The 56,960-nt window shown below is 69.7% G+C and carries 51 protein-coding genes and 1 pseudogene (2 of these 52 only partly in view); 26 read left to right on the top strand and 26 right to left on the bottom strand.

What is annotated here, in order from left to right; translation table 11 throughout:
- Positions 1 to 904 carry the 3' portion of an acyl-CoA dehydrogenase family protein gene (locus OG966_RS17875; protein WP_326650675.1) on the top strand. 338 nt of this gene lie to the left of the window's left edge, so 904 of the gene's 1,242 nt are visible here — the last part of the coding sequence; its start codon lies beyond the left edge, outside the window; its stop codon occupies positions 902 to 904.
- Positions 904 to 1,374, top strand: a complete 471-nt coding sequence (locus tag OG966_RS17870) for a nitroreductase family deazaflavin-dependent oxidoreductase (protein WP_326650674.1) — start codon at positions 904 to 906, stop codon at positions 1,372 to 1,374. The genes OG966_RS17875 and OG966_RS17870 overlap by 1 nt, the downstream gene beginning before the upstream one ends.
- 124 nt (positions 1,375 to 1,498) lie before the next feature.
- Here OG966_RS17870 and OG966_RS17865 read toward each other — a convergent pair whose 3' ends face one another.
- Positions 1,499 to 2,146, bottom strand: coding sequence for a TetR family transcriptional regulator (locus OG966_RS17865; protein WP_326650673.1), 648 nt, complete (start codon positions 2,144 to 2,146; stop codon positions 1,499 to 1,501).
- A gap of 268 nt (positions 2,147 to 2,414) precedes the next feature.
- Between OG966_RS17865 and OG966_RS17860 the strand changes: the two genes are divergently transcribed.
- The 5 genes from OG966_RS17860 to OG966_RS17840 all read left to right on the top strand — a co-directional run bounded on the left by OG966_RS17860 (position 2,415) and on the right by OG966_RS17840 (position 7,779).
- Positions 2,415 to 3,200, top strand: coding sequence for a VOC family protein (locus tag OG966_RS17860; RefSeq protein WP_326650672.1), 786 nt, complete (start codon positions 2,415 to 2,417; stop codon positions 3,198 to 3,200).
- Positions 3,201 to 3,292: 92 nt separating this feature from the next.
- Positions 3,293 to 3,607: a hypothetical protein gene (locus tag OG966_RS17855; RefSeq protein WP_326650671.1), complete on the top strand. Its 315-nt coding sequence runs from the start codon at positions 3,293 to 3,295 to the stop codon at positions 3,605 to 3,607.
- Between the two features lie 190 nt (positions 3,608 to 3,797).
- The gene (locus OG966_RS17850) at positions 3,798 to 6,239 is read left to right on the top strand and encodes a serine/threonine-protein kinase (RefSeq protein WP_326650670.1); all 2,442 of its coding nucleotides are present in this window, start codon (positions 3,798 to 3,800) and stop codon (positions 6,237 to 6,239) included.
- Positions 6,240 to 6,560: 321 nt separating this feature from the next.
- Entirely contained in the window at positions 6,561 to 7,118 is a 558-nt protein-coding gene (locus OG966_RS17845) for a hypothetical protein (protein WP_326650669.1), read from the top strand.
- A 154-nt stretch (positions 7,119 to 7,272) separates the two neighbouring features.
- Complete coding sequence (locus OG966_RS17840) at positions 7,273 to 7,779, top strand: hypothetical protein (protein ID WP_326650668.1); 507 nt, start codon at positions 7,273 to 7,275, stop codon at positions 7,777 to 7,779.
- Between the two features lie 106 nt (positions 7,780 to 7,885).
- Here OG966_RS17840 and OG966_RS17835 read toward each other — a convergent pair whose 3' ends face one another.
- Genes OG966_RS17835 through OG966_RS17825 form a run of 3 tightly spaced genes read right to left on the bottom strand, consistent with a single transcriptional unit; the run spans position 7,886 to position 10,249 of the window.
- Positions 7,886 to 8,662 (bottom strand): enoyl-CoA hydratase/isomerase family protein, encoded by a 777-nt coding sequence (locus OG966_RS17835; RefSeq protein ID WP_326650667.1) that lies wholly within the window; start codon positions 8,660 to 8,662, stop codon positions 7,886 to 7,888.
- Positions 8,659 to 9,099, bottom strand: coding sequence for a Zn-ribbon domain-containing OB-fold protein (locus OG966_RS17830; RefSeq protein ID WP_326650666.1), 441 nt, complete (start codon positions 9,097 to 9,099; stop codon positions 8,659 to 8,661). The genes OG966_RS17835 and OG966_RS17830 overlap by 4 nt, the downstream gene beginning before the upstream one ends.
- 1 nt (position 9,100) lies before the next feature.
- A complete protein-coding gene (locus OG966_RS17825; protein ID WP_326650665.1) occupies positions 9,101 to 10,249 on the bottom strand; it encodes a lipid-transfer protein in 1,149 nt (382 codons plus the stop codon).
- Between the two features lie 99 nt (positions 10,250 to 10,348).
- Between OG966_RS17825 and OG966_RS17820 the strand changes: the two genes are divergently transcribed.
- The gene (locus tag OG966_RS17820) at positions 10,349 to 11,911 is read left to right on the top strand and encodes a FadD3 family acyl-CoA ligase (protein WP_326650663.1); all 1,563 of its coding nucleotides are present in this window, start codon (positions 10,349 to 10,351) and stop codon (positions 11,909 to 11,911) included.
- Between the two features lie 151 nt (positions 11,912 to 12,062).
- Here the strand turns inward: OG966_RS17820 and OG966_RS17815 are convergent, their stop codons facing one another.
- From OG966_RS17815 to OG966_RS17805, 3 genes are all read right to left on the bottom strand, one after another.
- Positions 12,063 to 12,332 carry a hypothetical protein gene (locus tag OG966_RS17815; protein ID WP_326650662.1) on the bottom strand — a complete coding sequence of 90 codons (270 nt, stop codon included), beginning with the start codon at positions 12,330 to 12,332 and terminating at the stop codon, positions 12,063 to 12,065.
- A 215-nt stretch (positions 12,333 to 12,547) separates the two neighbouring features.
- Positions 12,548 to 15,493, bottom strand: a complete 2,946-nt coding sequence (locus OG966_RS17810) for an AfsR/SARP family transcriptional regulator (RefSeq protein ID WP_326650661.1) — start codon at positions 15,491 to 15,493, stop codon at positions 12,548 to 12,550.
- 164 nt (positions 15,494 to 15,657) lie between these two features.
- Entirely contained in the window at positions 15,658 to 16,410 is a 753-nt protein-coding gene (locus OG966_RS17805; RefSeq protein WP_326650660.1) for a polysaccharide deacetylase family protein, read from the bottom strand.
- Positions 16,411 to 16,601: 191 nt separating this feature from the next.
- On the opposite strand from OG966_RS17805, the gene OG966_RS17800 reads away from it, so the two are divergent.
- From OG966_RS17800 to OG966_RS17765, 8 genes and pseudogenes are all read left to right on the top strand, one after another.
- Positions 16,602 to 17,822, top strand: coding sequence for an amidohydrolase family protein (locus OG966_RS17800; RefSeq protein WP_326650659.1), 1,221 nt, complete (start codon positions 16,602 to 16,604; stop codon positions 17,820 to 17,822).
- Between the two features lie 324 nt (positions 17,823 to 18,146).
- Positions 18,147 to 18,560, top strand: a complete 414-nt coding sequence (locus tag OG966_RS17795) for a PaaI family thioesterase (RefSeq protein WP_326650658.1) — start codon at positions 18,147 to 18,149, stop codon at positions 18,558 to 18,560.
- Positions 18,561 to 18,730: 170 nt separating this feature from the next.
- Entirely contained in the window at positions 18,731 to 19,636 is a 906-nt protein-coding gene (locus OG966_RS17790) for an LLM class F420-dependent oxidoreductase (RefSeq protein WP_326655265.1), read from the top strand.
- Between the two features lie 10 nt (positions 19,637 to 19,646).
- Positions 19,647 to 20,408, top strand: a complete 762-nt coding sequence (locus OG966_RS17785; RefSeq protein WP_326650657.1) for an SDR family NAD(P)-dependent oxidoreductase — start codon at positions 19,647 to 19,649, stop codon at positions 20,406 to 20,408.
- Positions 20,409 to 20,506: 98 nt separating this feature from the next.
- Positions 20,507 to 21,628 carry an LLM class flavin-dependent oxidoreductase gene (locus tag OG966_RS17780; protein WP_326650656.1) on the top strand — a complete coding sequence of 374 codons (1,122 nt, stop codon included), beginning with the start codon at positions 20,507 to 20,509 and terminating at the stop codon, positions 21,626 to 21,628.
- Between the two features lie 292 nt (positions 21,629 to 21,920).
- Positions 21,921 to 23,654, top strand: a pseudogene (locus OG966_RS17775) (N-acyl-D-amino-acid deacylase family protein); the annotation flags it as partial.
- A 119-nt stretch (positions 23,655 to 23,773) separates the two neighbouring features.
- Entirely contained in the window at positions 23,774 to 25,237 is a 1,464-nt protein-coding gene (locus OG966_RS17770) for an aldehyde dehydrogenase family protein (protein ID WP_326650655.1), read from the top strand.
- 273 nt (positions 25,238 to 25,510) lie between these two features.
- Entirely contained in the window at positions 25,511 to 25,867 is a 357-nt protein-coding gene (locus tag OG966_RS17765) for an HIT family protein (RefSeq protein WP_326650654.1), read from the top strand.
- Between the two features lie 113 nt (positions 25,868 to 25,980).
- On the opposite strand, the gene OG966_RS17760 is transcribed toward OG966_RS17765, so the two are convergent.
- The 5 genes from OG966_RS17760 to OG966_RS17740 all read right to left on the bottom strand — a co-directional run bounded on the left by OG966_RS17760 (position 25,981) and on the right by OG966_RS17740 (position 29,449).
- Positions 25,981 to 26,460, bottom strand: coding sequence for a hypothetical protein (locus OG966_RS17760; protein ID WP_326650653.1), 480 nt, complete (start codon positions 26,458 to 26,460; stop codon positions 25,981 to 25,983).
- Entirely contained in the window at positions 26,457 to 26,897 is a 441-nt protein-coding gene (locus tag OG966_RS17755) for an RNA polymerase sigma factor (RefSeq protein ID WP_326655264.1), read from the bottom strand. Before OG966_RS17755 ends, OG966_RS17760 begins: the two co-directional genes overlap by 4 nt.
- 49 nt (positions 26,898 to 26,946) lie before the next feature.
- Positions 26,947 to 27,387 carry a DUF3995 domain-containing protein gene (locus OG966_RS17750; RefSeq protein WP_326650652.1) on the bottom strand — a complete coding sequence of 147 codons (441 nt, stop codon included), beginning with the start codon at positions 27,385 to 27,387 and terminating at the stop codon, positions 26,947 to 26,949.
- Positions 27,388 to 27,468: 81 nt separating this feature from the next.
- On the bottom strand, positions 27,469 to 28,986 hold the full coding sequence (locus OG966_RS17745; RefSeq protein WP_326650651.1) for a CehA/McbA family metallohydrolase: 1,518 nt from the start codon (positions 28,984 to 28,986) through the stop codon (positions 27,469 to 27,471).
- A 142-nt stretch (positions 28,987 to 29,128) separates the two neighbouring features.
- Positions 29,129 to 29,449: a hypothetical protein gene (locus tag OG966_RS17740; RefSeq protein WP_326650650.1), complete on the bottom strand. Its 321-nt coding sequence runs from the start codon at positions 29,447 to 29,449 to the stop codon at positions 29,129 to 29,131.
- A 110-nt stretch (positions 29,450 to 29,559) separates the two neighbouring features.
- Between OG966_RS17740 and OG966_RS17735 the strand changes: the two genes are divergently transcribed.
- Positions 29,560 to 30,387 carry an LLM class F420-dependent oxidoreductase gene (locus tag OG966_RS17735; protein ID WP_326650649.1) on the top strand — a complete coding sequence of 276 codons (828 nt, stop codon included), beginning with the start codon at positions 29,560 to 29,562 and terminating at the stop codon, positions 30,385 to 30,387.
- A gap of 422 nt (positions 30,388 to 30,809) precedes the next feature.
- Here OG966_RS17735 and OG966_RS17730 read toward each other — a convergent pair whose 3' ends face one another.
- The 4 genes from OG966_RS17730 to OG966_RS17715 form a co-directional block, all read right to left on the bottom strand.
- Positions 30,810 to 31,415: a hypothetical protein gene (locus OG966_RS17730; protein WP_326650648.1), complete on the bottom strand. Its 606-nt coding sequence runs from the start codon at positions 31,413 to 31,415 to the stop codon at positions 30,810 to 30,812.
- A 233-nt stretch (positions 31,416 to 31,648) separates the two neighbouring features.
- Positions 31,649 to 31,879, bottom strand: coding sequence for a hypothetical protein (locus OG966_RS17725; protein ID WP_326650647.1), 231 nt, complete (start codon positions 31,877 to 31,879; stop codon positions 31,649 to 31,651).
- A 53-nt stretch (positions 31,880 to 31,932) separates the two neighbouring features.
- Positions 31,933 to 32,127, bottom strand: coding sequence for a DUF397 domain-containing protein (locus OG966_RS17720; protein WP_326650645.1), 195 nt, complete (start codon positions 32,125 to 32,127; stop codon positions 31,933 to 31,935).
- Entirely contained in the window at positions 32,124 to 32,993 is an 870-nt protein-coding gene (locus OG966_RS17715) for a helix-turn-helix domain-containing protein (protein WP_326650643.1), read from the bottom strand. The genes OG966_RS17720 and OG966_RS17715 overlap by 4 nt, the downstream gene beginning before the upstream one ends.
- Positions 32,994 to 33,116: 123 nt before the next feature.
- Between OG966_RS17715 and OG966_RS17710 the strand changes: the two genes are divergently transcribed.
- Positions 33,117 to 33,533, top strand: coding sequence for an ATP-binding protein (locus OG966_RS17710; protein WP_326650642.1), 417 nt, complete (start codon positions 33,117 to 33,119; stop codon positions 33,531 to 33,533).
- A gap of 493 nt (positions 33,534 to 34,026) precedes the next feature.
- Here OG966_RS17710 and OG966_RS40835 read toward each other — a convergent pair whose 3' ends face one another.
- The 4 genes from OG966_RS40835 to OG966_RS17690 are packed head-to-tail and all read right to left on the bottom strand — an operon-like array spanning position 34,027 to position 37,237.
- Positions 34,027 to 34,446, bottom strand: a complete 420-nt coding sequence (locus OG966_RS40835; protein ID WP_406731626.1) for a DUF4279 domain-containing protein — start codon at positions 34,444 to 34,446, stop codon at positions 34,027 to 34,029.
- 42 nt (positions 34,447 to 34,488) lie between these two features.
- Positions 34,489 to 36,168: a WXG100 family type VII secretion target gene (locus OG966_RS17700; protein ID WP_442806721.1), complete on the bottom strand. Its 1,680-nt coding sequence runs from the start codon at positions 36,166 to 36,168 to the stop codon at positions 34,489 to 34,491.
- Positions 36,168 to 36,815, bottom strand: a complete 648-nt coding sequence (locus tag OG966_RS17695; protein ID WP_326647227.1) for a hypothetical protein — start codon at positions 36,813 to 36,815, stop codon at positions 36,168 to 36,170. The genes OG966_RS17700 and OG966_RS17695 overlap by 1 nt, the downstream gene beginning before the upstream one ends.
- Positions 36,812 to 37,237, bottom strand: coding sequence for an SseB family protein (locus OG966_RS17690; RefSeq protein WP_406731628.1), 426 nt, complete (start codon positions 37,235 to 37,237; stop codon positions 36,812 to 36,814). The genes OG966_RS17695 and OG966_RS17690 overlap by 4 nt, the downstream gene beginning before the upstream one ends.
- A gap of 616 nt (positions 37,238 to 37,853) precedes the next feature.
- Between OG966_RS17690 and OG966_RS17685 the strand changes: the two genes are divergently transcribed.
- The 5 genes from OG966_RS17685 to OG966_RS17665 all read left to right on the top strand — a co-directional run bounded on the left by OG966_RS17685 (position 37,854) and on the right by OG966_RS17665 (position 46,905).
- Positions 37,854 to 38,762 (top strand): hypothetical protein, encoded by a 909-nt coding sequence (locus OG966_RS17685; RefSeq protein ID WP_326650641.1) that lies wholly within the window; start codon positions 37,854 to 37,856, stop codon positions 38,760 to 38,762.
- 50 nt (positions 38,763 to 38,812) lie between these two features.
- Complete coding sequence (locus OG966_RS17680) at positions 38,813 to 39,388, top strand: Uma2 family endonuclease (RefSeq protein ID WP_326650640.1); 576 nt, start codon at positions 38,813 to 38,815, stop codon at positions 39,386 to 39,388.
- Between the two features lie 242 nt (positions 39,389 to 39,630).
- On the top strand, positions 39,631 to 42,213 hold the full coding sequence (locus tag OG966_RS17675; protein WP_326650639.1) for a bifunctional FO biosynthesis protein CofGH: 2,583 nt from the start codon (positions 39,631 to 39,633) through the stop codon (positions 42,211 to 42,213).
- 249 nt (positions 42,214 to 42,462) lie between these two features.
- Entirely contained in the window at positions 42,463 to 45,606 is a 3,144-nt protein-coding gene (locus OG966_RS17670; protein ID WP_326650637.1) for a tetratricopeptide repeat protein, read from the top strand.
- A 183-nt stretch (positions 45,607 to 45,789) separates the two neighbouring features.
- A complete protein-coding gene (locus tag OG966_RS17665; protein ID WP_326650636.1) occupies positions 45,790 to 46,905 on the top strand; it encodes an ADP-ribosylglycohydrolase family protein in 1,116 nt (371 codons plus the stop codon).
- Between the two features lie 70 nt (positions 46,906 to 46,975).
- Here OG966_RS17665 and OG966_RS17660 read toward each other — a convergent pair whose 3' ends face one another.
- On the bottom strand, positions 46,976 to 48,565 hold the full coding sequence (locus OG966_RS17660; protein ID WP_326650635.1) for a sodium:solute symporter family protein: 1,590 nt from the start codon (positions 48,563 to 48,565) through the stop codon (positions 46,976 to 46,978).
- A gap of 239 nt (positions 48,566 to 48,804) precedes the next feature.
- Positions 48,805 to 49,587 carry an SDR family oxidoreductase gene (locus tag OG966_RS17655; protein ID WP_326650634.1) on the bottom strand — a complete coding sequence of 261 codons (783 nt, stop codon included), beginning with the start codon at positions 49,585 to 49,587 and terminating at the stop codon, positions 48,805 to 48,807.
- 107 nt (positions 49,588 to 49,694) lie between these two features.
- Between OG966_RS17655 and OG966_RS17650 the strand changes: the two genes are divergently transcribed.
- The gene (locus OG966_RS17650) at positions 49,695 to 50,555 is read left to right on the top strand and encodes a hypothetical protein (RefSeq protein WP_326655261.1); all 861 of its coding nucleotides are present in this window, start codon (positions 49,695 to 49,697) and stop codon (positions 50,553 to 50,555) included.
- 150 nt (positions 50,556 to 50,705) lie between these two features.
- On the opposite strand, the gene OG966_RS17645 is transcribed toward OG966_RS17650, so the two are convergent.
- The 4 genes from OG966_RS17645 to OG966_RS17630 all read right to left on the bottom strand — a co-directional run bounded on the left by OG966_RS17645 (position 50,706) and on the right by OG966_RS17630 (position 53,502).
- On the bottom strand, positions 50,706 to 50,918 hold the full coding sequence (locus OG966_RS17645; protein ID WP_326650633.1) for a DUF397 domain-containing protein: 213 nt from the start codon (positions 50,916 to 50,918) through the stop codon (positions 50,706 to 50,708).
- Positions 50,919 to 51,121: 203 nt separating this feature from the next.
- Positions 51,122 to 51,979 carry a helix-turn-helix domain-containing protein gene (locus OG966_RS17640; protein WP_326650632.1) on the bottom strand — a complete coding sequence of 286 codons (858 nt, stop codon included), beginning with the start codon at positions 51,977 to 51,979 and terminating at the stop codon, positions 51,122 to 51,124.
- A 209-nt stretch (positions 51,980 to 52,188) separates the two neighbouring features.
- Positions 52,189 to 52,917 carry a GOLPH3/VPS74 family protein gene (locus OG966_RS17635; protein WP_326650631.1) on the bottom strand — a complete coding sequence of 243 codons (729 nt, stop codon included), beginning with the start codon at positions 52,915 to 52,917 and terminating at the stop codon, positions 52,189 to 52,191.
- Positions 52,918 to 53,133: 216 nt separating this feature from the next.
- On the bottom strand, positions 53,134 to 53,502 hold the full coding sequence (locus tag OG966_RS17630; protein ID WP_326650630.1) for a hypothetical protein: 369 nt from the start codon (positions 53,500 to 53,502) through the stop codon (positions 53,134 to 53,136).
- 388 nt (positions 53,503 to 53,890) lie between these two features.
- Between OG966_RS17630 and OG966_RS17625 the strand changes: the two genes are divergently transcribed.
- Positions 53,891 to 55,945 carry a D-alanyl-D-alanine carboxypeptidase family protein gene (locus OG966_RS17625; RefSeq protein ID WP_326650629.1) on the top strand — a complete coding sequence of 685 codons (2,055 nt, stop codon included), beginning with the start codon at positions 53,891 to 53,893 and terminating at the stop codon, positions 55,943 to 55,945.
- Positions 55,946 to 56,182: 237 nt separating this feature from the next.
- Positions 56,183 to 56,960 carry the 5' portion of an MFS transporter gene (locus OG966_RS17620; protein ID WP_442806720.1) on the top strand. 1,073 nt of this gene lie beyond the right edge of the window, so only the first 778 of its 1,851 coding nucleotides appear in the window; its start codon is at positions 56,183 to 56,185; the stop codon falls past the right edge of the window.

Raw genomic sequence — 56,960 nt, 5'->3', positions numbered from 1 at the left:
GCGCATCGCGGACGGCTCGCTGACCTGCGCACTCGCCGTACCGGGCGGCAGCCTCGCGGCGGCGCTCGGGCTGAGCGGCGACAACGCTTCGGGGGAGTGGGCCGGTGGCGGCCGGGCCGGCGGCGTCCAGGCGCGGCCCGGTGGCGGCGATGGCCGACTGCTGTACGGGGAAGCCGGACAGGTCCTCGACGGGCACAGCGCGGGGCTGCTGCTGGTCGCGGCCCATACGGGAGGCTTTGCCCGCAGCCGTGCGCTCCTCTTCCTGGTCCGGGCGGATGCGGCGGGGCTTTCGCGGACCCGGCAGACCGCACTGGACGAGACACGGCCGCAGGCACGGGTGGAACTGCGTGACTGCGCGGCGGAGTTGCTGGGCGCGGACGATGCGGCCGATGTGCCGGGGGCGCTGGCTGAGACCGGGGTCCGGGCGGCGACGCTGCTTGCGGCGGAAGCGGTGGGCGCGGCGTCGTGCGCCCTGGACCGCACGGTGGAGTACGTCCGGGCGCGCGAGCAGTTCGGCCGCGCGATCGGCTCCTTCCAGGCGGTCAAGCACCGGCTGGCCGATCTGTACGTACGCGTCCAGGCGGCCCGCTCGGCGGCGTACTACGCGGCCTGGGACCCGAGGGAGGGTGGCCTGGCGCTGGCGCAGGGCCTGGAAACGCTGCGGGTGGTCACGGGCGAGGCGGTCCAGCTGCACGGCGGCATCGGCTTCACCTGGGAACACGAGGCGCATCTGTACTTCAAACGGGCGGCGGCGGACGAGCTGCTCTTCGGCCCGGTGCACCGGCTGCGCACCCGTGCGGCCGAACGGGCCGGACTCTTCGTCCCGCCGGCGGGAGCGGCGTCGGGAGCGCCGTCGGGAGCGCCGTCGGGAGCGGCGCCCGGGCCCGCGGCGGCGGTGGTCTGATGGCGCCCGGTGCACGGCTCGTCCAGAAGGTCTCGTCGACCCGCGCCTTCGCGAGGATCGCGCCTCATGTCATCCCGGCTGTGGACCGTGCCGTCCACCGGCTGACGCGGGGCAAGGTGCTGCTGAGCGCACAGATGCTGCCGGGGGTCATCCTCACCGCGCGCGGCGCGAAGAGCGGCCTGCCCAGGGTCACTCCGCTGGCGTGCCTGCCGCAGGAGTCGGGCGACTGGATCCTGATCGGCTCCAATTTCGGCCGCGAGGGCCATCCGGCGTGGACGGCGAACCTGCTCAAACACCCGGAGGCGCAGGTGAGTTGGAAGGGCAAGGACGTCCTGGTGCGTGCGCGCCTGCTGGAGGGCGAGGAGAGGGAGGAGGCGTGGCGGGCGGCGCTGAGTTTCTGGCCGCCGTACGCGACGTACCAGTCCCGGGTGAAGAGAGAGATCCGCGTCTTTCGCCTGTCGCGCCGCTAGGGACGCGGGCCGCTGTCCACCGGCTCTTGTCGGGCGCCTGCTGCTCGGGCCCGGCATGCGGGTTCTTGTCCGGTGGAGGCGTCGCGTCGCTGTGACAGGACATGGGGGTGACGCGACGCCGCGGCTACTTCGTCGGCTTCCTGCCCGTGATGCCCAAATGCACCAACAGCGAGAGATTCGGCTTCAGTTCGGCCTGCTTCACACCCCAGGCCGTGAACCCCTTCTGATGCGACGCCACCGCCGCCAGCATCGCCACGAGCGAGCCCGCGATCGCCGCCGGGCTGACGTCCTTGTCGACCTTGCCCTTCGACTGGAGGTCCTTCACCGCGTCCGTAAGGGAGTTGGTGACGGAGTTGAGGATCTTCATGCGGATCTTGTAGAACCGCTTGTCGCCCTCCGCCGCTCCCAGGTCGACCACCCGCAGGATCGCGTCATGGCGGCGCCAGAAGTCGAGGAAGCCCTCGACCAGCTCCTCCGAGGTCTGCCAGGCCGCCTTGCCGACCCAGGAACGGCCGGCGACAAGGTCGGTCAACCCAGCGCCCTCCTTGGCCATTTCCTCGGCGATCTCGAGGACCGCGCCCTCGACGTCCGGGAAGTACTGATAGAAGGTCGCGGGTGAAGTGCCCGCCTTCCGGGCCACGTCGATGACTTTGACGTCCCGGTACGGCGAGGTGCTGAGCATCTCGCTGAGGCAGTCGAGCAGCTTCTGCCGCGTCGCCTGGCCGCGTCGTCCGGCCACTCGGCCGTCGACGGTGCGTACTTGTCCTGTCATGCCGTCAGCTTACCGAGGGGTGATCGGCGCGCGATTCGGCCGAGTGCAAATGGGGTGCCTCAATAGTCTTATCAACAGCCTGTGGAAAACTTCTGTGCATAACTCAACGAATCAAGACCCCGACTCCGGCCCCGGATCGCGGCCCCCGGGCCCCGGATCCTGACAATTGAGTAATTTGTTCGATTTGATTCCCTGCGGTGCGCGTAATGCGCCATTAGCTTGAGTGTGACGGGCACCACATTCCGTTACAAGGGAAGGAATCAGGTCCATGGCCGCATTCGCGGAGGGCATGCCCTGCTGGGTGGACGCGGCGCTCCCCGATGTCGAGGCGGGCAAGCGCTTCTACGGCGAGCTGTTCGGCTGGACATTCGAGGAGGGGGACGCCGGGTACGTCAACGCCTTCAGTGACGGAAAGCTCGTCGCCGGCCTCGCGCCCAAGCGGGACGGCCGGATGCCCACCGTCTGGGGCATCTACTTCGCCACCGACGACGCCGCCGCGCTCGGCAGGAAGATCGGGGAGGCCGGCGGCCAGGTGATCACCTACCCGCGGCCGGTCGGCACCGCCGGCACGATCGTGGAGGCCGCGGACCCCGGCGGCGCGGTCTTCGGGCTCTGGCAGGCCGGCGACACGTCCGGCTTCGAGAAACAGGGCGAGCCCGGCTCCTTCTGCTGGACCGAGGTGTACACGCGTGACAAGGAGAGCGTCGACCCCTTCTACGAGTCGGTGTTCGGCTTCCGGGGGACGGATCTTCCGGACGTGCCCATCGACTTCCGGACATGGTCGCCCGCCGGTACGGAGCCCGGGGAGGACACCGCCTTCGGCGGCCGCAGTGTCATCACCGAGGCCTTTCCGGCCGAGATGCCCGGCCACTTCCTCGTCTACTTCTGCGTCGAGGACTGCGACGGGACGGCCGCGGCGGTCACCCGTCTCGGGGGCCGGGTCCAGGCGCCGCCGTTCGACATCCCTTACGGCCGTATCGCGGTGCTCGCGGACAACCAGGGCGCTTCGTTCGCCGTTCTCGCCGAACCCGATGAGGAGTCCAAGGCGGCGTGAACGAGCGGGAGTTGAGCGGATAATGGTCTAGACCTAGACCCGTGAGCTGATCCATAGTGGTGGTCCTTCCCCCACCGCGAAAGGACCTCCTCGTGCTGCGTACCAAGACCGCCCTGGCACTCGCCGCCGGCGCCGCCATCGCCGCCGGACTGTTCACCGCGACCCCCGCCTCCGCCGCCCGGCTGCCCTGCAACCTGGCCGGCAGTGGTGACAGTGCCTCCGCCAATTGCTACAGCGGCTCCTCATACACCTGGCGGCTGGTCGTCGACTGCGACGACGTGAGCAACCCGAAGTGGCCGGTCCGCGTCAGGACTGTCTACGGGGCCTGGCACACCGGGGACGGCAGTGACGCGATCTCCTGCGGCGGCTCCCTGCGCGCCCAGGGACACCTGGAGGCCCGCAGCTGAACCGATCCGCTCCCGAAGCGTGCCCGAAACCGGGTGAGACACCCCGATCCGCCCCCGGGTTCGCAACCGTCGCCTTCGACAGGAAGAATCAGGGTGCGCACCGCTGAGGGTCTCGGCGGTGAGACGCTGCACGGGGCTGTGACGGGCCCCATTTCTTCTGGGGCCCGTACGGGGAGGTGGCAGGCAAGTGATGGAGCAGCTGACGCAGCATGACCCGAGACGGATCGGTCCGTTCGAGGTGCTGGGCCGGCTCGGTGCCGGCGGCATGGGACTGGTCTATCTCGCCCGGTCGGCGTCCGGCCGACGGGTGGCGATCAAGACCGTGCGTACCGAGCTTGCCGAGGACCAGCTGTTCCGCGTCCGCTTCACCCGTGAGGTGGAGGCCGCTCGCGCCGTCAGCGGCTTCTACACCGCGGCCGTGGTGGACGCCGATCCGCGGGCGGCCGTGCCGTGGCTCGCCACCGCGTATGTCCCTGCCCCCTCCCTCGAAGAAATAGTGAATGAGTGCGGGCCGATGCCCGCCCAGGCGGTGCGCTGGCTGGCGGCCGGTGTGGCCGAGGCGCTGCAGTCCATCCACGGCGCGGGTCTCGTCCACCGCGACCTCAAGCCGTCGAACGTCCTGGTCGTGGAGGACGGGCCGCGGGTCATCGACTTCGGCATCGCGTCCGGCGTCTCCAACACCCGGCTGACGATGACCAACGTCGCCGTGGGCACGCCCGCGTACATGTCGCCGGAGCAGGCGCGCGACTCACGCAGCGTCACCGGCGCGAGCGATGTCTTCTCGCTCGGCTCCACGCTCGTCTTCGCGGCTACCGGGCATGCGCCCTTCCACGGCGCGAACCCGGTCGAGACCGTGTTCATGCTGCTGCGCGAGGGCCCGGACCTGGAGGGGCTGCCGGACGAGCTCCGGCCCCTGATCGACTCCTGTATGCAGATGGAGGCCGGGCTGCGGCCGACGCCCGAGGATCTGCAGGCACAGCTCGCTCCGCATCTCTTCTCCTCCGGCAGCGACGACAGCGGTACGGCGTCCGCCTGGCTGCCGGAGCGGGCCACCGCGATGATCGAGCAGCGCCGCGGCGGCCGCCCCCCGGCTCCGGCCCCGCAGCGCCCCGCCGAGCCCACGCCTCCGCGCCCTCAGGCGCCGCCGCAGCCGCCGCCGTCCCGGCAGGGCGCGGACTGGGACTCCGCCTGGCGGGGTGGCAGCGACCCGCGTACGGGCCAGGCCGCACCCTCACTGGCCGTGGCCCCGCCCGCCACGGCAGGACCGGTCCGGCTGCCCGGCTCCAAGGTGCCGATCGGTCCAGGACCCCGGGTCGCGGACGCGGGCCGCGGCGGGGTCGTCGACGCCGGTCCCGCGACCGGCTGGGTCCGCCCGCCCGGCGGGCTGAACGGCGCGGAGGCGCCGACGAGCGCCGTACCGTCTCCGGGACCGGCCGCCGTGGCGGCGCCGGTGCCGCCGCCCGCTTCACCGCCGGACGGCGCGGCCGGACACTGGCGGCCGTGGCGGTTCCGGATGTCGAACGACGTCTGGGGCACGCCGGTGGTGGCCGGCGATCTGCTGTATGTGACGTCCTTCGAGGTGCACGCCCTGCACGTGGGCAGCGGCCGGCGCCAGTTCAAGACCAGGGACGTGGCGTGGGCGATGGCGGTGGCCGGAGGCCGTATCCATGCCTCGGACGGGCCGACGCTGTACGCACTCGACGCGACGAACGGCCAGGAGCGGTGGCGGCTCCAGACCGACGCATGGGTGTACTCCCTCAAGGCCGACCGCGGCACGGTCCTCACCGGGACACGCGGCGGCGGCGTACAGGCCTGGGAGGCATCCAGCGGCGAGAAGCTCTGGGAGACGGCCGGGGCACAGACGGAGTTCGAGACGCCCGAGGCCGGGCCCGCGATCTTCGACGACACGGTGTACGTGTGGCAGGACGCGAGGCTGCGTGCGCTGGAGGCCCGTACGGGTGTCGAGCGCTGGTCGTACCCCGTCGGCGACGCGGCCTCCTGCGGCAATGTGCCGGTACGGGTGCAGCCCGCGCCCGACGGCTATGTCTATGTCGCGGCCGGCACCCGCGTGCTCGCCATCGACATCTCCAACGGCCTGGTGCGCTGGCACTTCGAGTCGCCCGCGGTCTTCCTCTCGCCGCCGGTCTTCGCGCCGGGCCCCGCGGTGACGGGCGGCGGCGTCTATCTCGTCGACTACCTCGGCACGGTGTACGCCCTGGACGCCACGACCGGCAAGGACCGCTGGCGCATTGCCACGGAATCGAGGCAGTCCATCGAGCCGGTGCTGGTCGCGAACGGCAACATCCATGTCGGCAGCGGCAGCGCGCTCTACACCCTGGACGCGGTGACAGGCACACCCATGTGGCGCTTCGCGGCGGGCGGCGAGGTCGTCGGCGCCCCGGTGGTCGCCGACGGCCGGGTCCACTTCGGCTCCGCGGACCATGTGCTCTACACCCTGGACGCGAGCGGCGGCCAGCTCCGCTGGAAGCTCGCGACGGGCGGCGAGATCACGGGCTCTCCGGTGGCGCAGGGCGGTGTGGTGTACGCGTGCAGCAAGGACCGCTGTGTGTACGCGCTGGACGCGGTCAAGGGCACGGCCACCGGCAGGGGCGCTCCGGGCGGCGCACGCTAGCGGGACGGCACGGACGGCACGGACGGCACGGACATCCGGTCCGTCCGGCAAGTGCCCCGATGGCGACCGGCACCGTCCGGGCGTAGCGTCGTGATCGAGAGCGGCATCCCCCAGGAGGCCGACGGTGATCCGCAACATCATCGGTCGATCCTCGCTCTCGTCGGAGCGACGGCCGCCGTACGGAGCCCCTTCCGTGACTGGTACGACGGCCGTCACGGACGCGACCGCCGATGCGCCTGCCCACCCCTGATTCGCGACTGCTACGGTGGCGCGCGATTGTCAGGTACATCAAGAGCAGGAAGCACAGGGGGAGGGCCGGCGATGCTGCGCCGACGTCTCAGGCTCGCGGCCGTACTGGTCGTGGTGGTGCTGGCGCTGACCGGTTTCTCGAGTTCGGCCTCGAGCGGCAAGGGTGGCAGGGGTGGCAAGAGCAGGTCGCACGGCAGCGGTGGTGGCTCGGGCGGCTGCTCGAACTCCAAGAAGTCGAACGGCGGTTACCGCGACTACGACAATGACGACGACTACGGCTCGTCGTCGTCCGGTTCATCAGGCTCGGACTCGTACACCGATGAGCCGACGCCCACGGCGACCGCCACCGGCTCGCCACAGGCGACCGTCGTCACCTGTGTGAAGAAGGGCCGCGGCAAGCGCAGGGCGACAACGTCCGCCACGGTGCAGGTGGTTGCGGACTACGGGGTCACGCACAGGTACCAGGTCGAGGTGGTGTTCCTGGATGCCTCGGGTGCGATCGTCGACCGCGGAAACACCGACGTCACGCTGGACAGCGGCGAGACCAGGACCGTCAACGTCGGCATGCGCAGCCCCAAGCTGGTGGCACGGGTCAAGAAATGCGAAGCCGAAGCGCTGCTCGACGACTGAGCGCAGGAGGCCGCTGCGGGACCGATTCGGGGGCCTCTTCCGGGCCTCCGCGTCGGCCTTTTCGTGGGCGTCGTGGCGATCATCCGCTGCTAGGGTGACGTGTGCTCGTCAATCGAGCCCATTCACCGACACGACTTTCAACGGGGGTTGAAACGTGAAGATTCGTCATGTCCGCGCTATAGCCGTATTCGGCATCGCAGTCGTCGCGCTGACCGGAGCCCGCGGTTCCCACGGCGGCAGCTGTGGTGGTGGCAGCAGCCACAGCGGCAGCAGCAGTAGCAGCGGCGGCGGGAGCCACAACAACGACAACGCCACCTCGGGTGGTTCCACCGGCTCTCTGAGCGGCGGCTCCAGCGCCCACCGGGCCGAGCGTGACGTCAAGATCGACGAGTGCGGGCTGGACGCCTCCGGCAAGAACCTCACCGCGAAGATCACTGTCACCAACAATGACTCGCTGGCGTACAAGTACGACGTGAGCCTGCAGTTCAAGGGCGACCTCGGCGACACGAAGGTCAACCTCGCCATCGCCAAGGTCGAGGACCTCAAGGTCTCGCCCGGTGCCTCCGCGCCCGGCAACGCGAGCACTCCGTACACCGGTTCCGGTGACGGCTCCGAGTACAAGAAGTGCGAAGTCATCAGCGCGAGCCGTACGGCGAGCTGACGGCCCGGACCGGGCCGGGGCTCCGCCCCGGTCCGCGTCTCAACTGCCGGCGGGGCGTATTCCGGAGCCCGGTCGCGGGAAGGGGCGGGCAGGGGGCGGCCCACGGCTACCGAACCACGTAACTCCCCCCGCCCCGCCCGCCCTCGAAGAGTTCCGCCTGCCGCTCGGACGGCAGATTCCCGAGCGTGATCAGGTGCGGGGCGTGGGCGAGCGCCTGCGATCTGGCCGCCTCGCGAGCAGACCACACCGCCCGTACGGTCCCCTGCACCGCCTCGGTCGGGTGTGACGCGACCACCGCTGCGGCGCGCAGCGCGGTCGCCACCGCCTCGCCCGGCTCCGTCAGCTCCGAGACCAGCCCCGTTTCGTACGCCCGCCGTGCCGACATCCGCTCCGCCGTCCCCATCAGCGCCATCCGCGCCACGTCGCCGAACGGCATCCGCTGTGCCATGGAGATCGACTCGTACGCGCTGACCATGCCGTACGTCGTATGAGGATCGAAGAACGTCGCCTCCCGCGAGGCCACCAGGAACTCGCTCTCCCCGAGCAGATAGAACGCCCCGCCGCAGGCCATCCCCTCCACTGCCGAGATCACTGGTTTCCACAGGTCGTTCGCCTTCGGGCCGATCGCGATCAGCGGATCGTCGATCGTGTACGGGGACGAGGGCTGCGGCACCCGCACCGAGCGGTCGATGCCGGTGCAGAACGCCTTGGTGCCCGCTCCGGTCACCACCACCGCCCGCACGGAGTCGTCGAAGCGGAACTGACGCCAGACATCGGCCAGTTCACCGGCCATCGCCAGATCGATCGCATTGTGCCGCTCGGGCCGGTCCAGCGTGACGAGTGCGACACCCGTCTCCTTGTACGTGTCGATGCCAAGGCTCATGCCCGCTCCAGCAGCCAGCGCGGCACGGTGATCCCGTCCAGCTCGGTGAACGCCACCTTCACGGCGGCCCCGATGCGCAGCCGCGCCGGCACGACCGAGTTCAGCGGCGCGTCCGGCGCCGCGACCACATTGCCGACCAGGCGGATACGGGGTGCGTCCAGTAGCTCGACGACGACCGTGTTGTACGGCGCCTGGGCCGCGTACGCGGGCAGCAGCGGCGGATGGGGGAGTACGAACGACCAGATGCGGCCGCGCCCGCTCATCCTGCGCCACTCGCTGTCGAAGGACCGGCAGTGCGGGCAGCAGGGCCGTGGCGGGAAGCGCAGCTCGGCGCAGTCCGGTTCGGCGCAGGCCTGCACGCGGAGCTCGCCGCGGGCGGCGTACTCCCAGAAGGGCGCGCCGTCGTCGTCGACGACCGGCATCAGTAGTGAGTCCATCTCAACTCCTCAGCAGAACAGCCGAAGTGGGCACTCCCTCGCCCGCCGTGACCAGGCAGGTCGCGGCGTCCGGGACCTGCGCCGTGCTGGTGCCGCGCAGCTGTTTCACGCCCTCGGTGATGAGGTTGAAGCCGTGGACGTACGCCTCGCTCAGACCTCCGCCGCCGGTGTTCACCGGCAGCCGGCCGCCGATCTCCAGCGCGCCGCCTTCGGTGAAGGCCGCGCCTTCCCCCCGTCCGCAGAAGCCGTAGCCCTCCAGCGAGAGCGGGACGAGCGGGGTGAACGCGTCGTAGATCTGTGCCACATCGACATCCTGCGGACCGAAGTCGGCGGTCTTCCACAGCTGTCTGGCGGCCGTCCAGGCGGGTCCGGTGAGCGGGTCGTCGTTCCAGTAGTTGACCATCCCGTGGTGCTGCGCGGGCAGGCCCTGGGCGGCGGAGTGGATGTACACCGGCTTCTGTCTGCAGTCGCGGGCCCGTTCGGCCGAGACGATCACGCAGGCCAGCGCGCCGTCCGTCTCAAGGCAGTTGTCGAAGAGGCAGAGCGGCTCGCTGATCCAGCGGGCGGACATATACATCTCGCGGGTCAGCGGCCGCTCGTACATGACGGCGGCGGGGTTCTGGTTGGCGCGGTTGCGGCAGGCGAGGGCGACATTGAAGAGATGGTCGCGAGTGGCGCCGTACTCGTGCATATATCTCCGCGCCAGCATGCCGATCTCGTCGGCGGGCCGCAGCAGGCCGAAGGGGCGGGTCCACTGGGCGGGTGTGGGCAGCTGAACGGCCGTGTTCTTCCAGGGCCTCGGGCCACTTCCGCGCTTGCGGGAGCGCCAGGCGATGCCGACGCTCGCCTGACCGGTGGCGACAGCGCCCGCGAGATGGGCGACGGTGGCGCAGGAACCGCCGCCGCCGTAGCCGGCCTTGGAGAAGAAGGTCACGTCCCCGGCGCCGATGGCCTTGGCGATCTCGACCTCGTCCGTCTCCTCCATCGTGTACGAGGCGAAGCCGTCGACCTCGGACGGATCGATACCGGCGTCGTCGAGCGCGGCCAGGATGGCGCGGCAGGCCAGGGTCTTCTCGGATTCGGGAAGTTGCCTGGCGAAAGGCGTCTGTCCTGTGCCGGCTATCGCCGCCGCGTCCTTGAGCGTCGCCACGGGGCACCACCTCCGCGATCGTCCTCACTGCTGACAGCGCGTCAGGCTACAGCTAATCTGACGGTTAGTCAGCTAGCTGGTGCGGTGGGAGGGCTTGCGATGCGCGGCGACCTGGAGTGGGGCAGTATCCCGGGACTGGTACGGAGCGCTGCCGAACGGTACGGGGAGCGGGAGGCCGTCGTCGAGGGCCGCAGCAGGGTCTCGTACGCCGAACTGGGCGAGCGGGTCGAGCGTGCCGCCGCCGCCTGCATGGCGTCCGGCGTCGAGCCCGGCGACCGGGTCGCGGTCTGGGCACCCAACACCCTCGACTGGATCGTCTCGGCACTCGGCGCGGTGACAGCCGGCGCGGTACTGGTGCCGCTCAACACCCGCTTCAAGGGCGGCGAGGCGGCGTACGTCCTCCAGCGCTGCCGCGCCAGACTCCTCTTCGTCACGGGAACGTTCCTGGGTACCTCGTACGTCGCGTCCCTGCGTCGCGCGGAGGTGGACCTGCCGCATCTGGAGCAGGTGGTGGTGCTGGCGGACAGCGCACCGGCGGACTTCCGTGCCTGGAAGGACTTCCTGGCGGGCGGCGACGCCATCTCGTCCGCGGACGTCCGCGGACGTGCCGACGCGATCGACCCGTCCGCGCCCTCCGACATCATCTTCACTTCCGGGACGACGGGCCGGCCCAAGGGCGCCGTCATCACCCACGCTCAGACGCTTCGCTGCTACGACGTCTGGAGCGATCTCGCCGGGCTGCGCGAAGGCGACCGCTATCTGATCGTGAACCCGTTCTTCCACACCTTCGGCTACAAGGCGGGCATCATCGCCTGTCTGACGCGGGGTGCGACGATGGTCCCTCAGCCGGTCTTCAACGTGGACACGGTCCTGGCCAATATCGCCGCCGAACGCATCTCGGTACTGCCGGGACCGCCGACCCTCCACCAGTCCCTGCTCGACCACCCGGCCCGCGAGCAGCACGATCTCAGCGCGCTGCGGCTCGTCGTCACCGGCGCGGCGGTCGTGCCGCTGAAGCTGGTCGAGCGGCTGCGCAGCGAGCTGCGTATCGCCACGGTCCTCACGGCGTACGGCCTCTCCGAGGCGAGCGGCATCGTCACCATGTGCCGCCGAGGCGACGCCCCGGAGACGATCGCGTCCACCTCGGGCCGCGCGATCCCCGGCACGCAGGTCCGCGTGCTGGCGGGCCCGGGTGAACCGGGCGAGGTGCTGGTGCGCGGACACCATGTGATGCAGGGCTACTTCGAGGATCCCGAGGAGACGGCGAAGGCGATCACCGAGGACGGCTGGCTGCGTACGGGCGACGTCGGTGTGCTGGACGATGCGGGCAATCTCCGCATCACCGACCGGATCAAGGACATGTTCATCGTCGGCGGCTTCAACGCGTATCCGGCGGAGATCGAGCAACTGCTGGGCCTGCACCCGGATGTCGCGGATGTCGCGGTGATCGGCGTCCCCGACCCGCGGCTGGGCGAGGTGGGCAAGGCGTACGCGGTACGGCGCCGGGACTCGACGTTGACGGCGGACGACCTGATCGCCTGGTCGCGACGGGAGATGGCGAACTACAAGGTGCCGAGGCAGGTCGAGTTCGTGAGCGAGCTGCCGAGGAACGCGAGCGGGAAGGTCCTGAAGACGGAGTTGCGCTCGCGCGAGCGCGCCTGATCGTCGGGCGGCGAGCACTTCGGCGGCCCGGCACCTCGGCGGCGAGCACTTCGGCGGCCCGGCACCTCAGTGACCGGCACCGGACATGTCGCGGCCGCGGCGGCTCCCCCTCCGCGCCGCCGCGGCCGCACCCCGTCGAGTGGAGTTCGGGTCAGCCCTTGGGCGGGACGGGCGTGTGGTGGTCACTCATGGTGGTGATGCCGTCCGCGGGCGGGACGGGCGTGTGGTGGTCACTCATCGTGGTGACGCCGTCCTTCGGCGGGACCGGAGTGTGGTGGTCACTCATGGTGGTGACGCCGTCCTTCGGCGGGACGGGAGTGTGGTGGTCACTCTGCACGATGGCGGCGCCCTGCGGCGGGGCCGGCGTGTGGTGATCGCTCAGAGTGGTGATCTCTTCCGGCTTCTTCTCGGTGTTGCTCATGTTTCTGTCCCCCATGGGATTGCCCGACGATACCGAAGGTGGCCTTCTGCCCGGAGACTCCCCCGAGGGTCGCCGGACAGAAGGCCAGGGGGACCGCTCGCCCCCAAGCGGAGGTGTAGGTCCCGGGATCCGCCTGCCCCCCGACGCGACGGATCGAATGCACTGAGCATGTCGGACGAGCATAAACATTCAATGAACGCCCTGGCGGGGGGCCCTCATGCTGCGCTGAGAGGGGAAAGAAGCCCGCGTACTTCCTCCGCTTCCGCGGCACCCGACTGCTCGTGCAGGGACAATGCCTCGCGCCAGCAGGCACGCGCGCGGTCCGCCTGGCCCAGGCTTTCCAGCGCCCTGCCCAGCGTAATCAGCACGTTCGCGCGGGTCCGGTCGCCGCCGATGCAGCCGCTCGCGAGCGCCTGCTCGGCGTGCTGGGCGGCCTGTGCGGGCCGGCGGGCCGTGAGGTGGGCCTGCGCGATGCGGAAGTGCGTCGTCCCCTCCCACAGACGCTGCCGATTCGTCTCGAACCTCTCCAGAGCTTCGAGAAGCTGATCCAGCGCCTCGGTGTGGCGTCCCGCATGGGTCAGTGCGACCCCCAGGGCGTAGCGGGCATTGGCCAGCCGGAGGGTGTGCCCGATGCGGTCATAGATGTCGACGCCCTGCTCGGCGAGGGTGATGGCCTGCGAGGTCCGGCCCATCGACAGCTGGACCCGGGAGAGATTGCACAGGGCGCTGGCCTCGCCAGGGCGGTTGTCGTCGGCACGGGAACCCTCCGTCGCCCGGCGGAGGTGCTCCTCGGCCTCCGCGTGGCGCCCCTGGTTGAAGGCGATGATGCCGCGGTCGTTGTCCGACCAGTAGACCGGAGCCGGGTCCTCGGCGGACTTCGCGAGGACCGCCGCCCGCTTGGCCTCCTCGTCCGCTTCGTCGTAACGGCCCGCCACCATGTGCACGTTGGTCAGCGAGGTGCGCGCCCGCGCTTCGGTACGGACGTCGCCGGTGGCACGGGCCGCGTCGCGCGCCGAGAGGGCCACGCTCTCGTACAGCTTGGAGTTGGCGCCGGACTCCGCCAGATCCTGTGCGGCCCACAGCAGATCCACGGCGAGGCGCAGCCGCTTTCCGCTCGACGCCTGCCGTGCGCTCGCGAGCAGGCAGTTCGCCTCCGCGTACAGCCAGTCCTGCGCGTCGTGTCCGTCCGTGAAGACCAGGCCCTCGTACTCCGTACGCGCCAGGTGGTCCACCAGCCGGTCGCCCGGACGCTCTATCGCGAACACCCGCGCGGCCGTCGACAGATAGAAGTCCAGCAGCCGGGTCAGCGCCGACTCCCGTTCCGCGGGCGGCTCTTCATCGCGCTCGGCGCACGCACGCGCGTAGAGCCGTACGAGGTCGTGGTAGCGGTACCTGCCCGGCGCCGCCGACTCCAGCAGCGAGGTGTCGACAAGGGCCTCCAGCAGGTCTTCCGTCACTTGGGGCGGAAGATTCAGTACAGCCGCGGCCGCGGCGAGCGAGACGTCAGGGCCGTCGGCGAGGCCGAGGAGGCGGAAGGCGCGGGCCTGGGCCGGCTCCAGCTGGCCGTAGCCCAGTTCGAAGGTGGCCTTGACCGCGAGGTCGCCCGCCTGCAACTCGTCCAGGCGGCGGCGTTCGTCGGCGAGCTTCGCGGCCAGCACCGAGACTGTCCAGGTGCGGCGGGCCGCGAGGCGCGAGGCCGCGATACGGATCGCGAGCGGCAGGAACCCGCACGCCGCGACCACATCCAGCGCCGCCTCACGTTCGGAGGTGACCCGTTCCTCACCCACGATCTTGGTGAATAGCTGCAGGGCCTCCTCCGGCGACATCACATCCAGGTCGACGAGGTGCGCCCCGGCCAGGTCCACCATCCGGACCCGGCTGGTGACCAGCGCCGCGCAGCCCGGCGTGCCGGGCAGCAGCGGGCGGATCTGGGCGGCGTCCCGCGCGTTGTCGAGGAGGACCAGGACGCGCAGGCCGTCCAGCGTCGAGCGGTAGAGCGCGGCCCGCTCGTCCAGCGAGTCCGGAATGGCGGAGTCCGCCGTGCCCAGGGCACGCAGAAACGCGCCCAGGACCGTCTCCGGATCGGCGGAGCGGTTGCCCGCGCCCTGCAGGTCGACGTACAGCTGACCGTCCGGGAAGTGCGGCCGGGCCTCGTGGGCCACATGGACGGCGAGGGTCGTTTTGCCGACCCCGCCTATGCCGGCGAGCGCAGAGACCGCCATGACCGAGCCCTCGGCGGTGGCCAGCTGGTCGCCCAGTTCGCGTACGAAGGAGGCGCGGCCGGTGAAGTCCGGCACGGTGGCGGGTAGTTGGGCGGGCCTGGTGATCTGCGGAGCCGGGGCCGGCTCCTCGCTCGGCCGGGCCAGTTCCACGTCGGCCTGCAGAATGCGCTGCTGGAGCCTGGAGAGCTCCGGGCGCGGGTCGACGCCCAGTTCCTCGGCGAGCAGCCGGCGCGTGTCGGCGTACACGGCCAGTGCCTCGGCCTGCCGTCCACTGCGGTACAGCGCCAGCATCAGCAGTTCGCGCAGCCGCTCCCGCAGCGGGTGCGCCGCGGTGAGCGCGGTCAGCTCCGAGACCGCCTCCGCATGGGCGCCGACCTCCAGGCAGAGGTCGAGCCGGGTCTCGAGGAGCTGGAGCCGCCACTCCTCCAGGCGGGCCCGCTGGTTCTCGGCGTACGGCCCGGGCACATTGGCCAGCGGCTCGCCGTCCCACAGCCCCAGCGACTTGTTCACCAGTGCGCGCGCCTGGCCGCGGTCCCCGGCGGCGCGCGCCTTCTCCGCCTCCACCGCCAACTCCTGGGCCGTGGCGAGATCGAGGGCATCGCGCCTTACTCGTATCGCATAGCCGCCCGACTCGCTGACCAGCGCGTCCGCGGACAGCACCTTGCGCAGTCGCGAGGCGTATGTCCGTACCGCCGCGAGCGCCTGTGAAGGAGGGTCCTCGCCCCAGATCGCGTCGATCAGCTCGGAAGCGGTCGCGGTGCGGCCGTCGCGCAGCAACAGCGCGGCCAGCAGGGCGCGCTGCTGCGGCGAGCCGGACGGCAGAGCCTCCCCGCCGCGCCAGGCACGCACCGGGCCGAGCACGCTGAAGCGCAGGTCAATGACGCCGCTCTGCTTCGGAGTCCGCTGCTCCGGTACGCGTGGCCCGCTGTCACGGTCCATAGCTGCTCCCTGCCCCCGTACTGCCGGAATCGCCCTCGACAGTCTGCCCTGTGCATGGTGGCCCCGTCAGCAGCGGGGCGTCTCCACCTCGCCCCTGCCCGCGTCAGCTTCTGCGCTAACCCCTCTTGCCGATCTACGTCTGTGATCTGTGCCGGTGGCTCCCGTCAGGGGCGGTACACCTCACCGGGGTTGGCCTTGCCGGGCGCGAGCAGCTGGGGCACGGTGACGAAGGTGTAGCCGCGCTTCTTCAGCTCGTCGATGACTCCGGGCACGGCGGGCACCGTTCCGTCGTAGATGTCGTGCAGCAGGATGATGCCGTCGCGCCCCGCCTGGTCGAGTATCCGGCTCTTGATGAGTTCGGAGTCGGTGGTGGGGAAGTCCTTGGCGGTGGCGCTCCACAGGATCTGGGCGAGGCCGAGCTCCCGGCTGACCCTGGTGACGTCGTCGCTGATACGGCCCTGCGGCGGGCGCATCAGCGTGGGCCTGCGGCCGGTGATCTTCGCGATGGCCTCCTGCGTACGGGAGAGCTCTTCGCGTATTCCGTCGGCGCTCAGCTCGTCGAGCCGGCGGTGCGACCAGGTGTGATTGGCCACCTCATGGCCCTCGTCGGCCATGTCCGGGTGCTTGAGCACATGGTTCTTGCCCAGCAGGAAGAAGGTCGCGTGAACCTTCTTCTCCTTGAGGGTGTCCAGGAGTTGGGCCGTGTCCTTGCCGGGTCCGGCGTCGAAGGTCAGGGCTATGCACTTGGCCCTGCCGCAGTCGACGCCCGCGGCGGACGGCGGCTTGGCGTCGGATGCCGCGTGGCTCCTGGCGGCGGCCGGTGAGGTGGTCTCCATCGAACACCCGCCGAGTGTCAGCGCCAGGATGGCGACCGCGAGCGCGGCGGTGACCTTCGCTTTCGTCCTGTTTCCGGGCATGGCGAATATCCCCCTCGGTGGATGGCGGGCACGCGGAATACGTCGCTCTGCCGCTGGCCGGCCGCGTACGTCGTCGCACTATAAACAGCATGTATAGACGGGGTTTATAGTGAGCCAGGGGCCCGCGGCGGAGAGGCTTCCCGTGCCGCCCACTAGCTGACGAGTCGTCAGATCGGCGCTACCGTGGGCCTATGGAGACCTTCCCCAAGATCATCTCGGTGGACGACCACACGGTTGAGCCCCCCAACGTCTGGCGGGACCGGCTCCCGTCGAAGTACCAGGACATCGGCCCGCGCATCGTCCGGGCGCCGCTGAAGGAAATGACGTTCCTGGGTGGCAAGTTCGCCCCGGTGATGGGCGCGAAGGGCGATGACGGGCCGATCGGCGACTGGTGGGTCTACGAGGATCTGCACCGGCCGCTGACCCGCCTCGACACGGCGGTCGGATACGCCCGCGACGAGATCAGGCTCGAGGTCATCACGTACGAGCAGATGCGGCCGGGCTCCTTCGGGGTGCCGGAGCGCCTGGCCGACATGGACGTCAATCACGTCCAGTCGGCGCTCTGCTTCCCGACCTTCCCGCGCTTCTGCGGCCAGACCTTCACCGAGGCGAAGGACCGCGAACTGGGGCTGCTCGGCGTGCGCGCGTACAACGACTGGATGGTGGAGGAGTGGTGCGGCCCCGAGGCGCGCGGCCGCCTCATACCGCTGAGCCTGATCCCGCTGTGGGACGCGGAGTTGGCGGCAAAGGAGGTTCGGCGCAATGCGGCACGGGGCGTGCGGGCGGTGGCCTTCTCGGAGATTCCTCCGCACCTCGGGCTGCCGTCGGTGCACACGGACGAGTGGGATCCGTTCCTGCGGGCGTGCGACGAGACGGGGACGGTGATCGCGATGCATATCGGTTCGTCGTCGAGGATGCCGTCGACGTCCGCCGACGCGCCGCCCGCCGTCGGCTCGACGATCACCTTCGCCAACTGCTGTTTCTCGATGGTCGACTGGCTGATGAGCGGCAAGTTCGAGCGCTTCCCGGGTCTGAGGATCATGTACGCGGAGGGCCAGATCGGCTGGATCCCGTACATCCTGGAGCGCGCGAATGTGGTCTGGGAGGAGAACCGCGGCTGGGGCGGGGTGGCGGACAAGGTGCTGCGGCCGCCGTCGGAGCTGTTCGCGGAGCATGTGTACGGGTGCTTCTTCGACGACGCGTTCGGGCTGAAGAACCTGGACGCGATCGGAGTGGGGAACGTGCTGTACGAGACGGACTATCCGCACTCGGACTCGACATGGCCGAAGTCGAAGGAGGTCGGGGAGAGCCAGATGGGCCACTTGGCGCCGGATGTGGTGGACCGGATAGTGCGCGGCAACGCGATTGAGCTGCTGGGCCTCACCCCGGACGGGCTGTGGCCCGGCGCGTAACGCCTCCGGCGGGGGTGCGGGGTCTTGCTGCCCGGGCCCGGGGTGCGGGGTCTTGCCCGATGCGGGCTCCGGCGCCCCTCCGGGCACGACTCCTCGGGGTCGTCGGCGTAGGGGGTCCTGCCGCGTGACCCCGAATCCACCTCCGGTCCTCTCGGCTCGTCCATGGAAACCACCCCCGGGCAGTAACCACCAAAGCCCCCGGCCCGGCTTGACCACATGACCGGGTGAGACTCGGCTCGTCCATGGAAACCACCCCCGGGCAGTAACCACCAAAGCCCCCGGCCCAGCCTGACCACATGACCGGACGACTGGCACCATCGGAGGATGACGCTCACCCCCGCCCAAGCCGACAAGATCCTCGCCGACAACTTCGCCCCCTGGGTGCTCGACCTCGGGCTCTCCGTCGTCGAGGCCGGTGAACGGCATGCCATCCTCCGCCTCCCCTGGAGCGATCGCCTCGCCCGTGAAGGCGGTGCCCTGTCCGGGCAGGCGCTCATGGCGGCGGCCGACACCGCCACCGTCATTGCCGTCGCCTCCGCCCTCGGCGGCTTCGCGCCGATGACGACGGTCCAGCAGTCCAGTACCTTCCAGCGCGCGATCACCGGCGCGGACGTCCTGATCGACGTCAGGATCACCAAGCTGGGCCGGCGTATGGCGTTCGCGGACATCACCATGACCGCCGATGGCTCGCGGGACGTCGCCGCGCGGGCCTCCACCGTGTACGCCCTGCTCGGCTGAGGCGAAGCACCGCGGCCCCGGCACCGTCCCCGGCACCCGCACCACCGCACCCCTTGTCTGATGAACCGTCAGGTACGACGATGACCCCGTCCGGCCAGTTGACGTAGCGTCAGATCAGGCGAGGAGGCGGCGCGGTGCACGTACTGCCCCAGGGGCGGCTGTCGTACGGGATGCAGCTCCCGATCCAGTCGCAGAGCACCATCTACGCGGAGCCGTGGGAGGCCGGCGCGGGAGCCGAGGATCTTGCCGAGATCGCCAGGGTCGCCGACCGGGCCGGGTTCGCGTATCTCGCGAGCTGCGACCATGTCGCGATCCCGCGCCGGCTCGCCGGTGCCATGTCCACCGTCTGGTACGACCCCGTCGCCACGCTCTCCTACCTCGCGGGGATCACCGAGCGCGTGCTGCTGCTCAGCCATGTGGCCGTCGTCGGGCTGCGGCATCCGCTCCTGAGTGCCAAGCAGTACGCGACCCTGGACCACCTCTCCGGCGGACGGCTGATCCTCGGGGTCGGGGCCGGGCATGTGCAGGAGGAGTTCGAGGCGCTCGGCGTGGACTTCGCCGCGCGCGGGCCCGTACTCGACGAGACCATCGACGCGCTCAGGGCGGCGCTCGGCCCGGAGGAGTACCCCGAGTTCGCCGGCGAGCGGTTCTCCTTCAGCGGGCTCGGGCAGCGGCCCCGGCCCGTTCAGCGGCGGATGCCCATCTGGGTGGGCGGGTCCTCGCCCGCCGCCGTGCGCCGGGCCGCCGTACGGGGTGACGGCTGGCTGCCCCAGGGCGACCCGCGCGGCAAACTCCCCGCCCAGATCGCCAGGTTGAAGATGCTGCGCGAGGAAGCAGGCGTCGCCGATCCCATCGAGATCGGCGCCATCACCGAGCCGCTGTACGTGGGCGAGCCGGACTGGGACACCGGCCGGCGGACCCTGACCGGAAAGCCCGACGCCCTCGCCGAGTCGCTGCGCGCCTACGCCGCGATGGGCGTGCACCAGATCCAGGTCCGGTTCCGCAGCCGGAGCCGCACCGAACTCACCGATCAGATAGCGGCCTTCGCCGCCGACGTTGCTCCGCACCTGAACTGAGGAGAGTGGGATGGGAAAGCTCGACGGACGCGTCGTCCTCATCACGGGCGCGGCGCGCGGGCAGGGCGAGCAGGAGGCGCGGCTCTTCGCGGCGGAGGGCGCGAAGGTGGTGCTCGCCGATGTGCTGGACGACCAGGGCGAGGCCGTCGCCAAGGAGCTGGGTGAGGACACAGCCGCATACGTCCATCTGGATGTGAGCCGGGAGGCCGACTGGATCGCCGCAGTCGCCGCGGCGAAGAACGCGTTCGGGAAGATCGACGGGCTGGTCAACAACGCGGGCATCCTGCGCTTCAACGAGTTGGTGTCCACGCCGCTGGAGGAGTTCCAGCAGATCATCCAGGTCAATCAGATCGGCTGCTTCCTGGGTATACGCAACGTCGCGCCCGAGATCGAGGCGGCCGGCGGCGGGACGATCGTCAACACCGCCTCGTACACGGCTCTGACGGGCATGGCGGGCGTGGGCGCGTACGCCGCGACCAAGCACGCGATCCTCGGCCTGACCCGGGTCGCCGCGCTGGAGCTGGCCGCCAGGAAGATCCGCGTCAACGCGGTCTGCCCGGGTGCGGTGGACACACCGATGAGCAACCCGGGCGGCGTGGACCCGGCGGCGGTGGGCGAGCTGTACCGGAAGCTCGTACCGCTCGGCCGGGTCGGGGAGCCGGAGGAGGTGGCGAAGCTGGTGCTCTTCCTGAGCAGTGAGGACTCCTCGTACATCACCGGGCAGCCGTTCGTCATCGACGGCGGCTGGCTCGCCGGCGTGAGCCTCTTCTGACCGGACGTCGGCTATTGACGCCTCGCGAGCGCGGTGGAACAGTCGACCACATCGAGATCTGACGGTGCGTCAGAAAGTAAAAGGGACGGTGAACCCCTTTGGAATTCGGGCTCTTTGTACAGGGATACGTCGGCAAGCGTGCCGAGACCGACCCGCTCGCGGAGCACAAGGCGCTGATGGAGGAGACCGAGTACGTCATCCAGGCGGACACGTCCGGCTTCAAGTACGCCTGGGCCTCCGAGCACCACTTCCTGGAGGAGTACTCGCATCTGTCGGCGAACGACGTGTACCTCGGGTACCTCGCACACGCGACGGACCGGATCCATCTGGGCTCGGGCATCTTCAACCCGCTGGCGCCCGTGAACCATCCTGTGAAGGTCGCGGAGAAGGTCGCCATGCTCGACCATCTCTCCGAAGGGCGCTTCGAGTTCGGGTCGGGACGCGGCGCCGGCAGCCACGAGATCCTCGGCTTCATGCCAGGCATCACCGATATGAACCACACCAAGGAACTCTGGGAAGAGACCATCGCCGAGTTCCCCAAAATGTGGCTCCAGGAGGAGTACGCCGGCTTCCAGGGCAAGCACTGGTCGCTGCCGCCGCGGAAGATTCTGCCGAAGCCGTACGGGAAGTCCCACCCGGCGATGTGGTACGCGGCCGGCTCCCCGTCCTCGTACGCCATGGCGGGCAAGAAGGGCCTCGGCGTTCTGGGTTTCAGCGTGCAGAAAGTCTCCGACATGGAGTGGGTCGTCGAGTCCTACAAGACGGCCGTCAAGGAGGCGAAGGCGATCGGCGACTTCGTCAACGACAACGTGATGGTGACGTCGACGGCGATCTGCGCCCCGACGCACGACAAGGCCGTCGAGATAGCCGTCGGCGGCGGACTGAACTATCTGCAGTCCCTGCTCTTCCGCTACCACGACACCTTCCCGAGGCCCGAGGGCATCCCCGAGTGGCCGGAGCTGCTGCCCGAGTACACCGCGGAGATCATCGAACTGCTCATCGCGGAGGAGCTGATGATCTGCGGTGACCCGGGTGAGGTGCTGCAGCAGTGCAAGCGCTGGGAGCAGGCGGGCGCGGACCAGCTCTCCTTCGGGCTCCCGATCGGGATCTCGTACGAGGACACCATCAACACGATCAAGCTCATCGGCGAGCATGTGATCCCGCAGATCGACACGGACCCGGTGCACCGGACGACCCGCTTCCGCCAGGCGGCCGGCTGACGGTACGCCTGCGGCGGGCCTGTTCCCAATCGCCGGCGGGGCTGCATTGCAGCCCGTCCGGCGATTGAGGACACGCCCGAAGGGCGTACCGGGGGGTCCGGGGGCGGAGCCCCCGGTTACGGGAAGGGGCGGGTAGGGGAAAACCCCCCGCCCCCGCAGAACGGCGGCGGCCTCCCGGACCGCCGTCCCCGGGTTCCGGCCGGGTGCCCGTCGGCAGCGGCCTGCCGCACGCGCCCCGGCCGGAGCCATGAAACGACCGACAACGACCAACCCCGCGCTGGAGGGACCCGTCATGCTCGACCACCTCATTCGCTCGGCGACCGTCGTGGACGGGACCGGCGCGCCCGCGTACCTCGCCGACGTCGGGATACGGGACGGGCGCATCGCCCTCATCGCCGAACCCGGGACCGTCGCCGAGGAGGCCAGGACGAGCGAGGACGCGTCGGGGCTCGTCCTCACCCCCGGCTTCGTCGACCCGCACACGCACTACGACGCGCAGCTCTTCTGGGACCCGTTCGCCACCCCCTCCATGAACCACGGAGTGACGACCGTCGCCGGCGGCAACTGCGGCTTCACCCTCGCCCCGCTCAACCCCGACCGTCCCGAGGACGCCGACTACACCCGCCGCATGATGTCCAAGGTGGAGGGCATGTCGCTGGTCGCGTTGGAGGAGGGCGCGCCGTGGAGCTGGCACACCTTCGGCGAGTATCTGGACGCCCTGGAAGGCCGGATCGCCGTCAACGCGGGCTTCATGGTGGGCCATTGCGCGCTGCGCCGGCATGTCATGGGCCCCGACGCGGTTGGCGGGCAACCCACGCCCGAGCAGCTCGACGACATGCTCAGGCTCTTCCACGACGCGATGGACGCGGGGGCGTGGGGGCTCTCCACCACCCAGTCATCCACCCACTCCGACGGTGATGGAGAGCCGGTCGCATCCCGCCACGCGAAGCCCGAAGAGCTCCTCGCCCTCTCGCGGGCCGTCGCCGAACACGAAGGCACCCAGCTCGAAGCGATTGTCGCGGGCTGCCTGGACCAGTTCGCCGACGAGGAGATCGACCTGTTCGTCGAGATGAGCGCCGCGGCCGGACGGCCCCTCAACTGGAATGTGCTGACCATCGACGCGTCCGTGCCCGAGCGCGTGCCGCGCCAGCTCGAGGCGAGTGAGCGGGCGAGGAAGTCCGGTGGCCGCATCGTCGCGCTGACCATGCCGATCCTCACGCCGATGAACATGTCGCTGGGCACCTTCTGCGCACTGAACCTCATCCCCGGCTGGGGCGAGATTCTCTCCCTCCCCGTCCCCGAGCGGATCGCCACACTCCGCGAGGCGGACGTACGCGCCGAAATGCTGCGCCACGCCGACTCCAAGGAGGCCGGAGTCTTCCGCCGGCTCGCGAACTTCGGCCGCTACGTCATAGGCGACACATACTCCAAGCAGAACGAGGGCCTGAGTGGGCGCGTCGTGAAGGACATCGCCGCCGAGCGCGGCCAGGACGCCTTCCACTGTCTCGTCGAGATCTGCGCCAACGACCGGTTGCGTACGGTTCTTTGGCCGATGCCCACCGACAACGACCCCGACTCCTGGGAGCTGCGCCGGCAGACCTGGGAGCACGAGGACGTCCTGCTCGGCGGCTCCGACGCGGGCGCGCACCTGGACCGGATGTGCGGAGCGCCGTACACGACCCGCTTCCTCGGCGACTGTCTGCGCGGCCGGAAACTCGTCGGCCTCGAGGAGGCCGTGAAGATGCTGACCGACGACCCGGCACAACTCTTCGGTCTGCGCGAACGCGGCCGTGTCCAGGAGGGCTGGCACGCCGACCTCGTCCTCTTCGACCCGGAACGGATCGAGGCGGGCCCGGCCACGCTCGTACACGACCTGCCCGGCGACAGCCCGCGCCTGGACGCGAAAGCCATCGGCATCGTGTCGGTGCGCGTCAACGGCGTCGAGACGATACGGGACGACGAGGTGACGGGCGCGGTACCGGGCACGGTGCTCAGGTCCGGCCGTGACACGAGGACCGTGAGTACGCTGCATCTTCCCCAGGGACAACCCCCGGACCCCCGGCCGGAAAGCAGGCCGTACGGGACAGCCGATGCGGCAGGGCAGGGCGAACTCCGGTGACGGCGGGGCGGGGTGGGCCCGAGCCGGTGCGGCAACAGGTGCGGCAGAAGCTGTTCATCGGCGGGGAGTGGGTCGAGCCGGACGGCGGCCACTACGAGGTCGTCAACCCGGCCACCGAGGAGACCGTCGGGCTCGCGCCCGAGGCGAGCCGGGAGCAGGTGTACGCGGCGGCCGCCGCCGCCCGCGAGGCCTTCACCGCCTGGTCGCGTACGAAACCGCAGGAGCGCGCCCGGATCCTGGACGCCGCCGCCAATGTCATTCAGCGCGAGGCCGAGCCGTACGCCCGCCTCGCCCAGGCCGAGAGCGGCGCGACGACCGCGACGGCGCGCGGCATGCAGGTCGCCGTCGGCGCGGCCCGCTTCCGGCGGTACGCGAAGGGGGCGCTGGAGCCCGTGGAGGAGGGGTTGCCCCCGCAGATCAACGCAGCGGGACCGATGGGGAAGGCGGGTGTCTTCGGGGCGCTCGCGGTACGCCGCCCGGTCGGCGTCGTCACCTGCATCACCTCGTACAACAACCCCTGGGCCAACCCGGCCGGCAAGGTCGCTCCCGCGCTCGCCATGGGCAACACGGTAGTCGTGAAGCCCGCCCCGCAGGACCCCCTGTCCGTCTACAGGATGGCCGAGGCCCTGGCGGAGGCGGGCGCGCCGCCCGGTGTCGTGAACGTGGTGACCGGCTCCGCACCCGCCGTCGGCGAGGCCGCCGTCGACTCCCCGGACGTCGACATGGTCAGCTTCACCGGCTCGACGGCGGTCGGACAGCGCATCGCGGAAGTCTGCGGCCGCGGGATGAAGCGGCAGCTCATGGAGCTGGGCGGCAAGGGCGCGGCGCTTGTCTTCGACGACGCGGACGTGGACTTGGCGGTGATGGGCATCGGCACGACGTTCTCCTTCTACAGCGGCCAGATCTGTACGGCGCCGACGCGGGTGATCGCGCAGCGCGGGATCCACGACCTCCTGGTCGAGAAGCTGACCGGCTGTCTGACCCGTATGAAGGTCGGCGACCCGGTGGCACAGGGCACGGTGGTCGGCCCGGTGATCTCGGCGGCCCACCGTGACCGGGTCGAGTCGTACGTCGAACTGGGCAGGAAGGAAGGTGCTCGGCTGGTTGCGGGCGGCGAGCGACCTGCGTACGACAAGGGCTTCTATGTGGCACCGACGCTGTTCGCGGACTGTACGAACGACATGAGGGTGGTGCGGGAGGAGATCTTCGGCCCGGTGGTGGTCGTGGTCCCCTTCGACGACGAGGACGAGGGCATCGCGCTGGCGAACGACAGCGACTACGGCCTGATCGACTATGTCTGGTCGGGGGATGTGGCGCGGGCGTTCCGGGTGGCGGGAGAGCTGCGGGCGGGCGGGGTCGGGGTGAACACCATCGGCCGGAACATGGAGGCGCCGTTCGGAGGGTTCAAGAAGAGCGGGGTCGGGCGGGATGTGGGCTCGTACGCGCTGCAGGCGTACAGCGAGGTGCAGGCGGTGGTGTGGCCCGGCTGAGGCTCGACGCCGGCCCGGCGCGCCGCGACACGCCTCGTGATTAGACCCCGTTGGCAGTCCGGGGCCTGGGTGCCGGTGACCGGCACCCAGGCCCGGGGTTGATCTCCTCGCCGCTTCAGGAAACGCTGTCACCTTCCGAACTGGGGGGCAGCAGCGTTGGTTGAGGATCCGGATACCGATCAGGCGTGCCTCGCCTGTGGGCTCACGGCCGGTACTGAGCTCTTGCCGGGTGGCCCGATCCTGCGGACCGGCACATGGGTCGTGGAGCACTGCGTGGGGCCGCTGGGCCTGGGGACGCTGGTGGTCAAGCCGATCAGGCACGTGATCCACGTGGCCGATCTGACAGCCGAGGAATCCGCCGAACTCGGCCCGCTGCTACGGAGGGTCAGTTCCGCGGTGACGGAGACGATGGAGCCGGAGCAGGTCTACGTCTGCCTCTGGTCCCATGCCGGCGCAGTGCCGGGGCACATTCACTTCGTGGTGCAACCCGCGCTCAAGGATGATCTCGCCCGGTACGGCGCTTACGGGCCCGCGCTGCAGATGGCCATGTTCGAGGCGGGGCAGCTGCCGGACGAGGCGGCCGTGGCCGATGTGTGTGCTCGCCTGCGGACGGTTCTCGCTGCGGGCTGAGGCTTCTCCGGCGGAGTGGCGGAGCGGGCAAGCGGGCGCCCAATGGCGGTTGTCCGCGGCGGGCGCCCACGGCAGCCGACCGCCTCACCCCGTGCGCCCCGCCGCCACCCGCCTCACCCCGTGCGCCCCGCCGCCACCCGCCTCTCCAGCCGCCCCAGCACCCGGCGCCCCGCGCGCCCCACCCCCACCGGGATCAGCGCCGCGCGTCCCGGGATGCGGATGCCGCCCGTGAAAGCCACCCGGGTGCGGCCCTCGCCGCACGGGATCGCCGCCACTCCCATCAGGATGAAGCGGCTCTGGAGCCAGACCCAGCCCGGCCGCAGTACGCCGTCGAAGCGGGCCCGCATGCCGAAGCGGCTCCGCGCAACCGCCTCCACGCGGTCGCCGTCGATACGGGTCACCCGCAGGTGGCGCATGTCCGGGACCAGGCGGGCGAGTTCGCCGTCCAGGTCGGCGAGGAGCGGCCAGACCTCGGCGTAGTCCGCCTCGATCTCGAGCTCGGTGATCGTGGCGCCGGGGACGCCGGCGGCCAGTGCGTACAGCCGCCGCACCGGGTCGAGGCCCGCGGCGGGCGGCCAGTTGACGGTTGTCACGATGACCACGCCTTCCTGAAGGAGTCCCGGGCCCGGTGCAGCCGTGATTTGACGGTGCCGACGCGGAGGCCGAGCAGTTCGGCCGCGGACTGTTCGTCGAGGCCCTCGATGTCCCGCAGGACGAGGACCGCCCGGTGTTCGGGCGAGAGCCGGGTCAGTACGTCCCCGATGTCCGCGGCGAGTTGAGGATCGCCCCGCTGGGGGAGGGTGGTGAGATCGGCCGGTACTGAACGGGCGGACCTGCGGGCGACCCGGACCGCCTCCCGGCAGGCGATCGCCCGCACCCATCCGTAGAGCGCCGCCGGTTCCTTCAGGGAACGCAGCCCTCGGAAGACGGCGACCAGCGTCTCCTGGACGGCGTCCGGGCCGTCGGCGAGCGCGATCGGGGTGCAGATGCGGCCCGCGTACGGGGTGAGGACGTCGAGGAGGTCGTTCATCGCGATGGTGTCGCCGCGTTGCGCGGCGCGCACCAGTCGCTGGACGTCGTCACTCACTCCGCTCCCTCGCCACCCGCAGTGCCGCGGCCGCCAGAGCCAGGCACAGCGGAGTGTAGAGCGCCAGGTTCAGCCAGTAGAAGGTGGATCCGGCGCCGTCGTCGAGGCCCGCCCGTACCCCGAAGGCCCAGGCCAGACCGACCAGCCCACGCAGTGCCGTACCGCAGGCAACGGCAACGGTGGCCGCCTGGAGCAGTCGCCCCCGGCGCCGGGCGCGCGCGGTCACCAGGCCCGCCGCAGTGAACAGCAGCGCGGCGAGCGGCAGGAGCACGGGCGGGGTGAACGGCACATCGGCGCCGAGCACCGCGTACGACAGGGCCTTCGGGTCGTCGGCCGGCCAGTGGCTGCCGGTCGCCCAGAACACGTGCAGCAGCCCGTCGGCGGTCAGTACGCCCGCCACAGCCCGGGCGGCGGCACGCCGGTTCGTTTCCATGAGGACCTCCTCGGTGAGCGGATACGTCACCCCACAGAGGAGCCGAACCGGCGATTCGTTCCGACGAGTTCGCGAAACGGGTCAGGCGCCGAGGAACACCGGGTTGGTGAACGCCGCCAACGGCCCCGGCAGCCCCGGGATCGCCACGGCGTGCCGGACCTCCGCCCGTACATACGCCGCGTACGCCGCCGTCGTGTGCCACTCCACCGTGCCCGCCCCCGTCGCCGGGAGCGCCGCCGTGTGCAGCACACCCTGGTCGGTGACGAAGCGGACCGAGCAGTTCGGGGCTCCGATGACCTCCAGGCGCAGGGTCACCGGGTCGTCGGCGTCGACGTGCAGCCGTTCGCCGATGCCCGCATGGCGGCGGCGGCCGCCCGCCGCCGAGAAGGCCAGCGACACCGCCTTCGACTCGGCGACGTACGACCGTCCCGCCCGGATGCCCTCCAGGATCGCTTCGCGCGTCAGGTCGTCCGCGAGGACCACGGTCTGCGGGGTGCCGACGGGGTCGGGGTCGCGGTGCGCGTCGCTGTTGCCCATCGCCGGTGTCCAGCGCCGTCCGCCGCGTACGGACGCGACCAGCGTGTTGTCCCAGGACTGCAGCGAGACCTCGTCGTCGGGCGTGTACGCGCCGTTCCACACCTCCACCGCGTCCGCCTCGCCGAAGCCGAACTTCCAGTTGCAGCCGATGCAGGTGGCGTGCGGATGGGCCGGCACGACCAGGCCGCCGGAGCGCCTGATCTCGCGCGCGTAGTGGCCGAAGCGGTTGTCGCGGGCCCGGTAGCGCCAGTCGATGAAGGTGCCGGGGTCGGTGCCGAGCGCGACCACGTGGCCGTTGCGCGTGGTGACCTCCTCGCCGGTGAGGATCAGCAGGTCGTCGCCCGCCTGGTCGGCCCAGTGGGCGTGCGCGGAGTGCGTGTTGTGCTCGGAGGTGTTGATGAAGTCGAGCCCGGCGGCACGGGCGAGCGCCGCGATCTCGGCGGGGGTGCGCTTGCCGTCCGAGTACCAGGAGTGCAGATGGCAGTCGCCGCGGTACCAGGCGCGGCCGCGGCCCTTGGCCCGCTCCGGCGGATAGACCGGCCGGGGAGTCCTGCCGGGCGCGCCGTACCGGAGCGTGATGGTGACCTCGTACGCCAGTCCCTGCGGCGAGACGGTGTACGGGCCCAGCGCGATGTTCCAGGTGCCTGCGCGTACCGGGCCCGGGATGTAGCCCGGCGTCGCGTCGTCAGCGCGGATGAAGAACTCCGTGCGCGCCCCGCCCGACCAGCCGCGGAAGCCCTTCCCACCCAGCTCCGTGCCGCGCTCGTCGAAGATGCCGATGTCGAGGGCGTTGCCCTGGGTGCCGGGCGGCACGACGGGCCGCTCGTAGGTGTACGCCACGTGGATCTCGCGTACGCCCCGCGGGATCTCGACCGGCAGATAGACGAAGTCGGGGGCGCCCGCCGGAAGCGTGCCGCGCACGACCTGCGTGTGGTCGCCGTCGTTCGGGGCGGCGGCGCTCGGTGTGGCATTCCTGAAGCTCACGGTGCCCAACGTAAGCGCCGCGGCGGCGCCCGTCACGAGCAGTCCGCGTCTGTCCATCGCGTGTTCGTCGTTGCACATGCCGTCGGCTCCCCAGGGGTGGTGAGAGGGACAGGAGTGTCTTACTCGAACCCTGGTATTGAGCCGTGAACGGCCGTGCAAGGGAAGGGGGGTGCCGGGTTGCTCCTGGCTTTCGAGTGGGGTTTCAGGCCACCGCTACGGCTCAGCCGTCACTCCGGTTGCGCCGCATCAGCAGCAGCACGATGATCACGAGCACCGCGATGCCGAGGATCAGACCGATGACCAGGCCGGCGGAGAGGCCGCTCTTCTTCTTTTTCTTCTTCTTGTTCTTCTTGCGGTCCTTGCCGACGGTGCTCACGGTCGTCGACGCCTTGGCGACGGATGACCCGGCCTCGGGCGCGGCGGCGGTCTTCTGCACGGCGACGGCCGCGGTGGGTGCGTAGGCCGCCGACGCGGCGGGCGCGCCCGTAAGAAGTGCCCCGGACAGCACAAGTGCGGTGGTGGCGATGCGCAGACGCATCATGATGTGGTTCCTCCCCGTGGTTGCCGAGCTTTTGTTGCCGAGCTCTCGGCATGTGGCACCGTACGGCATACGTTTGGGCCGCCACCAGAGACGATGACGGAGGGTTCCGTATGCGGATCTCGACCACGATCTTTCTCACGGACGAGACGATCACGCCCGTGCGGCTCGCGCGCGAGCTGGAGGAGCGCGGATTCGGTGGGCTCTATCTGCCGGAACACACCCATATCCCGGTGGAGCGCACGACCCCGTACCCGGCCGGCGGCGAGCTGCCTCCGGAATACGGCCGCACCCTCGACCCGTTCGTCGCCCTCGGCCAGGCCGCGGCGGTCACGTCGCGGCTCGGTCTCGGCACGGGCATCACGCTCGTCGCCCAGCACGACCCGATCGACCTGGCCAAGCAGATCGCGACCCTCGACCACCTGTCGGGCGGGCGGTTCACCCTCGGCCTCGGCTACGGCTGGAACAAGGAGGAGGCCGCGGACCACGGTGTGGAGTGGACTACGCGGCGCGAACTCGGCCGGGACCGGATGGCGCTGATGCGGGCGCTGTGGGCGGCGGAACCGACGGCGTACAAGGGCGATTTCGGGGCCGTACGGGCGTCGCACGCCTACCCGAAGCCCGCCGGCGGCGCCCCGCGCACGCTCATTGGAGGCGCGGCGGGCCCGAAGCTCTTCTCGCACATCGCGGAGTACGCGGACGGCTGGCTCCCGATCGGCGGGCGCGGGCTTGCGGAGTCGGTTCCGGTCCTTCGCGAGGTGTGGGAGAAGTCGGGCCGCGACCCGCGCTCCTTGCAGGTGGTGCCGTACGCGGTCCAGCCGAGTGCGGGGAAGCTGGTGTACTACGCGGAGCTGGGCGTGGAGGAAGTGGTGCTGCAGCTGCCGCCGGCGGGTGAGCCGGAGGTGCTGAGGGTGCTGGACGAGTACGCGCAGTACTTGTAGCGGCGTGCTCGGAGCGGCCTCGGCCGGCCGGCGGCGGGAGTTCCGTGATCACGGTCGAACAGGTTCAGGAAGCGACAAAAAGCGGTCGAGCCGAAAGCGCTGCCCCCGGCTGGGCCGCTTTCCCCTTGAGGCGGTCCTGCCTCCCCGGGCCGCGCACTGTGCGGAGCCGGGGATCGGGACTGTCGGGCCTGTGACGACCGGCTCAGGCGGGGATGCGGCGGGGATGCGGCGGGGACACGACGGGGCGCTTTCGCCCCGGCCCGGCGCCGCCGGCGGGTGGTCCTTCCGGCCGTTCACCTGAATGGCGGGCGGGAGTCGCGGAGCCGCACCGTCCACATGATGCTGACCTGGCAACCGGCAATGTTCGGCCCGGGAGGTGGCGGCGGAGGCGGACCGGGACGGGCCCCGCTCCGGGCGTCGGGTCAGCCGACGGGCCGCCGTACTTCGCCGCGCACCTTAAGAGCCTGCTGCGCGGTCGCGTTGAGGTCGACGGTGTCGGGGTCCTGCTTGGCGGAGGCCGGGGTGAGGAAAGCGACATAGGCCGCCGTGTTGTCGTCGCCCCAGGCGCACACCGGGACGGTGGAAGTCCCGTCCTTGTCCGTGGAAAGCATGACCGTGCAGGTCATGTCGACGTCCGAGCCGGGCGGTGTAATGGTCTTCGGCGGGTTGGGTTCGTCCATCCCGTCGGCCTTTCTCATGCCGTCGAGCAGACTGTCGCGTGCCTGGGCCGGATCGTTGAACTGTCCGTACATGCCGGCCAGTACGAGGCCGCGAGGAGCGTCGGTGGCGGTACCGGTGTACGAGCCGATGACCGCCTTGACATTGCGGGCGTCCGGACCGGCCCCGTAACCCTTCTTCTGCGCCTCGGCGTCGGCGTCCGCCGACCCGTCCCTGACCAGCTTGTACTCGTTGGCCAGGAGGGTCTTTGGGACCGTGAGCCGGTACTTGGCCTCGGGAAACGTCTTGGCGGGGCGCTCAGAGTCGCTGCCCAGGTTGCCGATGTAGGAAAGGGCGAGAACCAGGGCCATCGCCCCAACGGTGATACCGACGATCAGCCACGCGTGATTCTTGCGCCGCGGCGGCCCCGCCGGGGGGTGTCCCCACCCGCCCTGCCCCGGCTGCCCTGGGTATCCCTGTGGCCCCGGGTAGCCCTGTTGCGGGTACCCCTGCTGCGGGTGCGGGTAGGGCTGCTGAGCATAGGGGTTGGGCTGCGGAGGTCCGTACGGACCGGGGGACTGGTGGGGAGGTGGCATGGCCATGGCTACACGATATGTGACCTACGGGAGCGGTCGTCCGAAGGCCTGGAGGGGGTCGTGTCGCAGCTCCCGTCGGCGGGGGAGTCGGAGGTGCTGCTAGTGCTGGACGAGTACGCGCAGTCCGTGTAGCCCCCGGGCGCCTGAACCGTCGGCGCCCCGGCCCGCGGCTGCCCGAAGACGGGAACGAGGGCTGCTGCGGACAGGGCGGCGAGCAGGGTGATCCGTGCTGTCTTCATGGCACCCGAGCCTGTCGGGGGCCGGGGTCGTCACGGGAGAGACACGCGCGGGGTTAGTCCAGGGGGAGGACGCGGGCGTACGAGACGAAGGCGGCCCAGGTGACGGGGGTGAGGGCGAGCTGGGGGCCTTCGGCGGCCTTGGAGTCCCGGACGTGGACGGCGGCGGGGGTGGGGGCGACCTCCAGGCATGCGCCGCCCTCGCCACTGCTGTAGCTGGACTTGGACCAGTTGGGTTCCGTGGTGTTCATCGCTCTCCCAGCATCTTCTCGATCAGGGACAGGGACTCCCTTGGGGTAAGAGCCTGCGCCCGGATGATCCCATAGCGATCGGCGAAGACGCCGACCTCGTACGGGTCAGTGATCAGTCGAGGGTGCCCGTAGATCTCCGTATACGCCACCTGCGGTCGGCCTTTGGGCGTCAGCAGAATGAACGCGCCGTCCAGGCTGGGGTGTTCCTCTCGATCCAGCGGCATCACCTGAAGTTCCACCGTACGGAGCCTTCCGACCCGGAGCAGTTGTTGCAACTGGCCTTGATGAACAGCCGGTCCACCGGTCGGCCGCTGTAGGAGGGCTTCCTCCAGGACGAAGCTCGAGGTCGGGGCCGACCAGCGTTCGAAGATCTGGTGGCGAGCCAACCGGTCGGCGACCCGCTTCTCGATGGTCTCTTCGTTCAGCAACGGACGCCGGTGCGTGAAGACCGCCCGTGCGTAATCCTCGGTCTGGAGCAGGCCCGGCACGGCCTGGATGCTGTAGTCGTGCAGCGCGACGGCTTCCGCTTCGGCCCGTGCATAGTCGCGGAACCAGTCCGGGTGCCGCGTGCGCGCCTTCGCTTGTGCCTCTCGTACGTCCTCTACCGCCGCCTTCAGTACGCCACCGGCGGCCAGCAACTCATCGGCCCGCACCAGGAACTCGGGCTGCGGCGTCCGTACGCCCCGCTCCATCGCGGAGATCAGGTCCTCCCCGCAGTGGGCTGCAACCCCCAACTCCCGCTGGCTCATCGAGGAGTTTTCGCGCAGGACCTTGATCTGCTTGCCGAGCGCGCTGAAGAGATGTGCCGTCCCGTCCACTTCGGCGGGCCGCTCCGGCCGTTCTTCCCGTGCCGCGTTCACCGTCATGCCGTACCGCCTTCTCGGTCACGGCCGACGTCTCGTACAGCCCGCCGTCCGTACCCGTACAGTTACCCAGCGTCGCGATCTCACTCCTGGTCAGGGTACGGCGAACCGACCACGCTCAGTGACATGAAAGTCGAAACCACCTCCGCCACCCCCGAGTTCAACCAGCGCTTCAGCGCCACCCGCCGGGGCGCCCGCCTTGCCCGCCACCTCGCGGTCCACCAACTCGACGGCTGGGGCATCCCGTACGGGAGCGACCTCTCCGACTCGGCCGCAGTGATCGTCGCGGAGCTCACGGCGAACGCGGTCACCCACGCCCGCGTCCCGGGCCGCGACTTCGAGCTACGCCTCGCGCTCGCCCCGAAGACCCTCCGCATCGAGGTCTCGGACGCCCGCGCCGACCGCGCACCAGCCCCGAGGCCGCCGACAACCGACTTGGAGACGGGCCGCGGCCTCCTGCTGGTCGACGCAGTCGCCACGACCTGGGGCGTGGCCGACCGTGTCGTCGGCAAGACGGTCTGGGCGGAGCTGGCGCTGCGGTGAGCCGACTTACTGTGCCCGGGCGGCAGCCCACATGCTGACACTCGAACTCAGTCGAGCCAACTCAGGGGATCCTCCTCAGGCATCCCCTGAGCCGTGAGACTCGTGAACGAGATGGGAACGCCTAGCGAAGCCAACTGACCCAGGGCTCTGGGTGAAACGAACAATCGTGACCCGGTCTCGACTGTGCCCGCGATGGCTACTTGAACCGCATGGCTCGTCTTACGAAGTATGGCCACTCGGTCTAGGCGGGGGGCGATTTGGGAGGCTAGTGAATGAACTTGCTCCTCCAGACCTCCAGCGAAGCTTTCATCGTATGTGTAGGCCCACCAGTTCGGACCTGAGTTGATAACCGCTCCATTTGATGTCGGTTCAGGCAACTCGAGAGTCTCGCTGACGAATTCTGGGTCAAGTCCCTCCTTTGTGATTGCCAACGATGTATTTACTGATGACCAGTAATTTGCCGGAATCATCGTGTCCCTTATCGAGCTAGAGATCAACGCTCATTCAGATTTGGAGTAAGTGTGAGGGGCAGGCCCAGGCGGGAAATTCTCATTATTTCAGAAGCTGAGAATGACAACTGCGAGTCATTGTCGGCGTACCCGCCAATTGCGAGCGTGACATCGAACCCTTCAGCTCTCATGATCGCGAGGATCCGATCGCAGCCCTCTGCGGCTCCGAGAATTGAGTCGAGTTGTTCGGAAAAGATCCTCGTGGTGCGCTCGTCGCACTGGAGACGCCATTGCCCATCCGTGTCTCCGCGGGGGTCCCAACGGTCAGGTCCCGGAAGTCGTACGGCCGATGGTTTCAGACCCAGGCGAGCCGTGATCGTGTCGGGGTCGAGGTCGCTCTTCTTGATAATCAGGGCCACATCCGTGAGAACCCATGACTCTCCCGCCCGGAAATTCTTACTCATGTATCTACCTGTCTCATCGGCAACCGTTGTTTACTATTGATTTTACTTGAACTCGCGGCATGCCGCCCAATGTACGTTTCCCATGTCGGATTTCAATAGGTCACTTAGCATTGTTCGTTGCGCCACTGTTTTTGAATTCTCGTATACGGTAAATCCGCCGGGTCCCTTCGGTTCGGGTGGAGCGAGCGTATAGTTCGGTATTCGATCACCTGGGCCGAAAGTCTCAACAGCTGCCCCGGGGTAAGATCCCCCTTCGACGGCAACGCCATTGAGTCCGGGAATCCTCTCTCCGTGCGCCACGTAGAAAGAGAGGTTTGTTCCGGGCGGTACGACAACTTCTCCCGCGCCTGTTTCGATATATCCATGACCGGCCAGTACGGTTTCTCCGTCCGGGCGACCACCTTTGAGAACTCGACTCGCATAGTATCTACCGTCATCATCCGGCCACTTGCGAGATACTATCTCTGGATTGCTCTCAGCGACGGCTCTCTTCACTTCCTCGAACGGTGGAAGGTCGGCTCCAGAGCCCCTACTTGCCAAATTGTCGAATGGTCCGTGCTTCACGCCCGCTTCGGCGCCTTGCTCAAGTCCTTGTTTGACGCCGTTCCGCATGCCGGCGCGGATGCCGCCGCGCGCGAGCCCCGTGCCTTTGGTGCCGGCGAGTTCGGGGACCAACCGGCCGAGGAACTCGGAAGGGTCGCCCTTCGCCGCATCCCAGGCGTTCTTCAGCGCCCGGTCCGGGTTGGCGGCGGTCGAGGCCAGTCCGGCGAGCGTCATGTTGACGCCCTTGCAGTACTCGGCCGGGTGCGTCAGGTTGTACGGGTCCATCGGGTCCACCGACCGGACGAAGTTGAGGAGCCCGGCCGTGCCCTTGACGACGCCGCCACCGAAATGCGCCAACTCGAAGCTCTGGCCCAGGCTGTAGTCCATGACCTCGAGATTGAGTCTTTCGCGGCCGGTGGGTTCCTTCGGAGCGTGCGCCATCGCTGCCGTGACAGCCGTCTTCGCCGTCTCGGCCGCCTCGTTGCGGTGGCGGCGGGCTTCCTTGAGGACCTCCTGCGCCCGTTCCCGCTTGGCCTGGCCCGGGTCGGACAATTCACCGGGGTCGGGCAGCGGGTGGTCGCCGTTGCGGGCGGCGTTGTAGGCGTCGACCTTCTTGTTGTGCTCGTCGGTTGCCGTCTTGGAAGACTCGTCGCCTTCCCTGTACAGGGCGATCGCTTCCCTGGCCTTGTCCTGCGCGCTGGTGATCGACTTGGAGTACGTCTCCAGTGCCTTGGCCGCGTCCTCGAACGCGTCCGCCGCGTACAGCCAGTCGGTGGGCAGAGTCTGGAACTCGTCCCGGAAGGTGTCGGCCGCCTCGCCCTTCCAGTGACTGGAGTCGAGCTTCTTCATCCCGCCGCCGACCAGGTCGAACGCCTTCTGGAAGTCCCGCAGGTTCTTCACCGACTCGGCGATCTTCCCGGGATTGCCGTGGATCAGCTCGTTCGCCTGCTCGCTCTCGCCGAGCTGCTGCTCACCGACTTCCGCGCCCAGGGACGAGGCGGTGCGATCACCCCAGTCCTCGACCACGTCCGCCATCTTGTGCTGGCCCATGTGGTCAAGACCGTCGCCGACCTTGTCCGTCGCCCAGTCGACACCTTCGCCGACCTTCTCCTTGGCCTTGTCGATCCCGTCGCCTACGGCGTCGATGCCCTTGTCGGCCAGCTTCCCCCAGTCCGGCATCAGCGGTGCTCCCCCCACCGCGGCTCTTCAGCCTGCGCGATCGTTTCCTTCGACGGATCGAACGTCTCGCGCATCTTCTCGTCCATGGCATCACGGACCTTCGGATCGATCAGACCCGAGCGCTCCATCGAGTCCATCTCCGCGTCCATCACGTCGTACCCGGTGTTCTTCCAGGTCTGGTTGACCTTTTTCTGGGCCTCGGAGATGGACTCGGGGCTCCAGTCCGCACCGTCGAACGCCGACTGGGTTCTGATCTTGTCCCAGCTCATGCCCTTGACCTCGTCCTCGCTCAAGTGCGGGTTCCCGTTCACCGAGTTCACGCCGACCTTGATCGAGTCCTTGATGTACCGCTCCTGCTCGGCGAACGAGCCGGCCGACAGACCCACCCCATGCGCAAAGGCATTCCCGCGCAGGGTCAGCGTCCGTACACCCCACTCCCAGCGATCACAGAAGGTCTGGAACTCCGCGGTCAGCCCGCTGTGCCCCAACTCCAGTCCCGACAACGCAACATCTGAGAACCCCCGACCGGTCGACGCCTCACCGATCATCCCGAGGTCCTTCAATTCGGCATGCGCCAAGTTGATGCCGTTCGCGATCTCGGCGAGCGCCGCTGCCGGCGCCGCGAGATCGGGATCGCTTCCGCTCATTCCATCCCCCCGAGGTCTACCGCCGCGGCCTCGGGCACGATGCCCTGGACCGGCGGGAACAACATGCCTTCGTCACTGCCCGCGTCGAGCGCCACCCCTGCCGGACCCGGCACCATCGGCACCATCACATCCAGCAGCCGCGCGCCCAGGATCGTCTGGTACGTCCACTCCCGCTCGGCGTCCCCCTGCGCACCTGCAAACCGTGCCAGCGCTTCTTCGTCCGAGAACGCGCAGATCCAGCGAACCCCGCCCTGGTCCGCGGTCCACAGGCTCCCGTACGGGTCGATCGGCACCAGCACCGCAGTACGCCGGAATTCCCCCAGCAACACCGCAAACTCCCGGCGGGCCGACTTGAGTTGCTCCTCCGGGGCCACTGCCGACGCAGCCGTCGCGGGAGCAGAAACCGTCGATGAAGCGGCCAAATCGGTGAGTCTCAAAGGCTGGTCGGGCCCGCTGTGCCGTCCCCGTTACTGGTCATGCCCGGCATGTTGCCACGAACGTTTTTTCGTAAGCAACGGAGTACAAGGGTGCGTTGATCCCGGTAGGCCCACCAGGCGATGCGGAGGGAGCTCGAGCATGAACCCGCACGCACTGAGGGCGGTGGGCATGAGGCCCGCAAGCCCGATTCGGGCTCGTAGTCGCCATCGTCGACCGTCGGCCAGGTCCGGTGGGTGGGAAGCCTCGTGCATGCCGCAAGTAGGTCATGGTCGGCGTCCCGGATGGATCCGCGCGGCTACTCATCCTGCTACTCAGAGGCCGTAGAGCTCCGGGCTTCGAGCTCCGAGCGCCGAGCCCTCTTTGTGAGGAATGGTTGGTGGATTGAACCCACCCACCCTCCCCAACTGCTGCGATGCCCACAAGAGTTGACTTTCGGTGTTCAACTTGCCACGCGCTGTCATATGCCTCTAGCGTTCGCAGCAATAAACAACCCCGACCGGTGTTAGCAGCACCAGCCGGGGTCTGACCTCCAAGATCGCAAAGGCCGATCTCGTGGCTTCTCTCAACTTTAGCTGTGCCCTGCCCACGCCCGCACACCCCATGGCTAGTCCGGGCTACGGCAAGCGTCCCGCGCCCGATCAATGCCCGCGCCGCAGAGGCGACTTCGCACATCTGCCCAAGCGGGAAGCGGCCGTCGCCGCGTTCATCGACCGCCTCCCCGAGGGCGCGGCGATGGATCACAAGACCCTTGCCAAACACATCGCCGACTACGGTCAGGCGGCGATCCGCAGCGCGCTCAAGGCGCTCACGAACGCGGGCCATCTGCGCCGGATCAAGGAGCAGGTGGTCCGCGACGACGGGGTGCGCTGGGTGACGCGTACGTACTGGTCGCGCACTGCCCGCAGTAGCGCCTGGTGGCAGGAGTTCTGCCGGAGCGTACGGGGCGTGATGCTCGACGCCCCGGAGGACGCCCCGGACGATGCGCCGGCCACCACGGAGTCGGCCACCACGGAGTCGGCCGCTACCGATCCGGCCGCCGCCGAGTCCGCACCGCAGCGCACCACCGCCTACCGAACCCTCGCCGCCCTCGGCCGTACCGACCCCCGGATGACCCTCTCCGCCGCCGACTGCGAGCGGCTGGAACCCCTTGCCACGACCTGGCTGGAGTACGGCGCGAGCGTGAAGCACCTGATCCGTGCGCTCACTGACGGACTGCCCGACGCGATCCACAACCCGGCGGGGATCGCGAAACGACGACTGGAGGACAAGATGCCGCCCAAGCCCGCCCGCGAGCCCGAGACCGTGCTGCGCAGCGTCATGGTCTGCATGTTCTGCGACACGACCGAGGAGGACGAGCCGCTCATCAACGGCATGTGCGAGGCCTGCCGGAGCGAGGACGAGGACGACATCCCGGCCACTTTCCGCCCCGGCCCGCGCCCGGCGGACGTGGCCGCGCACGCCGACGCCGCACGCATCGCTGCCGGGCTGCCCCCGAGGAGTCGTGCATGAGCGTGCAGGATGCGCCGGTCAGGGCACCATGGAGGGGAGGAGGCGACGCCATGACCCCCAGGACTGCCAAGCCCCAGATGTCTGTCACGGAGTTCGAGGAGCTTGCCGGCCGTGCGCCCGAGTTCGTGAGGCTGGAGTTCATCAAGGGGAAGGTCCGGGTCAAGCCCGTGCCGGACGGCAATCACGGTGAGATCGTCATGTGGCTCATCAGGCAGTGCATGCAGCAGCGCCCGGAGCTGTCGCTGTACCCGGAGCAGGGCCTGAAGGTCGAGTCCTATCGCAAGGGGCGGGCCCGCCCGGACGGATGCCTCGCTCCTGAGGAGAACTTCGTTGGGCAGGGCGAATGGGCCGAGCCGGGTGGTGTCCTGATGACGGTCGAGGTCACCTCGCGCGACCCGGACACCGACATGCGCGACCGCGTCGAGAAGCCCGGCGGCTACGCGGAGGCCGGTATCCCCATCTACCTCCTCATCGACCGCGACGCGTGCTCGGTCACCGTCCACGCCGAGCCCGAGGCTGGCTCGTACCTAAGCATCACCACGCGCCCCTTCGGCGCCGTCGTCGAACTCCCCGACCCGGTCGGGATCACTCTGGAGACGCGGAAGCTGAAGGACTACGCCGACTGAATGGCGTCTGATGCTGTGATGCGGGTTGAGCGCGCGGATGAGAGCCGGACGGATCTCAGTCCCGTACCCCGCCCGGACGGAGCTCCGGAGGATGGACGCCGGTCGGCCAATCGCCGTACGCCTTCTTGGGGTCGTACACGCAGGTTCTTGGGGTCGTACGCGCAGGGCATCCCGCTGCCCCGGCGTGCCCCTCCGCCCGAGGTCAGCTACTTCCCCTTCCCCCGCGCTCGTATGCTCGAGCCATGACGGATCACCAGCCCGTACGCCCCACCGAGAACGCCATGCGCCGCGCCCTCAAGCGAGCCAGGACCGGCGTCGCTCTCGACACCGCCGAGGCCGCCGTGTTGCTGCAGGCGCGTGGGGACGACCTCGACGACCTGTGTGCGTCCGCCGCGCGGGTGCGGGATGCCGGGCTCGAGGCCGCGGGCCGCGCCGGAGTCATCACGTACTCGAAGAGCGTCTTCATTCCGCTCACCCGGCTGTGCCGCGACAAGTGCCACTACTGCACCTTCGTCACCGTCCCCGGCAAGCTGCGGCGCGCGGGCCACGGGATGTTCATGTCGCCGGACGAGGTCCTGGACATCGCCCGGCGCGGTGCCGAACTGGGCTGCAAGGAAGCGCTGATCACGCTCGGGGACAAGCCCGAGGACCGTTGGCCCGAGGCCCGCGAGTGGCTCGACGCGCACGGGTACGACGACACCATCGCGTACGTACGGGCCATGGCGATCCGCATCCTGGAGGAGACCGGGCTGCTGCCGCATCTCAACCCGGGCGTCATGACCTGGACGGACTTCCAGCGCCTGAAGCCCGTCGCGCCGAGCATGGGCATGATGCTGGAGACCACGGCGACCCGGCTGTGGAGCGAGCCGGGCGGGCCGCACCACGGGTCGCCGGACAAGGAGCCCGCCGTCCGGCTGCGGGTGCTGGAGGATGCCGGGCGCAGTTCCGTGCCCTTCACCAGCGGGCTGCTGATCGGGATCGGCGAGACGTACGAGGAGCGTGCCGATTCGCTGTTCGCGCTGCGGCGCGTCGCCCGTGCGTACCACGGCATCCAGGAACTGATCATGCAGAACTTCCGCGCCAAGCCGGACACGGCCATGCGCGGCATGCCGGACGCGGAGCTGGACGAACTGGTCGCCACCGTCGCCGTCGCCCGGCACATCATGGGGCCCTCCGCCTGCCTCCAGGCGCCGCCCAACCTCGTGGCGGGCGAGTACGCGCGGCTCATCGGCGCGGGCATCGACGACTGGGGCGGGGTTTCGCCGCTGACGCCCGACCATGTGAACCCCGAGCGGCCCTGGCCGCAGATCGACGAGCTGGCCGAGCGTTCGGCGGCGGCGGGTTTCCGGCTCGAGGAACGCCTCTGTGTGTACCCGGAGTTCGTCCAGCGCGGCGAGCCCTGGCTGGACCCGCGACTGCTGCCGCATGTCCGCGCGCTCGCCGATCCGGAGACCGGGCTGGCCCGTGAGGACGTCACGCCGGCCGGGCTGCCCTGGCAGGAGCCCGACGAAGGGTTCACCGCGGCCGGCCGTACCGATCTGCACCGCACCATCGACACCACCGGCCGGACCTCCGACCGGCGCGACGACTTCGACGAGGTCTACGGCGACTGGGAGGCGCTGCGCGAGGCGGCCGTCCCCGGCATGGTGCCCTCCCGGATCGAGACCGACGTACGGCAAGCCCTCAAGCAAGCCGCGGACGACCCGACGAAGCTCACCGACGACGAGGCGCTCGCGCTGCTGCACGCGGACGGACCGGCGCTCGACGCGCTCACCCGTATCGCGGACGAGTTGCGCCGTGACGTGGTCGGCGACGACGTCACCTACATCGTCACCCGCAACATCAACTTCACCAACGTCTGCTACACCGGCTGCCGCTTCTGTGCCTTCGCCCAGCGTCGCACGGACGCCGACGCCTACACCCTCTCCCTCGACCAGGTCGCCGACCGTGCTGAACAGGCGTGGGAGGTCGGCGCGGTCGAGGTGTGCATGCAGGGCGGCATCCACCCCGATCTGCCGGGCACGGCGTACTTCGACATCGCGCGCGCCGTGAAGGAGCGCGTCCCCGGGATGCATGTGCACGCCTTCTCGCCGATGGAGGTCGTCAACGGTGCGACGCGCACGGGTCTTTCCATCCGCGAATGGCTCTCCGCCGCCAAGGAGGCGGGCCTCGACTCGATTCCCGGGACCGCCGCCGAGATCCTCGACGACGAGGTCCGCTGGATCCTGACCAAGGGCAAGCTGCCCGCCGCCACCTGGATCGAAGTGGTCTCCGCAGCGCATGAGCTGGGCATCCGGTCCTCGTCCACGATGATGTACGGACATGTGGACCAGCCCCGGCACTGGCTCGGGCATCTCCGCACCCTCGCCCGGATCCAGCAGGAGACCGGCGGGTTCACGGAGTTCGTGACACTGCCCTTCATCCACACCAATGCGCCCGTCTATCTGGCGGGCATCGCCCGGCCGGGCCCGACCATCCGTGACAACCGCGCCGTCACCGCCATGGCCCGCCTCCTCCTCCACCCCCACATCACCAACATCCAGACCAGCTGGGTGAAGCTGGGGCAGGAGGGCGCGGCCGAGATGCTCCGCTCCGGTGCGAACGACCTCGGCGGCACACTGATGGAGGAGACCATCTCCCGGATGGCGGGGTCGAGTTATGGCTCGTACCGCTCCGTCAAGGACCTGGTCGCCATCGCGGAGGAGGCGGGCCGCCCGGCGAAGCCGCGTACGACGCTCTACGGCGAGGTGCCCGAAGAGCGCATGCGCGCCGCCACCGCATCCGACGGGCATCTGCCCGAGCTGCTTCCGGTACTGGGCGACTAGGGCCATCAGCCGGTGCGCCTCCGCCGCCTCGGCAGGCGTCGCCTCGGCCTCGGCGCCGGTCTCACGAAAGGCCGAAGTACGTCTTGATCCCGCCGAGCATGAGCTGGATCCCGATCGTGGCGACGAAGAGACCGAGCGCTCCCGGCCCCCCAAGCGCTCCCGGCGGCCCGGGGACTTCGCTCCGCAATGAGTGCGATGGACTGACAGACTGGTCCCGGACCTTGGAGGGGGACCGACCGGAGGGGGATCATGAGTTCGGCACGCCCGTCGATGCACGAGCTGATCAAGATCCGCAGGCGCGCGGGATTCGTGGGACGCCGCGGTGAGATCGCGCTGTTCCGGGAGAACTTCGACGTCTCGCCGCTGGACGTCCGGCACCGGTTCATCTTCCACATCCACGGCAACGCGGGCGTCGGCAAGTCCTCCCTCGTGCGCGAACTGGTGGAGACGGCGCGCGAGCGCCGCGCGCTCACCGCGACCATGGACGAGTCCGTGAACAGCGTGCCGGAGGCGCTGGCTGCCATCAGTACCCAATTCGCCCAGCAGGGCCATGAGCTGAAGGCGCTGGACCGGCTCCTCGCGACCTACCGCCAGCGGCGCTACGAGGCGGAGGCCCTGTCCACCGGGGTGCCTGACGGTCAGCCGCAGCCGCCCTCCGCGGGCAGCATGGCGTCGGCCCGGGCGGGCCTGGTCGCGCTGGGCACGGTGCCGGGCGTCGGCGCGTTCGCCGGAGCCGTCGATCCCGCCCAACTGGCCCGGGGCGCAGATCACTTACGAGCCGCCCTCAGCGCGCGCTTCGGCAAGCAGGAGGACGTACAGCTGGTCCTCGAACCGCTCAAGGCACTCACCCCCGTCCTGGTCACCGAGCTGAAACGGGTGGCGGCCGACGTCCCGTGGATCACGCTCTTCTTCGACACGTACGAACGCACCGGGCCGTTCCTCGACACCTGGCTGCGCGATCTGATGACCACCGACCGGTACGGCTCGCTGCCCGCCCAGGTCGTCTTCACGACAGCCGGGCAGCGGCCGCTCGACCCCAACTGCTGGGCCGACTGCGTCGACTTCGTGACGGAACTCCCGCTCGCACCCTTCACCGAGTCCGAGGCCCGACAGCTCCTCACCGCCAAGGGCGTACAGGACGAGAAGGTCGTACGAGAGGTGCTGATGCTCTCCGGACGGCTGCCGGTCCTGGTCTCGACGCTCGCTGCCGGCCTCGCCGAGCACGCCGGAAGCCCCGGCCGCGTGGACGACCCCAGCGCCACCGCCGTGGAACGTTTCCTGAAGTGGGAGAGCGATCCGGTCCGCAGGTCCGCGGCGCTGGAGGGCGCACTGCCGCGCCGCCTGAACGAGGACGTCTTCCGGGCGGCCGTCGACGTCGAATCCGAAGAGGCGGCGGCGGGACTCTTCGGCTGGCTGCGCGAGATGCCGTTCGTGAGCGACCGCGGCGGCCGGGCCCAGTACCACGACGTCGTACGGGAGCCGATGCTGCGGCTTCAGCGCAACAGCTCACCTCAGCGCTGGCGCACCGGCCACACCCGGCTGGCGCGGGCGTTCGCCGGATGGCGGGCGGCCGCGGGGGAGGGGCTGGAGCCGGACGAGCGCTGGCGGCAGGACGCCTGGCGCGAGCTGAAGCTGGAGGAGACCTACCACCTGCTGTGTGCGCAGCCGCGGACGGCGCTGCCGGTGGTGCTGCGGGACGGGATCGACGCCTGCGACGCGGGGACGGTGGTGGCCCGCCGCTGGGCGCAGACTGTCGAGGACGCGGGCGGCGACGGCGACAGCGACGTACTGCGCACCTGGGGCAGGGACTGCCTGGCCGCGCTCGAGGACGAACAGCACCTGAGTACGGCGGTGCTGGGGCTGCTGCTGGACCGGGGCGAACCGGACGACGAGGGGCGGGTGGCGGCCCTGGTCATCCGGGCACGGGACCACCGCAACACCGGCAGCTACGACGAGGCGCTCCGCGACTACCGGCAGGCGATCACCCTGGACGGGCAGTGCCGGCGGGCGTACTACGGGCGGGGCGAGACCTACCGCCTCATGGGGCGGTCCGAGGACGCCGTCGCCGAGTTCGACCGGGCGCTCGCGCTCGACCCCGACGACACCTGGTCGCTCTCCAGCCGCGCCCTGGCCAGGCACGCGACGGGGCGCAACGAGGAGGCGCTGGCGGATCTGGACCGGGCCCTCGGCATCAAGCCCGGTCATGTGTGGTCGCTGGTGCGGCGGGCGCAGGTGCGGCGGGCGCTCGCGGACTCCGAAGGAGCGCTCGCGGACATCGACCGGGCCGGGGTACTCGATCCGGACAATCCGTGGATCGTCGGCGAGCGCGGCGAGATCCTGCGGCACGACGGGCGGTTCGAGGAGGCGGTCGCGGAGTTCGACCGGGCGTTCGCGCTCGACCCGGCCTACTCCTGGGCGCTGGGCAGCCGCGCCATGGCCAAACAGGCGCTGGGCAGGACCGAGGAGGCGCTGGCGGACCTGGGTCGTGCGGTGGAGCTGACTCCGGAGTATGTGTGGGCGCTGATCAGGCTGGCTGAGATCCACCGGGAACGCGGCGACAGCGCAGGGGAGTTCGCGGCCCTGGACCGGGCGGTCGCGAGCGCGCGGTTCAAGGAGTGGGCGCTGGCACAGCGGGGCTACGCGCACCAGCTGGCGGCGCGGTACGAGGAGGCGGTCGCGGACTACGACCAGGCCCTCGCAATCGCCCCGGACTACGCCTACGCCCAAGTCGGTCGGGGCCGGGCCCACGAGCGGCTGCACCGCTACGAGAAGGCCCTGGCGGACCTGGACCGCGCGCTGGAGCTGGATCCCGACGAGACCTTCGCGCTGTCGGTACGCGCCGGGGTGCGGCGGGCGCTCGGAGATCTCGACGGTGAACTCGCCGACCTCGACAGGGCGGTCTTTCTCGCGCCGGACCACGCGGTCCATCTCACACTGCGCGGGGAGGCACACCGGCGCGCGGCGCGGTACGAGGAGGCGATCGCCGACTACGACCGCGCGGCCGTGCTGACTCCCGACGACGGCTGGGTCATCGGAAGCCGTGGCCAGGCACTGCGCGGGCTCGGCCGGTTCGACCAGGCGCTGGCGGACCTGGCGCGGGCGGCGGAACTCCAGCCGGACAAGGCATGGATCGCCGCCGAGCGCGGCGCGACCCTCCAGGACCTGGAGCGGTACGAGGAGGCGCGGACGGAGCTGGACCGGGCGATCGCGCTCGACCCCGCGTACAGCTGGGCATACCCGCGCCGGGCGGCGGTGGAGTTGGTCACCGGAAGGCCGCAGCAGGCCCTCGCCGATCTCGAGCGGTACCGGGAGCTGGGCGGGGACACCGCCGGGCTCGAGCCGCCGCTGCGCGGCCTCATCGGGACGCAGGATGCGGTGACACCCACCGACTGATGCGGTGACATCCACCGGTCGATGCGGTGACGCCCACCGACCAAGGGGTCAAAACAGACCAGAAGCCCTTCTGTCCACATACCGGCTCGATCCCGATCGGGCGTCCGAAGCGATCGTTCCCGGTCGATTACAGTGCTGCGCCAGGCATACGTTCGAGGTTCGGGAGTCCGGGGAGGACGCGCGGTGAGCGCAGCAGCCACAGCCGTCTGGGGCCGTGCCGAGCAGCAGGATTTCCGTGCGCGGGTGCGCGGGGCCCTGCTCGGCGGCGCCATCGGCGACGCGCTCGGCGCGGCAGTCTCCGCGCTCACCATCGAGGAGATGCGCGAGGCCCACGGCCCGGAGGCCGTCAGCGACTTCGTGCCCGCCCACGGCCGCCGCGGTGCCGTCACCTCCGCCACCCAGCTGACTCTCTTCACCGTGGACGGGCTGATACGCGCCCAGGTGCGTCGCGACACCGGCGCCTGGCACCCGCCCACCGATGTGCACCGCGCGTATCTGAGATGGGCGGCCACCCAGCGCGACTGGGGCCCCGACGAGCGCCGCAAGGACAATGGCTGGCTCGCCCGCGAGGAGTGGCTCTACACCCGCCGCGAACCCGCGACGGCCTGTCTCACCGGGCTCGGCGACGAGAACATGGGCACCCTCGAGGTACCCAAGAACCCCTCCGCGCGCGACGCCGGCGCACTGGTGCGCTCCGCGCCGTTCGGGCTGCTCGTCGGCTGGGAGCCGCAGCTGGTGTGCCAGCTGGCCGTGGAGTGCGCGGCCCAGACCCACGGCCATCCGACCGCGTATCTCTCCGCCGGCGCGCTCGCCGTCATCGTGCACGGTCTGGCCCGCGGCGAGACCCTCGACGGCTCCGTGCAGCGCGCCCTGGCCCAGCTGGCCTCACGTCCCGGCCACCAGCCCGTCACGGACGGCCTCAAGCACGCGCTCGGCGCCGTACGCCAGGGCATACCGAGTCCGGCCAGGATCGCCTCCATCGGCGAGGGGCACAATGCCGAGGACGCCCTGGCCATCGCCGTCTACTGCGCGCTTGTCGGCGAGGACATCCGGCACGGCCTGCGCCTGGCCGTGAACCACGACGGTCCTTCGGAGACCACCGGCGCGCTGACCGGCTCACTGCTCGGCGCGCTGCACGGCGAGACCGCGCTGCCGCCCGCCTGGCTCTCCGAGCTGGAGGGCCGCTCCACCATCCTGGAGCTCGCCGACGACTTCGCGATGGAGATGACGCAGGGCCCGGCCCTGCACGGCCCCACCGTGACCGCACCCGGCTGGCTGGCCCGCTACCCGCGAACCTGATCCTCGCTAGGCGGGTGGCCCCGGCTCACCCCCTCATGGGAGCCGGGCCCACCGGCGTACCTGGTGTAGGTCAGCCGTCCGCGCCCTCGCGGCCCAGCACCTTCGCGTCGGCGGGCTCGGCCGGCGCCGGCACGGTCGCGTCGGCGAGCGCCGCGTCCGGACCGTCGTCGTCCGTGTTGATCCGGGCGATGACCGCGTCCCGCTCGGGGGTGTCCTCCGGCTTGAGGAAGCCGATCGCGATGTAGAGCACCAGCGAGATCGCGAGCGGTACGGAGACCTGGTACTGCAGGGCCACATCGGTCCTGGCCGTGCCGTCGATCTCGTAGTTGAGGAAGAAGAAGGCGATCAGGCCGGCCGCCCAGCTGGTGAGCGCCGCGGTCGGTCCGGACTTACGGAACGGACGCAGCAGGCCCAGCATGAACGGAATCGCGATCGGGCCCATCAGCCCCGCCACCCACTTGATCACGATGGTGATGATGTCCTTGAACGTGGGCGAGTTGACCTGGGTCGCGATGGCCATCGACAGTGCCAGGAAGGAGATCGTCGACAGCCGCGCCGCGATCAGCCCTGCCCGCTCCGACCAGCTCCTGGCCTTCTTGGAGAGCACCGGTGCGATGTCCCGGGTGAAGACCGCGGCGATGGCGTTGGCGTCGGAGGAGCACATCGCCATGGTGTGGGAGAAGAAGCCGACGATGACCAGGCCCAGCAGACCGTGCGGCAGCAGCTGCTCGGTCATCAGCGCGTACGAGTCGGAGGCGTCCGGCTTCTTCGCCTCGATGAGCAGCGGCGCGCACCACATCGGGAAGAAGAGCACCAGCGGCCAGACGAACCACAGGATGGCGGAGAGCCGCGCCGAGCGGGTGGCCTCGCGGGCGTTGGCGGTCGCCATGTAGCGCTGCGCCTGGTTCCACATGCCGCCGTTGTACTCGAAGGTCTTGATGAAGAGGAACGCCAGCAGGAACGTGACCGTGTACGGTCCGGCGGTCGCGTCGGCGTGCCCCTGCAGCTCGGGCTTGTCCCAGACGGTCCACAGTGTGCTGAAGCCGTCGAGCTTGCCCAGGACCGCGATGAGCATCGCGAGACCGGCCAGCAGCTGGATGATGAACTGCCCCAGCTCGGTCAGCGCGTCGGCCCACAGTCCGCCGATCGTGCAGTAGATGCCGGTGATGATGCCGGTGATCAGGATGCCCTGGTTGAGCGAGATACCGGTGAAGACGGAGAGCAGGGTGGCGATGGCGGCCCACTTGGCGCCGACGTCCACGATCTTCAGCAGCAGCCCGGACCAGGCCAGGGCCTGCTGCGTCTTCAGGTTGTACCGGTTCTTCAGATATTCGAGCGGCGAGGCGACATGGAGCTTCGAACGCAGCCGGTTCAGGCGCGGTGCGAAGAGTTTGGCGCCGATGGAGATACCGATGGCGATCGGGAGGGACCAGGTCACGAAGGACGTGACACCGTACTTGTAGGCGATGCCCGCATAGCCGGTGAACATCACCGCGCTGTAGCCGGACATGTGGTGCGAGATGCCCGAGAGCCACCACGGCATCCTGCCGCCGGCGGTGAAGAAGTCGCTGACATTGTCAACGCGCTTGTGCGACCAGAGTCCGATCGCGACCATCACACCGAAGTAGCCGATGAGCACGGTCCAGTCGAGACTGTTCATGTGCCCCCTCCTGGGGTCCGCCTTGTGAACGCCGTTCATGGTCTGTCCATGAGCGCGCCCACGACAACGACCCGATGAGTCAAGGGCAAGTAAAATTGTTCGAGTTAATGACTTCTGTTCATATCCATGACTCGGGCGGATGGGTGCAGAAAGGCCGCACGGCGGTGATCTGTCCGTGCGGCCGGTCGAAGGGCACCGGAGGGAAAGGGGGTTGAGCGCCGACGGCCGCTGCCGCGGCGTCAGCGCATCAGCTCACCCGCGTTGACCAGAAGCGACTGGCCCGTGATCGCCCTGGCCCGGTCCGAGGCGAGGAAGGCCGCGGCCTCCGCCACGTCCCTGTCCGTGGCCAGTTCGGGCAGCGCCATCCGCTCGGTGAGCCGCCCGAGCACCTCGGGCTCCGGCACCCCTTCGGTGTGTGCCGTGAACTGGACGTATGCCTGCACCGGCGGCCCCCACATCCAGCCCGGCAGCACCGTGTTCACGCGGATCCGGTCCGGGCCCAGCTCGCGCGCCATCGAGTACATCGCCGAAGTGAGAGCACCCTTGGACGCCGCGTACGCCGCTTGCCACACCTGTGTGGGCGCCGCCACCGACGACTGCGTACCGATGATGACGACCGAGCCGCCGCGCTCCTTCAGTGCCGGCAGGCAGGCGCGGGTCATCCGCAGTGTGCCCAGCAGGTTCACGTCGATGACTCCGTGCCAGGTCTCGAAGTCCGCGTCCGCCAGGCCGCCGAAGCAGCTGTCCCAGGCGGCGACATGGACGACCGCGTCGATCCGCCCGAAGCGCTCGACGGCGAGGGCCGCGAGCGTGTCGCACTGCGCCTCGTCGGTGATGTCGGTGGCGCGGTACGCGGTGTGCGTGCCGCCGGGATCGATCTCCTCGGCCGACTTCACGAGGTTCGCCCCGGTGCGTGCGCCGAGGACCGCATTGCCTCCGTCCCGTACGACGGTCGCGGCGATCTGATGGCCGAGACCGGCGCCGACCCCGGAGACGATGACGGTCTTCCCCTTGAGCAACATCAAGGCCTCCCGGCTATGGCAGTTCTCCTGACGGGGCGTCAGAGTAGGTCCCTGCGTCGGCGGAAGGAAGGGGAGCGGACATCGTGAGCGAAGACACGCGCGGCGAAATCACGCGCGACGAAGGCACGCGCGACGAAGGCACGCGCAGCGAGGTGTACGCGGAACTGGCGGGCGTCGGCCCGTACGGGGTACGTCCCGGCCACGCCCTGATCACCATGGTCGAACCGCATCCCGGCCATGAGTACGCGTACAACCGCTGGTACGAGGACGACCACTACTACGCGGGCGCGATGGCGATGCCCTGGATGTACGCCGGCCGGCGCTGGGTCGCCACCAGGGAGCTCCAGCGGCTGCGCTACCCGGAGAAATCGGCGGTGGCCCAGCCGGTCACCGCGGGCTGCTACATCTCCACGTACTGGATCACCGACGGCCGCTACGCGGACCATATGAAGTGGACCGTGGGCATCAACAAGCGGCTGAACCGCGACGGGCGGGTCCATCAGGACCGTACGCATGTCTTCACGGCCTTCCAGGACCATGAGGCGACCGTCTACCGGGACGGGGCGGCGGGGCCGCGCGACTATCACGCGCTGGACCACCCGTACGCCGGACTGGTGGTCGAGGTGATCGACGCGGACGGGCCCGAGCGGCGGGTGGAGCTGCTGGAGTGGCTGCGTGCCAGGCATCTGCCGAAGCGGCTGGCGGGCTCTCCCGCGGCGATGGTGACCGTCTTCCGGCCGACGCCGCTGCCGGGCGACCGGATGACCTATGTGAAGCAGGTGGAGGGCGTGGACACCCGGCTGACGCTGCTGTGGTTCCTCGAGGAGGACCCGAGGGAGCGCTGGGAGTCGGCGTTCGCCGGTCTCGACGCGGCGGTCGCCGAATCGGGACTGGGGCGTGTGGAGTTGGTGGCGCCGTTCATACCGACGGTCCCGGGTACCGACCGCTATGTCGATCAACTGCGCTGAGGCAGCCGGGCTGAGGCAATCGCGCGGTGGGGCAATCGCGCCGTGGCGCATGGCCGAGCCCCCTCGGCCGGGACGGCGGACCAGTCGAGAGGGCTCATGTCTGTAGTGCTTTGTGGTGTGTTGTCCTGCTCGGCGTGCGCCTCGGCGCGGCTATCGGCCGAGATTGAACGCGCCCTGGCCCACTTCGTTCACGAACGCGGTCCAGGATTCGGGGACGAAGGTGATCGTCGGGCCGGCGGGCACCTTGGAGTCCCGCACGGCAATCGCCTGCACAACGGGGGACTTGACCTCTACGCATGCGCCGTTTCCCGTGGAGTACGAGGACTTCGTCCAGGTCTCCGTGGCGCCCTGAGTGATTCCCATGTTTGCTCCGCTTCAGCAAGTGGTGTGATTCGCGCCAACGTTCTTGCTGGCGTGATCGACGCTACTCGCCACGGTGGGCGTGCGAGGCGGCCATTCACTCGACCGGATGGCATATCCCATGGGACTCTTCCGCCGCGAGGTGGCGGGGTGTACCGTACGGTCCCCCTCGCCGCCGAAGCGCCTCGCGAAGCCGTTCAGGAAGCTCAGCGGGCGTAGTCCTTGGCGATGTCCGCGATGAACTGCCGGGTCTGATCCACATTCAGGGCCTGCGCGCGCAGATGCTCGTACATGACGCTGTACTTCTGTACGTCGTTGGCCTTCTCCAGATACAAGTCGCTGGTCACGCCCTCGATATAGACGACGCTCGAGTCGGAGGCGTCGGGGAACTCGAGGATCGCGTACTGGCCGTTGATGCCAGGATGGGCGCCCATCTCGAAGGGCAGCACCTGCACGGTGACATGCGGCAGCTGGGACAGCTCCACCAGATACTCGAGCTGCTCGCGCATCAGCTGCTTGTCGCCGACGAGACGGCGCAGCGCGGCCTCGTCGACCACCACCCACAGGCGCAGCGGATGCTCGGCCTCGTTGATCCTCTCCTGGCGGCGCAGCCGGACGCTGACCCGCTTCTCGATATCGGTGGTCCCGCTCTCGGGCAGGGCTCCGGCGATCAGGGCCTCGGCATACTGCCGGGTCTGCAGAAGCCCCGGGACGACCTGGGGCTCGTAGACCCGCAGGCTCGCCGCGTCGGTCTCCAGGCCGATGTAGACGCTGTACGGGATGTCGCCGAAGGCGTGCCACCAGCCCTGCTGGCGGGAGTCCTTGGCCATCTGCATCAGCGAGTCGACGATCCGGTGGTCCTCGACCTCGTACACGCCGCACAGATCGCGGACATCGCGCTGGCTGATCGAACGGCGGCCGTTCTCCAGGCGGCTGATCTTCGACTGGGAGACGAGCAGGCGCTCCGCCACCTCTTCAGCCGTCATGCCCTTGAGTTCCCGGAGCCGGCGCAGCTCCTGTCCCAAACGGCGTCGCCTGACGGTGGGGTTGACGTTGGACGCCACGGAAACTGCACCTCCGGCTGCGTAGCTGTGCGTATCTACCGCTCAGCAGATTGCCACCAATGGTCGCGGCTGCGCTGGCAAATGGCTACACGCGCGAACGCGCGGGGCAGCGTTTTCGCTGCCCCGCGCGTCTTGTGCGGCTCCCGGACCGGGTCTTGGGGACGTCGATGCGGCGGCTGTGCCTGTGTACGGTGCGGCTTGTGGTGCGGTTAGTGCGCGGCGACGCGGTCCATGCTCCCGCGGTGCGGTTGCATCGATACGGCCGCCGGCTGGCGACTGCCGCCCGGGGCGGCGGGGTTGCGGCGAGGCTGAGCGGCCACACCGTTCTGGACGTCCATCACGGCGTGCGCCACGAGTCCGCCCATGGGGTCGTGCCTGATGAGATCCCGCAGACGGGACCTCGAGGAACGCCCTTCGTTCCCGGGGTACAGGTGCTTGCCGAGTCCGACCGCGTGGGCCAGCGCAGCGAGCGCCGCGGTCCGCGGGTCCGGCGGTACACCGGTGCGGATCGCACTGTCCAGCCGGGCCCTGATGTCCCGGCTGATCGCCGTCTCCGTCGCTTGGTAGCGAGTCGTCGGCAGCACTCCGCACATCTGGCCCGCCACGGCATGCACCATGCCGCACCGCTCCAGATGCGAGAGGTAAATCTGGCGGAGCCCCAGTCGGGGTCCGCCAATCCAGTGGACCGCCCGCACCGGACTGCCGCGTCGGCGCAGCAACTCCAGTGCGGAGTCCAAAGTCGGATCTCCTGTCGGCCGTGGCATCACCACGGCGATACGATCCCCGTCTGGGGCTATCCGTCCTGCCAGAGCCAGCTCTACTAGCTGGGCTCCGGCCAGGCCGAGGTCGAGCGACTGCGGCTGCGCTGTGGTACCCGTGGTCGGGTCCAGAGCGAGCAGCAGAAGCTCTTCCGGAAGTGTTCTGCGGCTCCTGCCCATCCATGCCTCCCCGCGTGGATGAATGACAGGGTGACCCCTCTCACATTGGTCTGTCGAGAGCGCCTGGGTACTTCGTACGGGAACCGGCAGGTATGTCGTTCTCGTCTTTGCGCGGGGGCTGTCCTCTCAGACAGGACACTGGTAGATGGTTCGGACAACACGGGCTGTCGCCTCACGGCGCCCGACACGACGTACGCATGGCGCATGACGCATGACTCATGGAGGCACGGTGGCGGGCGAGTCCCCCGACAAGTCGGAGCAGAGGAAGTCGTCGGGGGAGACGACTTCGGGTGAACGTGACCCGCGGCTTACCGTGTTCCGCCAGGCCTCCCCGGGGGCTGCGGCTTCCGGGGCGGACCAGCCGACGGCGATCTTCAGGACGCCGGCCGAGCCGTCCGCGCCGGCGAGCGGGGAGCCGGGCACGGACCAGCCGACGGCGATCTTCAGGACGCCGGCCGAGCCGTCCGCGCCGACGAGCGGAGAGCCGGGCACGGAGTCGGGCTCGGTGGAGAACGACGCGAGGCTGCGTGCCGCGGTGGCGGCGTGGGTGGCGAGCGCGGACGACGAGGGTGCGCCGGCGGCCACGGAGGCCCCCTCTGAGGCCGCGGAGGCGGAGGTTCCGGCTCGGGGGCCGGGCAATGCGCCTGAGGGGCTCTCAGGCGACCGTGCGGGTTCCGGCGTTTCTGCGGAGCGGAAGTCCGCGGCCGCCGGCGAGGCCGAGTCTCCGGAGGAGGACGAGGCCGACGTCTCGGGGTCGTCGGGTCAGGACGACGAGGGGCCTTCGGGCGACGAAACGGGTCCGGGCGCGTCCGCCGGGACGGAGCCTGCGGTCGCCGAAGGGCCGGCTTCCGAGGCCGACGGTGGAGCCGCGGACGCGGAGTCGGAGTCGGAGTCGCGGGACGGCGACACGTCCGAGTCCGCGGAACCGGGGTCCGCGCCTGAGCCTGAGCCTGCCCACGAGGCTGCGGCGTCGGTGCCGTCGGATCAGGACGCCGGGCAGACCCCGGACGGCGAATCGGGTTCGGGTACGTCCGCGGAGCCGGAGTCCGGAGGTGTCGGGGGCTCGGTCTCCGAGGACGCCGAGCCGACATCGCAACCCGCGTCGTCCGACGACGCTGCCGCTTCGGCGCCGTCGGGCCGGGACGACGAGGAGAACTCCGGCGACGGGCCCGGTTTGGACGCGACGGCGGAGCTGGACGCTGCGGACGCCGAAGGCCCGGGCTCAGAGGCCGCGAAGCCGGCGGCCGTTCCCGCACCTGCCGGCGAAGCCGAGGCGGCGGGGCAGGACGCCGACGAGGACGGTTCGAGCGAGTCCGCCGAGTCGACTCCGTCGGGCACCGGCACCCGTATCGACGACGCTGCCCGGACAGCGCCCGCCAAGGGCAAGGAATCTGCGGATGCAAAGAGCGACGCAGCCGCGGGAGAGGCCGCCCCCAAGCGCGCGGTCGATCAGCCTACCGCCGTTTTCAAGGCGCCCCGGCGGCCCTCCGTCGATCAGCCCACCACCGCGCTCAAGGTGCCCCCGGCGCCCAGGTCCAAGCCCGAGCCCAAGGCCGAGCCCTCCAAGCCCGAGCCCAAAGCCGATGTCCCGCGCTCCAGCACCTTCGTGCCCCTGCGGGCCGACGACGTACGGAATCCCGCCGAGGTCAAGTCGCAGGCAGCCGCGCCGGCCGCAGCCACCCCGTCCGCACCCGCCTCGCTCACCGAGGCCGAGCGGACCAAGCAGCAGCCCATGCCGCCGCTGCCGCCGCTCGATCTGCTCGCCGAGCTGACGAACACCCCGCCCCCGCCGCAGACCCCGGTCCGTACGGTCTTCCGGCGGATCAAGATCTGGACGCCGCTGGTTCTGCTGCTCCTGGTCGTCTTTGCGGTCGTACAGGCTGTACGCCCGCTCCCGAACCCGTCGCTCGCGCTCTCCGCCGAGCCGACGTTCACCTTCAAGGGCGGCCCGCTCAGCCTGCCGTGGCCGGATGAGGGCCAGGGCGCCGTGGAGGTCGAGGGCGTCGGCAGCATCGGTACGTACGGCGCGCAGCAGCCGGCTCCGATCGCGAGCGTCGCGAAGACGATGACCGCGTACGTGATCCTCAGGGACCACCCGATCTCCGGCAAGGAGGTCGGCCAGAAGATCACCGTCGATCAGCAGGCGGAGGACGAGTCGAAGAACGACGACGAGTCGACCGCGCAGATCTCGATGGGGCAGCAGTTCACCGAGAAGCAGATGCTTCAGCTGCTCATGATCCCGTCCGGCAACAACGCCGCGCGCCTGCTGGCCCGCTGGGACTCGAAGTCCGAGGCAGAGTTCGTCAAGAAGATGAACGACGCCGCCAAGGACCTCGGCATGACCAACAGCACCTACACGGACCCCAGCGGCCTGAAGGCCACCACCGTGTCCACTCCGCAGGACCAGCTCAAGCTGGCCAAGGCGGTCATGCAGAACGATGTGTTCCGGGACATCGTCAATACGACGATGACCACGATCCCCGGCATCGACGGGAACATCAGGAACAACAACGACAAGGCTCTGCTGCTGGACGGCGTGGGCGGCATCAAGACCGGTTCGTCCACCCCGGCCGGCGGGAATCTCCTCTGGTCCGCCAATGTCGAGGTCGACGGCAAGGTGCGTCGCATCGTCGGCATCACGATGGGCGCCCAGAAGGCCGCCATCCTCAACGACAAGCTCGACCTCGCGATCGACTACAGCATCAAGGTGATTCAGGCTGCCCAGGCCGGCGTCACCTCCGCCACCGTCGTCAAGAAGGGCGACGTCGTCGGTTACGTCGACAACGGCCTCGGCGGCCGGACGGCCGTCATCGCCACCAAGGACCTCAAGGCGGTCGGCTGGGGCGGCCTCAAGGTCGAGATCGCGCTCAGCGACAGTGGCAAGACGCTCCCGCACTCCGCGAAGGCGGGCGCGGTCGTCGGTCAGGTCTCGGTCGGCACCGGTACCGGCAAGGTCACCGCACCGGTCGCGCTCCAGCAGGACCTGATGGAGCCTGGTTTGGGCGACAAGCTGACGCGCCTCGGCTAGCGCTGTGCCGGCCGCGCGGGCGTCCCGGGTTACCGGGGCGCCCGCGTGCTAGCGTCCCGGGGCAACTTCGGGGCGCCGGGACAGCGTCCTTGAGCATGGAACCTCAGTACGGACGCCGGCCCGGAAGTCAGGACGGGCGTCAGCGCGGACGTCAGCACTGAACGTCGGCATGGAGCACGTCGGAGGTTGGCAGGCCGGGGTACAACGGCAAAGCCGGGGAAGACGGGGAGAGCCGCAGTGACCACCGCTGAGCCGACACAGGCGGACGGCAGCAGCCCCGGCACGGGGCTGCGAATACGCCCGCCGCTGCCCCCTCACGCCGATTCCGGATCCGGCCTCGGCCCGGAATCCGCCGCCGACCCCGGCCCCATGGCCGATCTCCGCGACCGGCTCACGCGTCATCCGGTGCTCCTCGCGACGGCGCTCGCCGCGCTCGCCCATCTGCTCTGGTTCTTCTTCCTGGCGAACAGCGGCGGCGACATCGCGGCCCAGGATGCCTGGGCCGAGTTCGTCGGACGGCACCCGGACTCCGCGTACAACCTCGCCTGGTACGGCGGAATGCATCCGGTCTCGTACAGCGTCGTCTCGCCGTATCTGATGTCGCTGGTCGGTGTCCGCTCGACGATGATGATCGCCGGTACCGTCTCGGCCGCCCTGACCGCGCTGATCCTGGTCCGCGTCCGCGCGGTGCGCAATCCAGTGGCCTGCTCGCTCGCCGGGGTCTTCGCGTTTCTCTGCAACGCGCTCTCGGGACGGGTGACCTTTGGTCTCGGCATGACGTTCGCGCTCGGCGCGGTCGCCGCGGTCTTCTGCTGGCCGCACCGCTGGCGTCACAAACGCTGGGCGAAGGCGGCGGTCGCAGCCCCGGTCGCCGGGCTTGCCACCGCGTCGAGCCCGGTCGCCGGGCTCTTCCTCGGCGTCGTCGCGGCGGCGCTGTTCCTGAACAAGCGCCGCCCCGGTGCGTACGCCCTCGGCCTCGCCCCGGTCGTGGTCGTGGCGCTCTCCGCCTGGCTGT

The sequence above is a fragment of the Streptomyces sp. NBC_01750 genome (assembly GCF_035918095.1).
In the GTDB taxonomy this organism is placed as follows: Bacteria; Actinomycetota; Actinomycetes; order Streptomycetales; family Streptomycetaceae; genus Streptomyces.
This window is presented reverse-complemented; position numbering and strand designations above follow the sequence as displayed.

Excerpts from the sequence above, each read along its gene's own strand:
- OG966_RS17870 (WP_326650674.1), top strand. The coding sequence starts at position 904 with ATGGCGCCCGGTGCACGGCTCGTCCAGAAGGTCTCGTCGACCCGCGCC.
- OG966_RS17865 (WP_326650673.1), bottom strand. The coding sequence starts at position 2,146 with ATGACAGGACAAGTACGCACCGTCGACGGCCGAGTGGCCGGACGACGC.
- OG966_RS17860 (WP_326650672.1), top strand. The coding sequence starts at position 2,415 with ATGGCCGCATTCGCGGAGGGCATGCCCTGCTGGGTGGACGCGGCGCTC.
- OG966_RS17850 (WP_326650670.1), top strand. The coding sequence starts at position 3,798 with ATGGAGCAGCTGACGCAGCATGACCCGAGACGGATCGGTCCGTTCGAG.
- OG966_RS17845 (WP_326650669.1), top strand. The coding sequence starts at position 6,561 with ATGCTGCGCCGACGTCTCAGGCTCGCGGCCGTACTGGTCGTGGTGGTG.
- OG966_RS17835 (WP_326650667.1), bottom strand. The coding sequence starts at position 8,662 with ATGAGCCTTGGCATCGACACGTACAAGGAGACGGGTGTCGCACTCGTC.
- OG966_RS17830 (WP_326650666.1), bottom strand. The coding sequence starts at position 9,099 with ATGGACTCACTACTGATGCCGGTCGTCGACGACGACGGCGCGCCCTTC.
- OG966_RS17820 (WP_326650663.1), top strand. The coding sequence starts at position 10,349 with ATGCGCGGCGACCTGGAGTGGGGCAGTATCCCGGGACTGGTACGGAGC.
- OG966_RS17815 (WP_326650662.1), bottom strand. The coding sequence starts at position 12,332 with ATGAGCAACACCGAGAAGAAGCCGGAAGAGATCACCACTCTGAGCGAT.
- OG966_RS17810 (WP_326650661.1), bottom strand. The coding sequence starts at position 15,493 with ATGGACCGTGACAGCGGGCCACGCGTACCGGAGCAGCGGACTCCGAAG.
- OG966_RS17805 (WP_326650660.1), bottom strand. The coding sequence starts at position 16,410 with ATGCCCGGAAACAGGACGAAAGCGAAGGTCACCGCCGCGCTCGCGGTC.
- OG966_RS17800 (WP_326650659.1), top strand. The coding sequence starts at position 16,602 with ATGGAGACCTTCCCCAAGATCATCTCGGTGGACGACCACACGGTTGAG.
- OG966_RS17795 (WP_326650658.1), top strand. The coding sequence starts at position 18,147 with ATGACGCTCACCCCCGCCCAAGCCGACAAGATCCTCGCCGACAACTTC.
- OG966_RS17790 (WP_326655265.1), top strand. The coding sequence starts at position 18,731 with ATGCAGCTCCCGATCCAGTCGCAGAGCACCATCTACGCGGAGCCGTGG.
- OG966_RS17785 (WP_326650657.1), top strand. The coding sequence starts at position 19,647 with ATGGGAAAGCTCGACGGACGCGTCGTCCTCATCACGGGCGCGGCGCGC.
- OG966_RS17755 (WP_326655264.1), bottom strand. The coding sequence starts at position 26,897 with ATGAACGACCTCCTCGACGTCCTCACCCCGTACGCGGGCCGCATCTGC.
- OG966_RS17750 (WP_326650652.1), bottom strand. The coding sequence starts at position 27,387 with ATGGAAACGAACCGGCGTGCCGCCGCCCGGGCTGTGGCGGGCGTACTG.
- OG966_RS17745 (WP_326650651.1), bottom strand. The coding sequence starts at position 28,986 with ATGTGCAACGACGAACACGCGATGGACAGACGCGGACTGCTCGTGACG.
- OG966_RS17740 (WP_326650650.1), bottom strand. The coding sequence starts at position 29,449 with ATGATGCGTCTGCGCATCGCCACCACCGCACTTGTGCTGTCCGGGGCA.
- OG966_RS17735 (WP_326650649.1), top strand. The coding sequence starts at position 29,560 with ATGCGGATCTCGACCACGATCTTTCTCACGGACGAGACGATCACGCCC.
- OG966_RS17730 (WP_326650648.1), bottom strand. The coding sequence starts at position 31,415 with ATGGCCCTGGTTCTCGCCCTTTCCTACATCGGCAACCTGGGCAGCGAC.
- OG966_RS17725 (WP_326650647.1), bottom strand. The coding sequence starts at position 31,879 with ATGAAGACAGCACGGATCACCCTGCTCGCCGCCCTGTCCGCAGCAGCC.
- OG966_RS17720 (WP_326650645.1), bottom strand. The coding sequence starts at position 32,127 with ATGAACACCACGGAACCCAACTGGTCCAAGTCCAGCTACAGCAGTGGC.
- OG966_RS17715 (WP_326650643.1), bottom strand. The coding sequence starts at position 32,993 with ATGACGGTGAACGCGGCACGGGAAGAACGGCCGGAGCGGCCCGCCGAA.
- OG966_RS17710 (WP_326650642.1), top strand. The coding sequence starts at position 33,117 with ATGAAAGTCGAAACCACCTCCGCCACCCCCGAGTTCAACCAGCGCTTC.
- OG966_RS40835 (WP_406731626.1), bottom strand. The coding sequence starts at position 34,446 with ATGAGTAAGAATTTCCGGGCGGGAGAGTCATGGGTTCTCACGGATGTG.
- OG966_RS17700 (WP_442806721.1), bottom strand. The coding sequence starts at position 36,168 with ATGCCGGACTGGGGGAAGCTGGCCGACAAGGGCATCGACGCCGTAGGC.
- OG966_RS17695 (WP_326647227.1), bottom strand. The coding sequence starts at position 36,815 with ATGAGCGGAAGCGATCCCGATCTCGCGGCGCCGGCAGCGGCGCTCGCC.
- OG966_RS17685 (WP_326650641.1), top strand. The coding sequence starts at position 37,854 with ATGGCTAGTCCGGGCTACGGCAAGCGTCCCGCGCCCGATCAATGCCCG.
- OG966_RS17680 (WP_326650640.1), top strand. The coding sequence starts at position 38,813 with ATGACCCCCAGGACTGCCAAGCCCCAGATGTCTGTCACGGAGTTCGAG.
- OG966_RS17675 (WP_326650639.1), top strand. The coding sequence starts at position 39,631 with ATGACGGATCACCAGCCCGTACGCCCCACCGAGAACGCCATGCGCCGC.
- OG966_RS17670 (WP_326650637.1), top strand. The coding sequence starts at position 42,463 with ATGAGTTCGGCACGCCCGTCGATGCACGAGCTGATCAAGATCCGCAGG.
- OG966_RS17660 (WP_326650635.1), bottom strand. The coding sequence starts at position 48,565 with ATGAACAGTCTCGACTGGACCGTGCTCATCGGCTACTTCGGTGTGATG.
- OG966_RS17655 (WP_326650634.1), bottom strand. The coding sequence starts at position 49,587 with ATGTTGCTCAAGGGGAAGACCGTCATCGTCTCCGGGGTCGGCGCCGGT.
- OG966_RS17645 (WP_326650633.1), bottom strand. The coding sequence starts at position 50,918 with ATGGGAATCACTCAGGGCGCCACGGAGACCTGGACGAAGTCCTCGTAC.
- OG966_RS17635 (WP_326650631.1), bottom strand. The coding sequence starts at position 52,917 with ATGGGCAGGAGCCGCAGAACACTTCCGGAAGAGCTTCTGCTGCTCGCT.